This is a genomic window from Paenisporosarcina sp. HGH0030 (assembly GCF_000411295.1).
GTDB lineage: Bacteria > Bacillota > Bacilli > Bacillales_A > Planococcaceae > Paenisporosarcina.
The window spans coordinates 7,265-64,935 of record NZ_KE150421.1 but is presented as its reverse complement, the minus strand read 5'-3'; the positions used below and the strand labels follow the sequence as shown (position 1 = coordinate 64,935).

Here is a 57,671-nt window from a genome sequence, read left to right as displayed (position 1 = left end):
CAATTTCAGAAACAACTGCAAGATTGTATTGCTCTGAAACACGCTTAAGGATTTTCAAACCTTCAAGTCCAAGACCTTGGAAATCATAAGGTGATGTACGAGGTTTGTAAGCTCCTCCTCGGATCATTCTCAAGCCTTTATGTTGGATTGCATTTGCTACAGCTGCAACTTGATCAAATGATTCTACAGCACATGGACCGAATACAAATGATGGCTTGCCTTCTCCAATGCGTTCCCCATTAATCACAACAATTGTATCTTCTGCTTTCTTTTTACGAGAAACAAGAAGTGCTTTACGGTGATCATCTTCCTGAAGCTCCAATGCAGTTTTAAAGATTTCCTTGAAAATATGATCTACAGTTGATTGCGGTAGTGGACCCGCATTGTTTTCTTTTAGTAAGTTCAACATATGACGTTCGCGAAGAGGATCATATCGGTTGACACCTTGCTTTTCTTTTACTTTTCCAATTTCTTTTACGACTGCAGCACGCTCATTGATTAAACGAAGAATTTCTAAGTTTAATTCGTCAACATTTGTGCGTAAGCTATCTAATTCTTGATGGCTCATACCTTTATCTCCTCTCTTACCCATACAAAATCCACGAAATTCAAACGGAAGATGTATGATGCTTTTTTTGATAATAGAACCATTATAGTATGTACATTTCTAAAAGTCACGTAAAACATCTTTAACGCTTCAACGCGCGAAAGTTTTAATGCTAATTGTAATCATTGTTTTATACAAGATAAAGCCCACATATCAACTATGCGGGCTTTTTAATACTTAATATTATAGACTTTTCTTGACTTCTACAGCTTCTTTTAATGCTTGTGCGGTTGAAGTTTCGTTTGAGCTTTCCCCAACAACTTCAGACACTGTATTCGTTACAGTTTCCATGAAGTCAATTGGCTCTTCCCCTTCTGATGAAACTGTACCATCATCCATTAATGTTGGCGTTTTTGATTTAATTGACTTGACCTTATCTACCAAAGGACCTGATTTTTCTTTTAATTGAGTTGATAATTGAGACGTTTTTACTTTGGCAGTTGATGATAAATCAACCGTTTTTTCTTTTAGATAAGAAGCTTGAGTTGTCACATCTCCACGAAGCTCAGCACCCGATTTTGGAGCAAGGAATAAAGCAGTAGCTGCTCCAATAATTCCGCCTACCAATGCACCGATTAAGAAATCCTTAGAATTCATATCATCACTTGATTTTGAATAAATTGGATCTCGGTGCTGTCCATTGGAATACTCATACGCTTGTGGAAGATAGGCTTCCGTCTGATTGGATTTATTCGAATAAAACTCGTGGTTGTACTTCGCTTCGTTATAATTTGGTTTAAATTGTGTCATGTTGGTTCCCCCTTATTTTTTTGTATCTCTATTTGATTTATCTGGTTCGCTTGCATAAATCGTGTAACCTGCTCTAGCTTCTTCAATTGCTTTTCTTTCTTTCCACTTGTCGCGAATGCCTAGAGCAACATTGCTCCATTGCACAACTTGCGCAATCTTATCTTCATTGCGTTCTACCTCTGTCGTAATTGACGATGTAATGCGTCGGATTGATGTATTTAAGCCATTTACTGACTCCCCTACATTTTTCACGGCATCTACAACACTGTTAAGTTTTTCAGATTTATTTTGAATATCTGAAGCCAAACCATTTGTCTTATGCAATAATTCTGTTGTCTCTCTTGTTACTCCTTGTAATTGACCTTCTAATCCAGACATTGTGTCTGAAAATTCATTAAGCGTCTTCTTCAGCGATGTAAATGTCATCGCAAGACTAACGCAAAGAACGAGAAAGCCTATAGCTGCAACCAACGCTGCTATGTATAATATTATTTCCATTCGAGTTCCTCCTCTAGATTGTACATACTACCTATCTTCCCACACATAGCGGTAAATAAACATCTATGTTATCTTTATTCCACAAAAACATTTTATTTCCTCCATAAAAATAAAACTCCAGTCAAAAAAGACCAGAGTTTTGTGAAATTATATTTTTTGTTCGAAGGCAGCTTGGAACTTTTGAACATCCCCTGCACCCATGAATAAGTATACAGCATTTTGATGCTTCAGTAACACATCAATTTCTTCGGTTTTCAGGACAACACAGTTGTCAATCAGATCACATAAATCATCGATGGTTAAGTCTCCTGCATTTTCACGTGCTGATCCGAATATATCACACAAATATACGTTATCAGCCGTTTCCAGGCTCTCTGCAAACTCCTTAAGGAATGTGCGCGTGCGTGAAAACGTATGAGGTTGGAATATTGCAATGACTTCACGATTTGGATACTTCTGACGAGCCGACTGGATGGTTACTTTGATTTCAGTCGGATGGTGTGCATAATCGTCAATTAAGATTCGTTCTCCTTTTCTGGTTTCAGAAAAACGGCGTTTGACGCCACCGAATGTATGCAACTGCTGCTGAATGATATCAGCAGGGATTCCTTCGTAATTACATAACGAAATGACAGCCAATGCATTTAGTACGGCATGGTCTCCGAATGAAGGGATTTCAAATGTCCGGTAAAATTCATTTCGAACGAAAACATCGAATGTAGACCCAGAAGTCGTTTTCACCACATTACGAGCTTCAAAGTCATTTTCTGAGCCAAATCCATAAAACACAACGGGAACATTGGCATGGATTTTTTGTAGATGTTCATCATCACCACATGCAATAATGGCCTTATTCACTTGAAGCGCCATTGATTGGAATGCCTCAACCACATCGTCGATGCCACCAAAATAATCCGGATGATCAAAATCGATATTAGTCATGATCATGTAATCAGGATGGTATGCTAAGAAATGACGACGGTATTCACATGCTTCAAAAGCAAAGTATTGTGCTTGCGATTCACCATGACCCGTTCCATCACCAATTAAATATGAAGTTGGTGCAAAGCCACTTAATACATGTGACATCAAACCCGTTGTAGAAGTTTTGCCATGTGAACCTGTAATACCTACCGAGATGTACTGACCCATTAAGTTCCCTAAAAACTTGTGATAACGGATTACATCGATTCCTAATTCGTTAGCACGAATCAGTTCTTCATGATTGTCTTTATATGCATTCCCCGCAATTACGGTCATGCCTTTTTCAATATTATCTGCGTTAAATGGCAAGATTTTGATGTCACGTTCTCTTAGTGGATCTTCAGTGAAGAAATGTTTCTCTATATCAGATCCCTGAACCTGGTTCCCTGCATCGTGCAAAATTTGTGCAAGTGAACTCATGCCAGACCCTTTAATTCCTGTAAAATGAAACACTGTCATTTGTATAAACCTCCTGGGAAAGGTGCCCGTACTTTATTATCAATAATTCCTTACCCCATTATATCATCATTTAATCTTGCCTAGAAATGAACGATTTTTCCCACAATTATATAGACCTGGCTGGGGTTATTCTCAATTCCATTGTCAATCATTGAAGAGAAGCTGTAAATCATTTTCTGTAATGAAAACTTCCCGTGCTTTACTTCCTCTTGATTCCGAAACATATCCATGCTGTTCCATTAAGTCAACAAGTCTTGCTGCACGGTTGTAGCCTATATGAAACTTACGTTGAAGCAGTGAAGTTGAAGCAGAGCCTTGTTCCAAAATAAATCGGCACGCTTCTTCAAATAACTCATCCTGATCTTCTGCCACTTCCAGACGACGTACCAATTCCTCTTGCTCAAATAAATATGATGGTTCTCCTTGACTACGTGCGTGTTCAATAATTTCTTCCATCTCTTCATCCGTTACATAGGTCCCTTGTATACGGATTGGCGCAGACATACCATTGCCAAGGTAGAGCATGTCGCCTCGTCCGAGTAACCTTTCAGCACCTTGGACATCCAAAATCGTGCGCGAATCTATTTGTGAGGATACTGAAAATGCGATACGAGTCGGGATATTTGCTTTAATCAGTCCTGTTATGACATCTACAGACGGACGTTGTGTAGCGACCACTAAATGAATCCCGCAAGCACGTGCTTTTTGGGCAATCCGACAAATGGATTCTTCCACTTCCGTAGGTGCCATCATCATTAAGTCTGCCAATTCATCAATAACAATCAACAAATAAGGCATTTTTTGTGCAAATTGTCTTTTCTCTTCTGCCATTGCATTATAACGCGTGATATCCCTTACCCCTGTATGAGCAAACAGCTGATAACGGCGTTCCATTTCTTCTACTGCCCATTTTAGTGCAGCAGTTGCAGCTTTTACGTCAGTAATGACGGGACTGACGAGATGAGGGATATGATTGAAGGGTGCCAGTTCTACCATTTTCGGATCAATCAGGAGTAAATTTAATTCTTTCGGCGTGGCTTTATATAATAAGCTGATTAATAAAGAATTAATACAAACTGACTTACCTGATCCCGTTGCTCCCGCAATTAAGCCATGTGGCATTTTACGCAAATCAATGGTAATAGGTGTCCCAGTCAAATCTAATCCGAGAGCTGCTTCAAGCGGTGAGTCAGAATCCGTGAAGTTTGAACTCCCGACAACTTCCGATAGACGGACAGGACGGGACGTTTGGTTTGGAATTTCAATTCCAATCGAACTTTTCCCAGGAATCGGTGCCTGTATCCGAATGTCTTTCGCAGCAAGTGCCAATTTCAAATCATCCGCCAGATTACGAATTTTGCTTACTTTCGTCCCTTGACCGACTGTTATTTCAAATTGTGTGACAGCAGGACCTTGAACCATGTTTACAATTTCCGCTTTAACTTGGAAATAAGACAAGGATTCGATTAATCGAGCAGCTTGCATGCTCATCCACTCGTCATCTTGCGTCTTTTGCTCAGGTGGTACTAAATATCTCTCTCTCGGAAAAATATAGCCAGGCTGGCTATCTTCCACAATTACATGATCAGGTTGTTGGTCCTGACCAGTCGACCTTTCAACAGGAGCATCCACTGGCTGTTGTTCGATTGGTTTACTAGGAATCTTTTGTTTTGGCATTATAGTAGGTATCATATTTGTTCGTGTTGTGGCTTGCTGATATTTTGCCTTATCAGAATTAAGCATCATCACATTAAAAGGCAAAGATTTCTTTTTCTTTTCTGTTAATGGGATGTCGGTTACTTGCTCATCAATAGTCGATGGCATCTCTACATCCAACTGTTCTTCAACCTTTACATGGGACTCATATACAACTTCTTTTTCGATTGTTGCTGATTGTTCGATCATTTCAGATTCTACTTGCTTGGAAATGTTTGTTTCAGTCGGTTTAACTTCAACAAATACACTCGCCTCTTGTTCAACGACTTTAATCTCATTCTTTTTAGCCAACAACTCATCAAAAGGAGATATTTTCGAACGGAAAGGTGTTTCCCGAACTATCTCTTTTTCTGTGATAGGTTGATGCTTTTTCATTTCCTGTTCGCTTTGTTTGATGATGGTTCCAGATGGCTTAATCGACGGTGATTCACTTTCTTCGATAATGGTAGCCGCTGTTTCTTTATTCACTTCACCCAAGTTCTTTTTGGCTAATAGATCATCAATCGGAGATATTTTTGGACGATTGAAACCATGAATAGGGGATGGAACTTCTGAAGGGACAAACAGCTTCGACTGAACAGGCACTTTTGTTATTCTTGGCTTTACTTCTTGGAAGCTATCTCTTGTGGTCGAAAAGCTATCTCTTGGACTCGGAATACTTGAGTGCTCTACTCTTGGTTTTGTCGCTTGATGGACAACTGTGTTTTGTCGCTTCTGCTGCCATTGTTTATGCATATATAAAGGTTGATATTCTTCTTCCTTTTCTCCATCATCTAAATCAGTATCTTCTGAACGATCTTTCTCATCATCGCTGATTAAAGGGAATCGGAAAGGTGTTTTGGTCTCTCTGTATGTAGTCTGCTCAAGTTCTTCTATTAATATTACTTCTTCTTTTTCTATTGATTCTTCTGAAAATACTTTTTTTAATGTTTTGGTCAACCAATTCAATACAAACCCTCTTTTCGTGTCAATGCTTCCATTTTAGCAGGTTTGTAAGTCAAATCAAACGGCTTAAAAAAACTCTGCGCATCAAAATCCTTGAGTACACAGAGTTTTACCTAGTTTATGCTTGGAAAGCTGATCCTATTTCAGCAGTGTCTTCTAATACTAAAATCCCTTTTTCGGTAGGTGCATCTGGTAAAGCCAATTCTTTCGCTGAACAAATCATACCACTCGATGCAACGCCACGTAATTCTGCATCTTTGATCACTAAACCACTTGGCATTACAGCGCCAACCTTTGCTACTACTACTTTTTGGCCCGCTTCCACATTTGGGGCTCCACATACAATTTGAAGCGTTTCTTCGCCCACTTCAACTTGGCAAACATTTAATTTATCAGCATTTGGATGTTTTTCTTTAGAAGAAACATAGCCAACTACAAATTTAGGCGAAAAGTCGACCTCTAATTTCAAGTCCAAATCATGATTGATCAGCAGTTGTTGTAAAGATTCCACGATTTCTTTTGTTACTTCAACGGAGCCTTGCTCAGTCAATTGAAGATATTTACTCGAGTTAAATACATTAAATGCCCCAACTTTGCCTGTCTTTGCATCTTTGATTAACGTAATGTCACCTGTTGTTTCAGTTGTTACTTCTTCAAATGTATTTGGTACCAGTTGTACTAAAAGCACATCTCCGACACCCTTTGTATTGTAAAAAATATTCATTTGTCATTGTTCTCCTTTTGTACACGATTTTTGGCCATAATAAAGATCGGTTCCAATTCCCCGTCTTCGTAAATGAAAGATAAAGATGTGATTGGCACTTTACCTACTGTAAAGAAATGCATGGTTAACTGGGCAAGTACATCATAACCTGCTTCGTTTCGAATATCTCCGATGATTAACACATCTTGATGAGGCACTGACAATGTCATATCGCCTTTAATTTTCGTTTTCATGTCTTTCAAAAATTGTTCATTTAAAATACGACTGGCGTCATATCCATCGTTCGCATTGACAAAGTAAAAAATATTTCCTGCCACATGGTCTTCTTTCATGTCGGTTGACAGTTTTCTGACTTGGAAACGCGCAGCTTCTTTCATCTCTGAATCTGTGATATTTAACTGACTCATCATTTGTTCATCGAGCAATCGATACGTGTTCCCCAAATCCAGTGCATAATAGATTCGTGTTTCCGCTGTATGATCAGTAACAACGAATGCATGTCCTTCATTCGATTTCAACGGGAATGAGGTTGAACGGATAACAGGATAAATATGTGATGTTGATTTGGTCAAGCCTTTGGTTTCCTGTTCCATCGCGTCGAAAGTCTGGCTAATGGTATAGACAACCTCTTGGATTGCCAGATCTTTTTTCATTTCATATTTAGCCAAAATTTCTGGCAGTGAAATTTCCATACCTTTATTCAACCCAGTATGATTCAGACGCAGCCGATCAGTTTTTTTATCATGTTGCCACGTGAATGAAGGATTCGGTAGTTCTTGCTTTAATCGTTCAACTAATTGTTCTGGTTTCAAAATTTCACATCCTTTACAAAAGGAAGCGGTTCCTACCGTTTGGGCGGAACCGCTCTCATAATATTGGAACATTCTAAAGAAGTTCTGTTAGGAATTGTTCTATTTCTTCCTTAGTTTTACGGTCTTTGCTAACAAAACGCCCTGCTTCCAGTCCGTTTCTAAAGACTAAGAAACTTGGAATTCCATATATCTCTTGTTCTGCACACAAATCAATAAATTGATCACGGTTAACAGATACAAATTTGAAGATTTCAAACTTCTCTTCAACCTCTGGCATGAAAGGGTCAATAAAATGACAATCCGGACACCAGCCAGCCGTAAATAGAAACACAACATCTTCCGTTAATTTCAGAGCTTGGAATTCTTCAACAGATTGTAAATCTCTCATTTGAATTCCTCCTTTATGAATCAATTTTTACAGAACGAACAATTTCCATCATTTGCTCCATGTTCGCCGAAATGTTAGCTTTATCCGAAATGGTCGTTAGTTTCACGCCACCGATACTTGCCATAATTTCGTATTGTTCCTCACCTGATGGTAAAACAGCGATGAAACCAAAGCGACCATTTTGCTCAAAAGTCTCTTGAGCTTTAATGTCATCTTTTTTCTCAGCTTGTAATAAATCATAAAATAAATGACTATCTTGTTGTTCATTCGGGTTTACAAACAACACATACGATTCGTCGTTATCCTTCATGACGATGTTCGTTTCGTCCGAATCTTCCTCTATAGAAAAGCCTTTTGGAACAAATAATTCAACATTTTCAATTTGTTCATTCGGCTCAGCTGATTCATTTTGAAAAGCTTCTTTTGCAGCATTTATTCCTTCTCCCATTTGTTCTTCAGGAGTTGCAGAACAAGCAACTAAAGTTACTAATAAGAAAGGTGCGATCGCAATTCGCATCCATTTTCGTCTCATGTTTTTCCCTCCTATCTAAGAAAGCACTATGTTCTATTTTAATATGGTTCCCATATCGTTGCAACTTAAGTCGTTTTTTGCGTAGGATTGGCATACAAGTATTGACCTATCAATAGTTTGACAATGTGTTCAAACATCACACTGCGATTGACAAGTCCGTTTGTGAACACACCTACGGCTCCTTCTTTATGTCGTATTCCCACTTGTTTTGTGTAGGATTCCATTACAGGTCCAAGCTCTTCCCCATTTCGGATGGGTTCCGCCACTTCTGCAGGCAAAGGAATCTGGGCGCCTCCAGCGATAAATTGCTGACCTGTTTTCGTATGCAGTACACCCCAGTTGCAAACAAACAGTTGACCATTTATCTCTTTCACTCCTCCCTCGAGTCCGAAAGAAATTTCCGCTTGGGATTCCTTGAAAGCTAACCATGCTCGGTTTTTTGCGCCGAGTAAAGTTTCTTCGTCTCCAATTGGTTGATCCGAAACATTCGAGGGTACAGAAACTGAAAAGAAATCCACATTTTCCAGTAATGAAGAACATATATTTTCTACTGCGTTCACTTTTGCCTGATTTTTTGTTCCAATAGCAATTTTCATATGAGTCTCCTTGAATTTCGCACAAAAAAAGCGCCTTTTCAGGCACTTCTTTATTATTTTGGTTTACTATACATTTTGACGAATGGTATCGAGTGTTGTTTTGTCAGCAGAACGGACTAATTTCACAATTAATTCTTTTGCCGCTGCATAATCGTCCGTGTGAATAATTGAACCCGATGTATGAATGTATCGTGAACAAATCCCCACAACTGCACTCGGTACGCCTTCATTTGACATGTGTACGCGTCCAGCATCAGTTCCACCTTGAGAAATGAAATATTGATATGGAATTTTGTGTGTTTCAGCAGTATCCAATACAAATTCACGCATTCCACGATGTGTAATCATGGAGCGGTCAAAAATACGGAGCAACGTTCCTTTACCAAGTTGACCGAATTCTGATTTAGAACCAGACATATCATTTGCAGGACTCGCATCCAAAGCGAAGAACAAATCAGGTTTGATTAAGCTTGCAGCTGTTTGTGCTCCTCTTAAACCCACTTCTTCCATTACATTGGCACCTGAATAAAGTGTGTTTGGTAATTTTTCATCTTTCAATTCTTTTAACAATTCAATCGCAAGTCCACAACCATATCGGTTATCCCATGCTTTCGCTAATATTTTTTTATTATTTGCCATTGGCGTAAATGCACAGACCGGGACAATTTGCTGACCAGGTCGTATACCAATTTTTTTGGCATCTTCCAAATCATCCGCACCAATATCAATGAGCATATTATTAATATCCATTGGCTTGTTGCGTACAGCATCACTTAATAAATGTGGGGGAATCGAACCGATGACTCCTACAACTGGTCCATTATCTGTAATAATTTCGACACGCTGCGCAAGTAAAACCTGGCTCCACCATCCACCTAATGGCTGGAATCGTAACATTCCGTTTTTTGTGATTTGCGTCACCATAAAGCCGACTTCATCCATATGTCCTGCAACCATGATACGAGGACCTTGGTCATCCCCTTTTTTCAATCCAAAGATGCCACCTAAATGGTCTTGGACAATTTCATCAGAGTATTTTTCAAGTTCGCTTCTCATAAACTTTCTCATGGCATGTTCATTGCCTGGAGCTGCTGGAAGTTCAGTTAATGTTTTAAATAATTGAAGTGTTTCTGAGTTCAATGTCTTATCCCCCTAAGTACTTACAGTCTTTCATATTGTAGTCGATTTATCAGAACATTTCCATCTTTTTTCTTTCGACAATCGAATTATTCGCATGAGTGATTTACACACTGTTTGGCGGACTCAATTATGATACACTGAAAAAAATGGTTTTATTAGGAGGTTATTTAATGAGAACGAGAGATTTACTTCTTGGATTTTCCACGGGTATCGCGGCAGGATTTTTAATTCGCGAAGCTGCCCATCGAATTGACCCAACGAAACCGGCCGAACTTGTTTTGCATGGCATCAAACAATCATTTAAAGCTGAAGGACCTATTGATGGTTCGTGGATTTATATGAAGACAGAACCTTTCAAACGTCAAGCGATCTCGACTGATGTTTACAGAGGTGGCATTTCACGCGTGCATGAAGGGGAAATCGAGCAATTCGAATTTTTCGCAGATGCACGTACAGGTACTGTCGTTGAATTAATCAAAATATAAGACAAAAGCGATCCCATTTTGCGGGATCGCTTTTTTTATAATAAAAATTGCAAGGAGTTTAATATGGAGAGTCTTTTTATCAATCTTCTTTCTCTACTTCTTCATACAAATCGTGGTCGCCAATATAAATAGGGCCGTTTGCATAATCGATTCTGATTGGCCATTCATACGGAATGGATAAACGGCTGCAAACACCTCTCCAAAATTTACTCGAATCGGTTTCAAATTCATGAAAATCTTTTAATAGTTCTTTATAAGACGAACCGTCAAATTGTATATTCATATCCTGTAGCCTCATGAGAGCCAGATGTCTAACTTCAAGCCCTGCTGCCTTTTCCATTTCTTCGTCAGTTGCTTCTCCGAGAACGGTTCCTGGCGGTGGTAAGATAGCGTAGATATTATCCACTTCTTCTTCCATTTCTTGTGTTTGAATTATTTTATTGCGGATTCGATTAAGCACAACATCAACTCCTAATAGTTTTACGGCTATTATACAAATACTCTTTTAAACTACACAATCATACAATATAGCTATGGTATTAATTATTTGTCCGTTCTAATTTCTCGATGATTTCTTTTCCTGTTTCATCCCACTTGATCAATCGGTAGTAAGCATCATGATAGAAGATAAATGAATGACCGTTTGCTAAAGCTTCTTTCATTAATTTTTCTTTGGCAAAAACTGAAGTCATTGGGTAGTCGTCAAAAGCCAGTACCCACAATGGATTTTGATGAGCATGTGTTGGCATGATATCCGCCATGTGGATGATCGTTTCACCATTTTGTTCGAGCTTAATGATGCTATGCCCTTCACTGTGTCCACCTGTATGAATCATTCGGACTCCTGGAAGTACTTCAAGCTCTCCTTCGAATGTTTCAACCTGGCCTTGGATTGCTTCCCAATTTTCTTTCCAATATGTATTCCTTGAACGGATGTTTGGGTTACGCACTTCGTTCCATTCAATAGCAGATAAGTGAATTTTCGCATTCGGGAAAGTAGAAACAAGTTGATCATTTTCTCTTCTTGTCAGACCAGAAGCATGATCGGCATGCATATGTGTCATGAGAACGTAATGAATATCATCAGTCAACAGCCCTAACATAGCCAATGAATCCTCGAGTTGAGACTGTGCTTTAACCCCATTATTGCGTAATTGTCGCTCGTCCATTTTATTGAACCCAACACCGGTATCAATCAATAAGTTTTTCCCATCTACTTGAATCAGAATTGGGTCGGTACTCATGGCAATTTGGTTTGATTCGTTGGCAGGGTATTTTTTTGACCATACCATTTTTGGTACCACCCCAAACATGGAACCCCCATCTAAGTTTGTCAAGCCTCCGTTTAACCATGATAAAGTCATTTTGTGAAATATATATTGATCCATATGGAACCCTCCTTTGTACTGTTTTCAGTGTATCAAAAAACGCCACGACAATCTCTTGATTGCGTGGCGAGTATGTTATAACTTTAATCAGCCTTCTTCGTGATAAATTGAGATTCTAGGCGATAGATGGGTTGTCCTTTTGCAGAAAACTTTTCTTCGTATTCCGTCATGATATTGTCTTCTGGCATGTTTGCATGTAAATCCAGTGAAACATATTTCAACAACATGCCATATGCTGACATGCTCATTAACGAGAATTCAAAAAGTCCACGATTATCGGTTTTAAAATGAACTTCACCGTTATCAATCAGAATTGACTCATATAACTTCAAGAAGTTTTCGTGAGATAATCTTCTTTTCTCGTGTCTAACTTTTGGCCAAGGATCCGAGAAGTTTAAATAAACGCGACTAACATCATTCTTTTCAAAGAATTTGGCCAAGTGTGCCCCATTCACTTTTAACAGTTTCAAGTTTGGCAATGTACCCGCTTCCAGAGCATTTTCTAAAGCAGATACGATCACACTGTCATATAATTCGATGCCCATATAATTAATATGTGGATTGGCTTTCGCCATACCTGTCACAAATTGACCTTTTCCAGTGCCTACTTCAATATGCAATGGATTGTCATTTTGAAAGACTTCTTCCCATTTGCCTTTATGGTCTTCCGGATTTGGTATCACGATATGTGGGTGTGCAGCGATAAAATCTTCTGCCCACGGTTTATTGCGTAATCTCATAATCTATTCCTACTTTCATACGTGCTTTTCGACTATACATTATCATCCAAGTTCCCGCTATCGTCAAGTTCATGTCAATTTCGTTATTTTCCACCGCTTAGGAAGAACTGTGAATTTGTCCGCTACTTGTGGCATCGTCTTGCTCGCAAACTCCCCATCTGTGTGTCGATACATATAATCATTAGTTGTTAAAGCAAACGATTTAGCTGACATTTGATGTACTTCTTTAAACGATGTATGCTTCCCAAAATATACGGAAACAAAAACGAGTAAAAGTTTAATACGTGACAAATGATGAACAACCGTTAATTCAATTTGACCATCAGCTGGATTGGATTGGGGAGAGATTTTCATTCCTCCTCCATAGTAGGGCTGGTTACTTACAGTCACAAACCATACTTTTTTGAATGATTGACTGTAACTAGGCGTTTCTACGGTTAAATCGAAGTGTTGAAATGTCACCAATGTCTTAATGAGAAAGAATGTATAAGCAAGTTTGCCAAGACTGAATTTATTCAATATTTTTTTCACTGGTGATTTGTTTACTTGGTATGCAATGTATGCGTCAAAACCAATGCCTGCATTGTTAACAAAATAGTAATTTCTATTCTGATGATTCATTACACCGATGTCCATTTCATTCGCCAGACCTTGTGACTGCACATATTGATTGACTTCGTGCGCGTTTTGAAAGGACAGAAATCCGCGTCCAAAATCATTGCCTGATCCTGCGCCGATGACTCCTGCGATACAATTTGAACAATCGAGAATCCCTTCAATTACTTCATGGGCAGTACCGTCTCCTCCAAATGCTATAATCAGTTGGGGCTCACCCGTTTCAGCACATTTTCTTGCTAATGTAGTGGCGTGTTTTGGACTGGTTGTCATTTGGAAATCGTATGTAAAATTTAATTTCTTTTTGAATTGCTCCCACCGTTTCAACGACTTTCCGTTAGCTGCTGTGGGATTGACAATAATGGTTGTTTTCATCAAATTAGTCCTTTAAGTAAATGGTATGAATTGCTTGATAAGAGGGCGTGACTCCAGGATTGATGGAGTATACAGAAAATTGATTCACCTTGAACTTACTTGTTGCTATATGCATTTCTTTTGAAAATCCCTCTTGCTGTCCACTCCATTTTTTCGCTAAAGTGATATGCGGAACAAACTTCTTGCTATCCACAGGCAATGAAAGATCCAGGCATTTTTCTAGAATTGTACTTTGCAACTCGCTGAATTTCGGATGTTCTTCGATCGCTGCATAGATTACACGTGGCGTAGTGGGATTTCCAAATGTGGACACTCCACAAATTGTAAGTTTCATGGATGCAAAGGATTCATTGTCATCCAGCTCTAGCATCAATGTCTTCAATTTTTCGCTTTCCACGGCACCTAAATAAACCAACGTGATATGCAAATCCTCTACAGACGGCAATCTTTTGTGTGTTTTTTCCAACTGCCAATCATTCCGTGTATTAACCAGTTGTTGAGACAGCTCACTTGGTAGTTTTACCCCGATAAAATAATGTTGCATCTCATATACACCACCCTTTTTATACAACTCAGTTTACAGGAATAAGGTTAAAAAAAATACCCCTCCACTTAGTGGAGAGGCATTAACTTATGCATGCACAGCTTGCTCAATTTTTGCTTCAAATGCGGCTTGTAATTTTTTCGTCCAAACTCCTGGTAAACCTGAACCGACTTTTACTCCATCGATGACGACAATCGGCATGATTTCCGAAGTTGTCGAAGACATGAAGAATTCATCATTTGAATAAACAGTTGATAGAGACATCGGTTCTTCGACTACTGGTAAACCGATTTCTTCACAACAAGCCAGAATGACGCGACGTGTGATGCCATTTAGTATTAAGTTGGTCGCTGGATGTGTATAAAGAACGCCGTTTTTAATCCCATACATATTCGAAGAAGAACCTTCCGTAATTGTATCTCCTCTATGTAAAAGTGCTTCAAAACATCCATTTTCATAAGCTTCTTGTTTTGCCATGATATTCCCAAGTAAATTCAAGCTCTTAATATCACAACGCAACCAGCGTACATCTTCAACCGATTTGGCAGCTACCCCGTTCGCCATTTGGGAAACGGGACGTTCCACTAACTTCGTGTATGCCGTTAGAACCGGTTCAACAGCTTCGGTAGGAAAATGATGTTGTCTTGGACTTCCGCCGCGCGTAATTTGAACATACACCTGTCCAGTTGTCACTTCGTTGGCCTCGATTAAATCGTACATCATTTTATGGAATACATCTTTTGTATATGGAATGACTAATTTAATTTTATCGGCACTTTCGTAAAAGCGATCAATATGTTCTTTCGCAGTAAACATATTGCCATTATATACTCGGATGACTTCGTAAATGCCGTCGCCAAACTGGTAACCACGGTCTTCTTTAGATAAATGTACTTCTTCGTCTTTTACTAATCGATCATTCCACAATACCAAATTCATATAAATCCTTCTTTCTACGATTGATTTGAAGCCAGTTCACAAATTGCATCTGCATAAATGGCAACTGCTTTGATTAGATTTGGAATATCAATAAATTCATCCACTTGGTGGGCTACATCTTTCTCACCTGGGAATAACATTCCGAACGCTACACCTTTTTTAAGGACACGTGCATAAGTACCTCCGCCAATGGATAGCAATGTTGCCTTTTCACCCGTCTGTCGTTCATATACACGGGATAAACTTTGAATGAGCTCATCCGATTCTTCTATATAATGTGGTTTTGAATTTGATGTAACATCGACGGCGATTCCTTTGTCACTCATAATCGTCTGGCACTGTGTCAATTGTTTCTCAAAATCATAGGTCACGGAGTATCGTAAGCTGACATCCACCGTTCCGCCTTTAGCAGGATCAAAAGAAATGATGCCTGCATTCAAGGTTGTATCTCCTGACATTTCATCATTGTAGTTCAAACCGAAAGCATTTCCTCTAGAATCTTTAAAGAATGATGTGGAAACAAATTCAACAAAAGTCTTCGATCCAGCAGTTGTCACAACATCTTTCAGGAATTCAGCCAGATACACACCCGCATTTATGCCATCATTTGGTTCCATGGCATGCGCTGATTTTCCTTCCAATGTCATTTGAAAGGTATGATCTTTTCTTTCAATAGAACCTTGCAGTTGATGTTGTTGTGTGAACTGTTCAAATTCCTGTTCAATTGTATCTAGTTCACCATATACAACAGCTGTTGCCAAATCAGGAACCATGTTTGTACGTGTCCCTGCTTGGAATGATTGCAACTGCTCTTCCTGCTCTACCTTGGCCGTAGTGAATCTTAAAGTAGAAATGCCTTTTTCTGCGTTGATAATTGGGAAATCGGCATCAGGAGCAAACCCAATATGCGGCATTTCTTCTTTTTCAAAATAACGTTTTACGCATCGGAATCCACTTTCCTCGTCTGTTCCGATAATTAATCGCACCCGTTTATTTAACGGTATTCCAGCTTCTTTCACCATTTTCATAGCCATCCAAGCAGCCATTGTTGGGCCTTTATCGTCAATGGCACCTCTTCCATACAAACGGTCATTTTCGATATGACCTTCAAACGGAGGATAAGTCCAACCTTTGCCTGCTGGCACCACATCAACATGTCCTAAAATACCAAGAAGTTCTTCCCCTTCTCCCATTTCAATGTGCCCAGCCATTTGATCGACATTTTTCACTTGCATTCCCGCTTGCTGACCTTTTTGAAGCATCCACTCCAGCGCCTTTAGCGGCTCGGGTCCAAACGGGTGATCTGTTGACGATTGTTTTTCATCCAGAACACTGGGAATTTGTATCAGTTGTTGTAATTCTGCTAATAGTTCATCCTGTCTTTTGTGTGCTTCTTCCATCCAATTAATCACGTTTGAATTCCTCCTGCCACTTTCTTAAAGCTATTCTACACCTTTCTTCGAAAAATCATAGGGGGCAATTCCACTTTCTTTTTATACGAACATTATAGCGATTTTGTGAAAAAAATGTTCGTTTTTACATGTCAATATTGTAAAGACACTGTAAATTTTAGATATAATACTAGAATTATTGAGCTTTTTACTATATAATCGAATTGTCAGATAACAGTAGTCTGACGAACTAATAGAAAAGGGGCTGTTTACGGCACTCTATTCAATATAGTGGAGTCTACTTTAAGACTCATAATATCGTCCGCTAGTCTTTTGCCAAGAGAACATAAGATGAAGGAGTGGTTCTACATTGAAACCAACTACTGATCGGATGCTCAATCGTATTAAAGATGTGTACATGTTTATCCGAGATCATGGGATTGTTACGACACAAGACTTAGTCGATGAATTCGGCATCACTCCTCGCACCGTTCAAAGAGATTTGAATGTGTTAGCCTTTAATGACTTGGTCAGCAGTCCAAGTCGAGGCAGATGGACAACGACGAACAAACGCGTAAAAATGACATCTTAGACTACTTAATCAAGGTAAAAAAGAATGACCGAGAAAATCTCGGTCATTCTTTCTGTTGTAATGCTTCTAATTCAGCTTCTGTTAATGGACGATAATCGCCGAGCTCGAGAGTTTCATCCAATTGAAGAGAACCCATACGCATCCGTTTTAGATACGTCACTTTTTTACCTACGGATTCAAACATTCGTTTTACTTGATGAAATTTCCCCTCCATAATCGTCAACTCGATTTCAGACACTTCACCACTTGACAAGATAGTCAATTCACCAGGTTTTGTGAAATACCCATCATCAAGCGTGACACCTTCTTTAAACTTCTTCACATCATCATCTGTTACTCGCCCATCAATAGTGGCGAAATATAATTTCGGCACATGTTTTTTCGGCGATAAAAGCTGATGGGATAGATGGCCGTCATTCGTCAGAATCAACAGACCTTCCGTGTCTTTATCCAAGCGTCCTACAGGAAAAGGTTTAAAATGTTGCGCCACTGGATCAAGTAAATCAATGACGGTTTCATCTTTTTTATCTTCCGTGGCAGAAATGACACCAGGTGGTTTGTTCATCATTAAATAAATAAACTCTGTATAAATAACTTCTTCCCCATAAACAACAATCGAATCTTTTTCCGCATCGACGTGCATGGAGACATCCTTCGCAGAAACGCCGTTTACTTCAACTGCTTTTGATTTAAGCAAAAGCTTTACTTCTTTTCTCGAACCATAACCCATATTTGAAAGCAATTTATCTAACCTCATAAAAGAACCACCTTAAAAACCAAATTTCTTCGTATATTTCGTTAATCGTTCACCAAATAATTTCTGCGCAATTCCCAAACGAAGGGCAATGGCTCCATAAACTAGTGCGCCAACTGCACCTACAATTAAGATAATCAACATAGCCCCGAATTTAGATTCGGCAGGCATGATTTGAATTAGCACCATGCGAGTGATGACAGCGGCAATGAACATCGCTACGTTTATCAATGTAATAAGTGCGATTCTTCTTACCAATAAAATGGAACGGTAGTTTTGCGTTACCACCAATACAGCAAAGTTCATAAAAATTGCAACACTGTATCCAATAATCGTCGCTGCAATAGCCCCGTTCGTTTCCCACAAGCTGATTAACGGAATGTTCAACGCCAATTTAATTAATAATCCAACCAACAAGTTGAGAATGATCCATCTCTGTTGATTGATACCTTGTAAAATGGCAGCAGTTACAGGGAACAGACTGAATAGAATGGCAACAGGCAAGTAATGCGCCAGAATATCTGAGCCAACTGCACTTTGTTCATAGAATAAGTGATAGAGTTCAGGAGCCAGAACCGTCATTCCAATCACAGCAGGCATCGTAAGGAAATATAGGATTTGGAATGTCTGATCAAGCGTTCGTGACAATTGCTTATGCTCATTGGTCGTGAAATATTTAGTTACCAAAGGTATCAATGCCATGGAGAATCCGGTCGCAAGCATGACAGGAATCATAACCAATTTATGTGCCGTGAGATTCAGAATACCCAAATAATCGGTTTTCAAGGAATGTCCTGCATCACTCATTGCACGATTGAATGTTAATAAATCCACAAATTGGAACAGTGGATTAGCAACTCCCAAAAATACTACCGGAATTGCATAAACCAAAATTTCTTTATACATATCTTTTAAATTCACATCGTAAGAAGCTGTAGATTTTTCAAGTAAATTGTCATATTCCGGTTTCTTTTTCCGCCAATAATAATACAGCACGACTATACCGCCAAGTGCACCGACAAACGCGGATAGTACAGCTACTTGAATGGCTTCTTTTGGTGTTCCACCAAAAACATTCAAGACCAGGAAAGTGCCCCCAAGTAAAAAGATAATCCGTACGATTTGTTCAATCAATTGAGAAGATGCTGTTGGCATCATGAAACTATACCCTTGGAAGAATCCTCGAAGCAAGCTCATAAAAGGAACAGCAATCAATGCAAAACTAACCCATTGAATGGCATCCGTCACGTCTCCAACCGTATATATTTTCTCATTCTCAGCGATGGTAACTCTTGCAAGTGGTTCCGCAAAGAAATATAAAAACAAAAACGATAGGAATCCTGTGACCATCATCGCCATTAAACCGGATTTTAATAATCTTCTGCCTGTTTCATAATCCCCTAAAGAATTATATTTGGAAACAAACTTTGAAAAAGCCAAAGGCGCACCAGAAATCGCTACTGCTAGCATAAGATTGTATGGAATATATGCATATTGGTACAGCCCAATATTCTCTTCTCCAACCATCGAGTAAAATGGGATGATATAAATAACCCCTAATATTTTCGAGAGGAATAGACCAATCGTCAGAATGGCCGTACCTTTATATAAATTATTTGACATGTTTAACTTCCTGACCTCTAAATTTTAAAACCTACAGGATATTTTACCCCTCGAACATGAAAACCACAAATGGTTTATAATAAAGAAAAAAGAAGAAAGTGTGTTTATCCCATGTATGATGTAATAATTGTCGGAGGCGGTCCCTCTGGATTAATGGCGGCCATTGCTGCTGGTGAAATTGGCAAGAAAGTATTACTTCTTGAAAAAGGAACGAAACTTGGAAAAAAATTAGCGATATCTGGCGGTGGACGTTGCAACGTTACGAACCGATTATCCCAGGAAGAAATTGTGAAGCACATACCCGGTAATGGACGGTTCCTGTATAGTCCTTTCTCGGTTTTCAATAATGAAGACATCATTACTTTCTTTGAAGGTCTTGGTGTTGAGCTGAAAGAAGAAGATCATGGGCGCATGTTCCCTGTTTCCAATAGGGCTCAGGATGTTGTCGATACTTTAGTACGCCAATTGGAAAAGTTGCGTGTAGAAGTACTATTCGAAAGACCCGTTGCGAAACTTTTGATGAACGAAGATAAAATTCTTGGCGTCCGTCTGAAAAGTGGACAAGAAATCTTAAGTAAAGCCGTTGTACTTGCTGTCGGAGGAAAAGCTGTCCCTCAAACAGGGTCGACTGGCGACGGTTACCCATGGGCACAGCGTGCAGGACATACAGTCACCACCTTATACCCAACTGAAGTACCGTTGTTGTCTGATGAAAAATTCATTCGCTCAAAAGAATTGCAAGGACTCGCACTTCGTGATGTAGCGGTCTCTGTCTTGAATAAAAAAGGAAAAGTGTTGATTACCCATCAAATGGACATGTTATTTACACATTTCGGTTTAAGCGGTCCCGCTATTTTACGTTGCAGTCAATTTGTCGTCAAAGAACGCATGAAAAACGGGGAATCCCCTGTTGATATGGTTATCGATTCCTTGCCGCAAGAAAATGCGGAGTCAGCTTTCCAGATGCTGGTCAAGTTGATGAAAGAAGATGCCAAGAAATCAGTGAAAAATGTTTGGAAAGGCGTTGCGCCTGAACGTTGGCTGTTGTTTTTATTAAATCGAGCTGGCATCGAATCGAATGAAATCGGTGCTAACCTGTCCAATGAAAAAGTTCGAGCTTTGGCCAGCTTGTTGAAATCATTTACGATGAAAGTAAATGGCACTCAACCTATCGAAAAAGCGTTCGTTACCGGTGGCGGTGTTTCAGTAAAAGAAATTGATCCGAAGACGATGGCTTCCAAGAAAAAGCCTGGTCTGTATTTCTGCGGTGAAATTTTGGATATTCACGGCTATACTGGCGGGTATAACATTACCTCTGCTCTCGTTACCGGGAAAATTGCTGGCATGAGCGCTGCGCAATACGCAAAAACGATTCCATACGTACCGGTTGAATATAAATAATCATTCCACAACTAACGAAAAACGGAGCGAAGTGATCCAGTCACTTTGCTCCGTTTTTTAATTACTTCTCACTTATTTTTGTTGGCTCATGCGGAACATGCGGCCAGCGCAAACGTACGGTTCTAAACCCTAGTAAGATATAAGAATCAAAAAAGGAAAGAGGCAAGTGATTTTGTCACTTCCCCCTTTCCATAACATTATTGCGTAATCTCTCGCATCTTCTTATCCAGCAGTTGAAATGCGTGCTTTAATTCACTTTTTGGTACACTCTCATACAAGTCACCAATGCTCAATTCAAAATTACATCTTTCATCTGATGTTTCTCTTAAATACCTGGTTAAACCAATACCTGTTTCAATGTGTATTTCTGCCAACAAATGTTCCATGGTTTCCTTTGCGCCACCAAAATAGACGTGGAACATATTAGAAACAGGCTTCAATGGTAATGTTTCCACTCCATGACATGAGTTGAAAAGTCCGGCAAGTTCCTTTGCATCCTCATAATATTGCCCCATTTTCTCTGATCTTTGATCAAAATAATGATCGGCACTGATGATATATGGGTACAGACTGATTAAATCTCCCCCATGACGTCGTTTCCAAATCTTTGATTCTTGCGCAAAGTCTTGATCACCGGCCAGAATAGCCCCCGCAATTCCACCTATCCCTTTATAAACGGAGATATATACGCTATCAAATAAACTACAGATCTCAGTTGCAGTTTTTTGATAATAAGGAAGTATTTCAAGAAGTCGTGCCCCATCTAAATGCAACATGATTCCTTTCTCACGACAATGACTGGATATTTTTTCGAGTGTTTCATACGTCGGTAATTGACCGCCTATTTCACGCTGAGGCAATTCCAGCAATAGACAAGCTATTTCCTCGTCCATAGTTAGCACATCATTCAGTTCAATTACCCTGTTCTTGTCCGCCAACAACACCGTTTCGATGTGGTGCAATTCCTTCAAGCCATCATGCTCATGAATTTCCAGATGGCTTAATGGATGATAAGCCACTTTTCTCTGGCCTTTTTTGTCGCACCAGATACGCAATGCGATTTGCTGTGCCATTGTGCCACTTGGAAAGAAGACAGCTGTTTCTTTACCTAAATACGCTGCCATCTTGGCTTGAAAAGCTTCAATTATTTCGCCTCTTCCGTACATATCGCTCACTGTCTGGCCATCGAAAGAGTCGAATGCCTCTTTCAATATTTGAATATTTCTTGTACCGTGTCCATCAATTTGATATTTAGTTTGTTTAAAAGAATCCATTAGAAGATTAGTTTGGCTCATTGTTTTATCCTCCCATTCTTTCTACGTATCTATTTAGTATAGCACTTGAGCATGGAATGTATGAGGAGCTGTCCACTTCACTTAAGATGAATGTTGTGTATTCCAAATGACACATCTATACTGAACTTATATAAAGCATGAATATTCAAAACTATAGGAGGAAGTAATATGAAACTAGGAGCATTTTCTGTAAGTTTAAGTGTAAAAGACATTAATAAATCAAAATCATTTTACGAAGATTTAGGGTTTGAAGTCTTCGGTGGGGACATTACTCAAAATTGGCTTATTATGAAGAACCAAGGTTGCGTAATAGGGCTGTTCCAAGAAATGTTCGAAAAGAACATTCTGACTTTTAATCCAGGATGGAATCAAAATGCCGAGAATCTTGATACGTTTACGGACATTCGAGAACTGCAGAATCAGCTTAAAGCAAAAGGAATTAAAATACTGACTGAAGCAGATACATCAAGCGTTGGACCAGCCAGTTTTACAATTGAAGATCCAGACGGTAATCCTATTCTCGTGGATCAACACGTATAAAGAACAGATAATGTGGGACAACTACTTTTTTCGGAACGATCGCAACTTCACCATCTAATCAACAAAAATAAACCCCAGTCATTTAAATGACTGGGGTTTTCGCTTATCCTGCAAAATATAGTGCAATGGCGAATGATATCAGTGAAATGATAAATACACTGAGTGCCATCCTTTTGTTGGATTTAGAAATTTCCGGGTGACGTAGAATCGTGAAAATCTTCCAAGAAAATGCGATGACGACAAGTATTAAGACAACATGTATCGGTTCCATTAGCCGACCACTATGTTCACAAGCTTACCAGGAATGGCAATGACTTTTTTGATTTCTTTTCCATCAAGAATTTCAATCACTTTTTCGTCTTGTAAAACCGCTTTTTCCAACTCATCTTTAGTGAAATCTTTACTAACGACCATTTTCGTGCGAACCTTACCATTGAATTGGATAGCCATTTCAATTTCGTTTTCCACTAGTTTGGATTCATCGAATGTCGGCCAAGCCACGTAAGAAATCGTTTCGCTGCCTCCAAGTTTTTCCCAAAGCTCTTCTGCCACGTGTGGTGCTACAGGAGCAAGTAGCTGAACGAATCCTTTTACATATTCAACAGGAATTTGTGGTGCTTTGTAAGCATCATTGATAAAGACCATCATTTGCGAAATCGCTGTGTTGAAACGGATTCCTTCGTAGTCTTCCGTCACTTTCTTCACTGTCTGATGATACACTTTTTCGAGTGTTCCATCATTTGACTCAACAATCTTACCGCTGATTGTACCATCTTCATTTACGAACAAGCGCCAGATGCGATCTAGGAATCGACGGGCACCGTCAAGTCCATTTTCTGACCACGCAATGGACGCGTCCAATGGCCCCATGAACATTTCGTATAAACGAAGAGTGTCTGCACCGTGGCTTTCCACGATATCGTCAGGATTCACGACATTCCCTTTTGATTTGGACATTTTCTCGTTATTTTCGCCCAAAATCATTCCTTGGTTGTAAAGTTTTTGGAATGGTTCTTTAGTTGGCACAACGCCAATATCATACAACACTTTATGCCAGAAACGAGCGTAAAGTAAGTGAAGAACCGCATGTTCAGCTCCACCGATATAAATATCGACAGGCAACCATTGTTTAATCAATTCTGGGTCTGCGATGGCTTGATCATTGTTTGGATCAATATAGCGCAGGTAATACCAGCAGCTACCTGCCCAGTTTGGCATTGTATTCGTCTCACGACGGCCTTTCATGCCCGTTTTCGGATCAACAACATTTACCCATTCGTCTATTTTAGCAAGTGGTGATTCACCTGTTCCACTTGGTTTAATATCATTAGATTTCGGTAAAATCAGTGGAAGTTCTGATTCATCAATAGCTGTTATTGAACCATCTTCCCAGTGAATTACAGGAATCGGCTCTCCCCAGTAACGTTGACGGCTGAATAACCAATCACGTAGGCGATATGTTACTTTCTTTTCGCCAGTTCCTTTTTCTTCAAACCAAGCAATCGCTTTTTCAATTGCTTCCGTTTTGTCCAGACCATTCAAGAAATCAGAGTTTACATGCTCGCCTTCTCCTGCATACGGTTCTTTTGAAATGTCTCCACCTGCAACGACTTCAACGATTGGAAGTTCAAACTGTTTGGCAAATTCATAGTCGCGTTCGTCATGTGCAGGAACAGCCATGATTGCGCCCGTACCATATGAAGCCAGTACATAGTCAGCAATCCAAATCGGCATTTTTTCTCCATTTACTGGATTAAGTGCATAAGCACCTGTAAACACACCTGTTTTGGATTTTGCTAAATCTGTACGCTCAAGGTCGCTTTTCAACTTCACAGATTCAATATATTTTTCTACCGCTTCACGTTGTTCGGCTACGGTAATATCTTTTACCAAAGCATGCTCGGGTGCTAGTACTGCATATGTTGCGCCAAAGATTGTATCCGGACGTGTAGTAAATGCACGGAATGAGTGCTCAGTGCAATCCACTTTGAATGTCAGTTCTGCTCCTTCTGAACGGCCAACCCAGTTACGTTGCATATCTTTAATGCTTTCTGGCCAATCCAGTTCATCCAAATCTTCGATTAAACGATCGGCATATGCTGTAATTTTCAGCATCCATTGCTTCATTGGACGTCTTTCAACAGGATGCCCTCCGCGTTCGGATTTCCCATCAATCACTTCTTCATTTGCAAGCACAGTTCCAAGTGCCGGGCACCAGTTCACTGCCACTTCATCCACATAAGCCAATCCTTTTTTATGTAGCTGAAGGAATATCCATTGCGTCCACTTGTAATAAGAAGGATCCGTTGTATTGATTTCACGTTCCCAATCATAAGAGAATCCAAGTTCCTGAATCTGACGTTTGAATGTTGCAATGTTTTTTGCCGTAAATTCAGCAGGGTCATTGCCTGTATCAAGAGCATATTGCTCTGCAGGCAAACCAAAAGCATCCCATCCCATTGGATGTAACACATTGTAACCTTGCATACGCTTGAATCGGCTCAAAATATCAGTTGCCGTATATCCTTCTGGATGACCTACATGCAGTCCTGCACCTGACGGAAAAGGAAACATATCCAAAGCATAAAACTTTGGTTTTGAAGAATCTTCCCCAGTTTTAAATGTTTTATTTTGATCCCAATACGTTTGCCACTTTTTTTCAATCTGTTGATGTTTAAAATTCATATCTTTTCCTCCTTAAAATAAAGGCTCTGTTAAACAATGCTGTTGATTTTCCGCAAAACAGCTACGCTTTCCTTGGGCGAGTGTCGAGCCTCCTCAGGCCAACAGGATGTTGGTCACGAAGGCGTTGCCACACGAGGTGGCGTTCCTAGCCTTCGTTCCTATATTCGCTTCTGCGGGGTCTCGACTGTCTCGCTTTCCCAAAGAAGTCTTCGCTGTTTTGCTCCATATCGCTTACCAGTAAAAAACAACAAAGAAATATAACATAGCCAAAATAAAAAAAACTCTCGTCCATTAGTCAAAAAAGACTAAGGGACGAGAGTTATACGCATACTCCCGCGGTACCACCCAAATTAGCAACAAATATTGCTCAACTTGTTTCCTTAACGCGGAAAACGGCACCGGTTACTATTACTTCACCACTGCAGACTCCAAGGCGAGTTCAATAACTTGTGATACCGACTTGCACCAACCGTCGGCTCTCTACAAAACACAACATTATTTACTGATCCTTTTCACAGTCTTACACTATTGTTTTTTATTGTAATCGAAGTTTTCAAAAAGCACAAGATTTATTGAACAGTATATCCGCCGTCCAGAACAACTGCCTGTCCAGTCATGCCTTTTGCCGATTCGCTGGATAAGAACATCGCTAAATCCGCGATTTCTTTTACATCCAGTAAACGTTTTTGTGGAACCAACGGATAAATAACTTCTTCAAGCACTGATTCAAGGGGCACATTGCGAGTTGTAGCCAAATCTTGCAACTGATTACGCACAAGTGGCGTGTCCACATAACCTGGGCAAATTGCATTTACGGTAATGCCGTCCACTGCTGTTTCAAGAGCTGTAACTTTCGTCAATCCAATCACGCCATGCTTGGCCGAGTTATAGGCTGATTTACCAGCAAACCCTACTAATCCGTTGATTGAGGCCATATTGATAATACGGCCGAAGCCTTGTTTGCGCATATGTGGCAATACATTTTTCGTGGCAATAAATGGAGCAGTGAGCATGATTTTTATAAGCAATTCAAAACGTGCAGTTGGGAAATCTTCCAACATGGCAACGTGTTGCATACCAGCATTGTTGATTAAAATATCAAGCTTGCCAAATTGTCTGATGGTTTCATCGATTGAAATGATAATTTCCTCTTCAACAGTTACGTCACATTTTAAGCCGATTGCACCTGAACCAAGTGAAGCCGCTGCTTCTTTTACTTTTTCTTCATTCAAATCAGTCAACACCACTTTGGCGCCAGCTTGTGCAAACTCTTGTGCTATTTGAAAACCGATTCCTTGTGCTGCACCAGTAATGAATAACACTTTATCTTTTACCATCATATTTCCCTCCAAAAAAATCAGCCGCACTAGGCGGCTGAGTTCATTTAATTAATTCCAAAACCAAACGAGAAAAGTATAATCGCAATTACTACACCGATTGCTGGTGTAACAACTGTAGTTGCAGCTACTGCCCAATATGCTTGGCTATATTTCTCACCACAAATGGAATGAATAGTTGTGACTACATAGCCATTGTGTGGCAATGAATCAAGCGCTCCAGATGAAATGGCCACAACACGGTGTAACGCTTCAGGGTTAACACCAGCATCCATATAACCTGGTGCTAATAATGGTAATGCTATAGCTTGCCCACCAGAAGCTGAACCAGTCATACCTGCAATTACTGATACCGCTACAGCTGCTCCGATTAAAGGAGAACCAGGAATGCTGGTCATTGCATCAACTGCTACCTGAAATGCAGGCACAGATTTTGCAACTCCACCGAAGCCTACAACCGCAGCCGTGTTACCAATAGCGATAATAGCACCTACAGTACCTGCAGAAACTGCTTCCCAAGGTGATTTAAAGTATTTCCAACTAACGATAAACGTTGCAATAATTCCACCCAGCAAGGCAACAATTAATGCGGAAGTTTTTAATTCATTGTGGAAAATGAACGAAATACCCAATACAACCAATAATGGAATCATAGATAGGAATGGATTTGGCAATGGACGGTTTACATCAAAAGTTGGATCCGTTTCACGATCTTCAAAACGTTCACCTTTATTGACTGCTTTCGTGATAAGTTTTTTCAACCACCAATAACCGAAAACTGCCATGAAAGCAGCTACAATTAAACTGACTTCCCAACCTGCAAACTGATCTGTCTTTAAATATGGAATTGGAATCCAGTTTTGAATTTCTGGAGAACCTGCAGAAGTCATTGTAAATGTGACAGATCCTAAAGCTAATGTCGCTGGAATAAAACGACGTGGTAAATCTGCTTGTTTAAATAAAGAGATAGCCATTGGATATACAGAGAATGCTACGACGAACAAACTAACACCGCCGTAAGTTAAAGCTGCACATGCAAGTACAATTGCAAGCACGGCAAACTTCATGCCTAATTTTGCTACAAACCATTTGGCAACTGAATCTGCAGCACCACTGTCTTCCATTACTTTTCCAAAAACAGCCCCAAGTAAGAACATTAGGTACCAAGCTAAAATGAATGATGTAAAACCTGTCATATAACTGGTAACAAAGTTTGCTGCTCCTTCTTCAACCAACTGAGGAAATAATGGCAGACCACTCATGACGGCAACGAATAATGCAGAAATGGGACCACCAATAAGAATATTTACACCTTTTAATGTTAAGAAAATGAGTAAAGCTAGTCCACCAAGGAGGCCGATCATACTTAATACAATACTAGTATCCATTAATAAATTTCCCCCGAAATTTTATTAAGACGTTTTAGAACTGGACGTTTTCTTTTACATTATCCACATTTAAAGAAGCTTCTGTAGAATCAATGACGTCTTGAACAGAGAACCCTTCAAAAACTTCTTTTAGAACCAATCCAGTTGGTGTTACTTCAATCAAAGCACGTTCTGTAATTATTTTATTTACTACGCCTTTACCGGTTAACGGGAGATCACATTGTTTCTTGATTTTGGCTGACCCATCTTTTGCAACATGGTCCATAATCACGATGATTTTCTTGGCACCATGAACTAAATCCATTGCGCCGCCCATGCCTTTAATCATTTTGCCTGGAATCATCCAGTTTGCTAAATCGCCAGTCTCTGAAACTTCCATACCACCTAAAATAGCAACGTCAACATGTCCACCACGAATCATGGCAAACGACTCAGCACTTGTGAAAAATGCAGAACCTGGAGTTGTTGTAACCGTTTCCTTTCCTGCGTTAATCAAGTCAGGATCAACTTCATTTTCTGTTGGATACGGTCCGATACCTAGTAATCCGTTTTCAGATTGTAAAACTACTGTTTTGTTAGGAGAAATATAGTTTGCAACCAAAGTTGGCATCCCAATTCCTAAGTTCACGTAGTTTCCGTCTTCAATTTCTTGTTCAGCTCGAATAGCTATACGATCCCTAACATTTACTTTTCCCATGCTGTTTGTCTCCTCCTGTCTTATGAACGAGTCGTTAAACGTTCAATCCGTTTTTCTTGTGATGCTTGCAGTAGTCCTTGTACATAGATGCTTGGTGTTTGAACTGTGTTCGGATCCAAATCACCTGTTTCAACAATTTCTTCCACTTCTGCAATGGTGAATTTTCCTGCAGCCGCCATCATCGGATTAAAGTTTTGCGCTGTTTTGTTATAAACAAGATTCCCAAACTTATCAGCTTTCGCAGCACGAACAAGTGCAAAGTCAGCTCGCAATGCTTCTTCAAGTACATATTCCTTACCGTCAAAATCACGAATTTCTTTTCCTTCAGCAATGGTTGTACCAACGCCTGCCGGAGTAAAGAATGCAGGAATGCCTGCACCGCCCGCACGAATTTTTTCAGCTAAAGTCCCTTGTGGCGTCAACTCCACTTCGATTTCGCCAGATAATACTTGGCGTTCAAATTCCTTGTTTTCACCAACATATGAACCGATCATCTTTTTTATTTGTTTATTTTTCAATAAAAGACCAAGTCCCCAATCATCAACTCCACAGTTATTCGAGATAACGGTTAAATCGGTTACTCCTTTATCAACAAGAGCAAGAATCAATTTTTCGGGTATTCCAACCAGTCCAAAACCACCGACCATTAATGTCGCCCCATTTTGAATTTGTTGTACAGCCTCTTCTGCAGAAGAATAGATTGGCTTCATGTGTTTTCCTCCTTACAAGAATTCATATAATTAATTGTATAAAAGCGCTTTCATAGCTATTAAAACAGATGCAGAATTTTCACGCAATAGAACTTGTGACAACAAATTGTCGAAACCCCTCGTCCTCAAGTCCGAAATTTCGGACTATTTAGAAGTCTATTTAATATGAATAGAGATTTTGTCGAAATTAGTAGTCTTATTTTTCGGATTTACGTCCGTTTATTCGGAATTAGGTCATAAGTTATATTTTTTTATTTTTTCATAAAGTGTCGAACGACTCAGTCCTAATTGTTTGGCTATTATCCTTTTATCCTTTTCATCTTGCAATGCATGTTGAATCATCATTTTTTCAAGATCTTCTATTGCATCCTGCAAGTTGACGAACTGAGTTACGGGTTTTTTTCGAACTTGTTTCAATTGTTCCGGTAATGCAGTTGGTTCTATTATCTCGTGCTCGGCTAAATAAACTGCCGCTTGAATGACATTTTGCAATTCGCGAACATTGCCGGGCCAATGGTAGTTTTGTAAATACTCTCTTGTTCGGCTCGACAGGACAAGTCTGCGTTTACCAGCCTTTAATATGTATTGCTGCAGAAAGGTATTAGCCAGTTCTGTGAAATCTTCCATTCGCTCACGTAACGGGGGAATACGTAGCGTAATGGCTTGTATTCGATAATATAAATCTTCTCGGAATTTGCCTTGTTCAATTAAATGTTCCAAAGGACGATTGGTTGCTGCAAGTATTCTAACGTTTACCTGTTTCGTCATATTAGAGCCAATGGGTTCAATTTCACCTTCCTGTATAGCGCGTAATAGCTTCGCTTGAATGGTCAGTGGCATTGCACCAATTTCATCAAGAAACAAGGTGCCATTATCGGCAAGTTCAAAGCGTCCTTTTCGATGATGCTTTTCGGGCTCTATATTGGCACCAAAAATCTCCAATTCCAATAAATCCTCTGGGATTGCTGCACAATTAATTTTCACAAAGGGAAATTCGGCACGCTCCGATCGTTCATGGATACTTTGAGCGAATAGTTCTTTTCCCGTCCCACTTTCGCCTTCTATCAGTACGGACAAATCACTTGGGGCAATCATTTGTATTGTTTCTTTGATCGAACGAATCGCTTTCGAACTACCTTTGATATCTTCAAGACGATATAATTTGTTCGGTGCTTCATGCGAAGTCATGTTAATTTTGTCCATGGTAGTCCTAACGTGTGAACTAAGCTTTTTCCAATCGTTCATATCCCGAAAAACAACGCTTCCAAAAGCACCGACAATTTCTCCATCCACTATTAAAGGTACGCGATTAGCCAGCATATATGTCCCTTTTATGTAATGAGGAGATGCTTGGTGTGCCATTCCGGATTTAATAACTTCGTGCATTTTTGTATTTTCGATTACTTCATCCACAGGTTTTCCGATGGCTTGATCTCGTGGCACCTCTAAAAACTGGCAATAGTCTTCGTTGATATAAAGGATTCGTGAATTTTTATCTACCACGACAAACCATTGAAATGCGTTCTCCAAAATTTGTGCAAGAACAGACTCCGGTAATTGTTGTAATACTGACTTCATTTTACTCACCCTAACTTTGCGATTCGTTCCATTCTATTTTCCCAAAGAATACGCAATTATGCAAAAAAGCGAAGAGCCTAAGTAGGCTCTTCACTTTCTTTTCTTAAGGTTAAATTTAAATTTCCTATTGTTATCATAGATTTCATGATAGATGTAAATGCAATCTCTTTGGAGCAACTAACCAATTTCCTCCTAATTTGCACTCTTACTACACATGCCATCATGCAACAGAAAAGTACATGTTAATTCTTATTCAACATCTACTGCATTCTTTAACATTGCTTTTTTAAGTGGACGATCATAGTAAAGGCTTGGGATGATAGCCAATGCCATGAATGACGTCAAGATTAAAAACATAGCTGTCATACCATACTGATCGACCAGGACTCCACCTACAAAAGGACCCAGCATTCTTCCAACAGTCGCAGTACTGTTAACAATTCCCTGATAGAACCCTTCCCTGCCCTTAGGCGCCAGCTGACTTGCTAAAGTCGGCACAGCGGGCCACACAAACATCTCCCCAATGGTCAATATCACCATCGCTGTTACGAACATCGAAAATACTTGTGCATATCCAACGACGATAAATGAAATCATCATGATGACAATACCTAAAACCAGCTGAGCTTTTATACGGTGTTCAAGTCTTTTGACAATCGGTTGAATGATTGGCTGGGCAGCTAAAATGAGCAAGCCGTTAATTGTCCATAGCAAACTGTAATGCTTCAGTGTCAGACCCAGCTCCTGAGTATACGTAGCAATAGTTGACTGCCATTGCACATACACTAGCCAACATATTAAATAGCCGCTAGTGACGATAAGCAAGGCATAAAACGGTGCTTTGTTTCGTATCTTTTTCCCTTCATTAATGACGGAAGTATGCATATTCGGCGAAATATTAAACTTTCGATAGCCAAAAAACACAATGAAAAAGAACACAAGATACATGCCTAAATTCGCGATGAAAATATAATCAAAACTGGCATCCGCGATAATTCCAGCTACTGCCGGACCGATAGCTACACCCAAATTTTGTGCAAGATAGATCGCATTGAACGCTTTCCTCCCACCTTCCGGCCAGGCAGTTCCGACCATCGCATACATACTTGGAAAGACAATACCTCCACTGAATCCTATAATCGTCAGGAACCACACATAATGCGGCCAACCGTGCCATAGAGTTAACCCGATCAGACCAATTATAGTAATGACAATTCCAAGCATGATGGATTTATACCCACCAATACGGTCAAACAAATAACCACCGAGTAAATTACCGAAGATTCCTGCACCTGCATTCGCCATTAAAACCAACCCTGCCACTGACAGACTTTTTCCTAAATGTTCATGTAAATATATAGTATTTAAGGGCCATAAAAACGAGCTACCCGTGACATTGACGAGCATACCTATTATTAAAAGCCATACACTTCTAGGCATGACAATTCCTCCATTATTTCGAAATCCTAAATAATTGTAGTCTTTTTTGGGCAATCCAACAAGATGTCTCAAATAATACAAGTATTCTGCTTTTTGGGCGCATGGGTTTTCTAAGAGAAACATGATAAAATACCCTTTTAGAGGAGTGGATGCATAAATGATTTTCCCTTTTCCTTCTGACGGGAAGCGATACTACACCTGGAACCGTCATTTACGAAACGAATTTGGTTTCAAAGTATTTAAAGTAGCATTAGACGCTGGATTTGATTGTCCAAATAGGGACGGAACAGTGGCTTTCGGAGGTTGCACATTCTGCAGCGCGGCGGGCTCAGGAGATTTTGCCGGTGACCGTGTAGATTCGATTGACGTTCAATTTGAAGAAGTGAAAAATAAGATGCATAAGAAATGGAAAGACGGAAAATATATGGCTTATTTTCAGGCTTACACGAATACACATGCGCCGCTCCCTGTATTAAAAGAAAAATTCGAAGCTGCTTTAGCACAGGAAGGCGTTATCGGTTTATCGATAGCAACACGCCCCGATTGTCTGCCAGATGATGTCGTGGAATATCTGGCTGAATTGAACGAACGTACCTTTCTATGGGTAGAACTTGGTCTTCAGACCGTTCACGAACGGACAGCAAAGTTAATCAATCGTGCACATGATTATGCTTGTTATGTCGAAGGAGTTCAGAAACTCCGCAAACATGGCATTAACGTATGTGCCCATATTATTAATGGTCTGCCTCTTGAAGATAAAGAGATGATGATGGAAACTGCCCGTGAAGTATCCAAACTGGATGTCCAAGGGATTAAAATCCATTTGCTTCATTTACTGAAGGGAACACCTATGATCAAACAATACGAAAAAGGAATGGTCGAGTTTATGGACCAGGACGCATATGTCCAACTCGTTGCCGATCAGCTTGAACTACTGCCACCTGAAATGGTAATTCATCGTATTACAGGAGATGGACCGATTAATTTAATGATCGGGCCCATGTGGAGTGTCAATAAATGGTCTGTATTGAATGCGATCGATGCTGAACTTGTTCACCGGGACAGTTGGCAAGGCAAACATTTCTCAGAGAAGGTGAGCATACAATGAAACTCGAAAGGGTTCTCCCCTATGTGAAAACATTATTAAAAAGCTCGGTTTCTCCTGGAGATACTGTTGTAGACGCAACCGCTGGGAATGGCCATGATACCCTCTTTCTCGCACAGCTGGTTGGACTGACTGGAAAAGTGTATGCTTTCGATGTTCAGGAAGAGGCAATTGAAGCAACACGATTACGATTAGGTGAATGGCAGGAATGTGCTACGGTCATACAAGATGGTCACGAGAAAATTACCCAATATGTAACGAATGAAATATCTGCCGCCGTTTTCAACCTCGGCTATTTGCCAGGTGCAGACCATTCCATCATCACAAAACCGAATACAACCATTCAAGCAATCACTGGTTGTCTGGATTTATTAAAAGTCGGTGGAATCATTGTGTTGGTCGTATACCATGGACATGAGGGGGGCGATGTGGAGCGTGACGCTTTGCTTGATTATTTACAAACATTACCTCAATCATTTGTCCATGTACTGAAATATGAATTTATCAATCAACAAAATCATCCGCCGTTTGTTGTGGCGATTGAGAAAATGAAGCATCTTACATGACCTTAAGGTAAGCTATTTAGCTTTCCTTAAGGTTTTTTGCATATTTTTAAGAGGATTGGAAAAACTAGGGTTATCATTTTTCCCTAAGGAGATTTCTATGCCAAAAATCCAATCCATCAGTTCATTCCTTCCTCCATATCCCTATTCCCAAGAAGAAGCCTCGACATTATTGAAAAATTTATTTACCGATCACTATGAAGATTTGGAACGGATGCTCAAAGTGTTTGAAAATGGCGAAATTGAATCCCGTCAATTTTGCGTGCCAATGGAGTGGTTTGAACATCCTCATGATTTGGAAGAACGAAATCGACTATACATTGAACTTGCCACTTCCTACGGTGCTTTAGCTATTAATGCCTGTCTGCAAAACCGTGAGTTTTTGGAAGAGTCCGTTCATCCTTCCGAGATTGACGGTATTTTATTTATTTCTAGTACCGGTTTTTCGACACCGAGTATCGAGGCGCGAATTTTAAATCAACTTCCATTCTCTGACTATGTCAAACGCATCCCGATTTGGGGACTGGGGTGTGCAGGCGGTGCATCAGGATTAAGTCGCGCATTTGACTATTGTCTTGCTTATCCGAAAGCGAAAGTACTCGTGCTATGTGTGGAATTATGCAGCTTAACATTTCAGCCAAATGACTACTCAAAGAGCAATTTAATTGGGGCATCTTTATTTGCAGATGGAGTAGCTTGTGCATTGATTTGCGGAGACGACGCAGCCATTCAATCCAAGAAACCTTGTCCCACATTTGTCGCCACATCTTCAAAAACAATGGCCAATTCCGAAAATGTGATGGGATGGGATATGAAAAACGATGGATTGCATGTCGTCTTTTCCAAAAGCATTCCTTCCATTATTGAAAAGTGGCTCGAGCCATTCGTTACAGAATTTTTGGCAGAACACCACTTGACTTCTAAACAGCTTGACCATTTTATTGCCCATCCTGGTGGCAAGAAAGTGCTGACTGCATACGAAAAATCGCTTGGGTTTGACTCATCCAAAACCGATATTTCAAGGGAAATTTTAAGAAAACACGGGAATATGTCTTCGCCCACCGTTCTTTATGTATTGGAAGCTTTCATGAAGATGGATTGTTCTCCAGGAGAAAAAGGTTTGTTGGCGGCACTTGGACCTGGATTCAGTGGAGAATTGGTGTTGCTGGAATGGCAATAGAAACAATTATTTTCTCCAGTATAGTGGGATTTGTTATTGTGCAAAGAATAGTTGAGCTCTTTGTCGCACGCAATAATGAGCGATGGATTCGTGGTCAAGGAGGATACGAAGTCGGTGCGAGGCACTATCCTTACATGGTAGGCATACATGTTGGCTTTTTCCTTAGTCTAATTGTTGAATTTTTGATGTTCGAGCGCGAACTCCCCTCTCTTTGGCCTGTGCTATTTATAATTTTTGTAGGTCTGCAAATCATGCGAGTATGGGTAATCGCTTCACTTGGAAGGTTCTGGAACACAAAAATCCTTGTCTTACCTGGTGCGCATGTCGTTAAAAAAGGACCCTTCCGCTTCTTAAGACACCCAAATTATGTCGTCGTTTCATTGGAAATTTTAGTGATTCCCTTAATGTTTGGGGCTTACTTTACAGCACTGATATTTGCTTTATTAAATTTAATTATTTTGTGTGTGCGCATCCCGATGGAAGAAGCAGCTTTACGGGAAGTTACGAATTACAAGGAAGTCTTCTAATATACGATTTCCCTACGCAAAAAGGCTGACCCTAATAAGTAGTCAGCCTTTTACTTTTTTAATTTATTTTTCAAACACAATCTCTCCGGCGATGATTGTTTTCACGACTTTTGCTTCCAGAACTTGTTCATCTGATCCGTCAAATAAATCTCGATCAAAGACGGTAAAATCCGCGTCAAAGTTCTTCTTAATGTAGCCTCTTTCATGTTCCTTGCCAATAGCCATTGCACTGCCAATCGTATATAGGGCAATCGCGTCGTATCGACTGAGTTTTTCCTGTGGTTGATACCCGTCATGTGTGTCTCCAGGGCTCTTCCTTGCAATGGCTGCATATAAACCGAGTCGTGGATCCACTTCTTCTATTGGAGAATCTGAACCTCCGCTACATGTAATTCCGCGGTCCAATAGCTTTTTCCAAGCATACGCCCAGTCAAGTCGAGTTTCTCCCAACCTCTCTTTAACCCACGGAAAGTCCGATGTAACAAAACTTGGTTGTATATCGAGTACAATATCAAGTTTCTCCATACGGTTTACTAAATCCTCGTGTAATACATTCGCATGAATTAAACGATCTCGTTTCCCTTCTCGGACAGGATGTTTTTCTATAGCGGATACAATCATTTCCATCCCCATATCACCAATTGCATGCACAGCTACTGCTTCACCATAAGAACGAGCTCTTGCCACGAGGGCATTCAATTCTTCTTGAGTATGAATTGAAACACCTGAAGTTGACATGTCGTCGGCATATGGCTCACTCAGCAAGGCAGTTCGCCCTCCAAGGGAACCATCAATAAATATCTTCATTGCGCCTGGTTCAATCCACGGTTGATCATATGTTGCTTCATGCATCATCTCTTCAAAGACTGTATGATGGCGAAGTAAATTCACACGGAATTTGCGGTCATTTCCGATGACTGTTTTAAACGCTTGCAACGGTCGGTTGTAATCACCGTAATAACTCATATCCTCTGTATGAACGCCTGTAAAGCCTCGCGATAACAAATCGGTCAAAGCCGTTTCTAAAGAAATAACCAATTGTGTAACAGACACTTCAGGTATATGTTTTTCTACAAAAGCCATAGCCCCGTCCAATAAATATCCAGTTGGCTCGCCTTCATCGTCTCTGACTATGACACCATCTTCCGGGTCGGGAGTATCTTTTGTAATTCCCGCCAGCTTAAGTGCAACTGAATTCACAATCATAGCATGTCTACAAATTCGCTTTAATACAATCGGTGAAGTAGAAAGCTCATCCAGTTCGTAGCGGGTAAGTATTTTTTTGTTGTCAAAATTATTTTCATTCCATCCTTCAGCAAGGAACCATTCTCCCTCTGGATGATTGATCAGAAGATTTTTCAAATCTGCCGTCATTTCATTTGGAGACATATATTTAGATAAATCAATATGACGCAATTTATCACCATGACCAATCATATGTATATGGCTGTCCACAAATCCAGGATAGACAAATGCCCCCTCAAGATCGATACATTGATCTGCATGCTTTTTCATATCTTCATATAAACCGGTATTGATAATTTTGCCGTTCTCGACCAAAACTGCATCAATAGTATGTTGTGAATCTTTCATCGTATAAAATGTTGCATGATGAAAACAGATTTTTGTCATGATGGCACCTCCACTTTGTATAATCATAAAACAAAAACCGTCTCATTCACAATGGAATGAAACGGTTATTACTTATTTTTGTTCCTGTACGGCTTGTTCAACAGCTCTTGCTACAACTGTATGCACACTCGGATCTAATGGATTTGCAGATAATCTCTTTTTCTTTCTCTTAAAGAACAAAATCGCCCAACCGGAGTTAGGCGATACATTGTTATTTCTTCAGGTTCTCATTTTTTAAGTTGTCATTATATTCAACCCAGAAATCAGCATTTTTAATGCCTAAGTTTCTCGGATCAAATACTGGATCTTTGCCTTCTTTTTTCTGAGCTTCATAATCTTTAAGAGCAAGAAGAGCGGGCTTAGCTATGATGAGAATTGCAATTAAATTCAACCAACACATTAAACCTAACCCTACATCGCCTAGTGCCCATGCTAATTTAGCTTCATTTATCGTTCCATAGAACGCTGTTATTAAAATGACAATTTTCAAAACAAAAATACCTATTTTTTCAGCATTGCCTTTCAGTAGATAAGCAACATTGGTTTCTGCCATATAGTAGTAAGCCATAATTGTCGTGAATGCAAAGAAGAACAACGCAATTGCAACAAATCCAGCTCCAATACCTGCTCCCGGCATTGCATAATCAATTGCCGCTTGCGTGTAGCCAGCTCCAGCATCGACTCCTGGAAGGTTTTCAACAACAAATTCGCCTTCGCCGTCATCCAATTGAACATTGTACATCCCTGTGAATAAAATCATGAATGCAGTTGCTGAACACACCAATAATGTATCAATGTACACTGAGAATGCCTGAACGAGACCTTGTTTCACCGGATGAGAAACTTCTGCCGCAGCTGCTGCGTGTGGTCCAGTACCTTGACCAGCTTCATTTGAATAGACTCCACGTTTGACGCCCCATGCAATTGCAGCACCAATCATCCCACCGAAAGTCGAGTCAAAGCTGAAAGCACTTGAAAAGATCAATCTAAGAACACTTGGCACTTCAGTAATGTTCATTCCAATAATGATAATTGCCATTAGAATGTATGCTAGCGCCATGAAAGGTACGACAAATTGAGCTACGTTTGCAATACGTTTTACTCCGCCGAGAATAATGCCGCCTAGAATGACAACAATTATAGCTCCAGTAACCCATCGAGGCATGTCAAATGCATTTTCCATCCCTATGGCAATTGAGTTCGATTGAATGCCTGGCATCAAAATGGACATAGCCAGTAATGTTGCGAGTGCAAAAATAACTGCATACCACTTCGAGCCGATTCCTTTTTCTATGTAATAAGCAGGACCACCACGGTATTGTCCTTGGTCTTTCACTTTATAAATTTGAGCCAAAGTTGATTCAACAAACGCTGAAGACGCCCCGATAAACGCAATTGCCCACATCCAGAATACAGCCCCTGGACCACCAAATGCAATCGCCGTAGCAACCCCTGCAATATTTCCGGTTCCAACACGACCTGATAATGCAATCGATAATGCTTGGAATGAAGATACCCCGGCATCCGATTTTTCACCTTTGAACATTTGAACAACCATATCCTTGATCAGTCGAACTTGCAAGAAACGAGTAAGGATTGAAAATAATAGACCGATAGCCAAACAGCCATAAATCATCCAAGGTCCCCATAAAAAGTTATTTATTTGCCCAATAAACTCTTCCATCCAATTTCCCCCTTTGTTTGTTCATAATATTGTCACATTATTCACTGTATTACAAAAATGATGTTAGTACAAGGAAAGATTTTATATATACTTCTAGATTTTCATTATGCTAACTTCGACTTTTGCAAGGCATAGCATACATAAATCCAAGCTTCAAAGTTCTAAAAGACAATACAGGAATATTTTTATTAAAATAGAATTATCATATTGGTAAATGTTCAGGTTTTGAAATTTTGAATCTATTGCTTCCCTTTTTTACAGGGGGCTAATTTTCATGTCAGAATAATTTATAATTCCTTGTAAATCAGCATAATTCATAAATGAAGTCATAAACAAATCCATAGTAAAAGCCTTTCTAATTTTTCATTAGAAAGGCTTTTATTTGTCTTAAACCACATATCCGAGTGAACGCAACACATTATTCACGAACGTCTTCGTGTAATAAAACACATCTTCTCGTTCTGGCTCTTGGAACAGATCATGAAAACAATTTTTCCACTCTTTATATTGTATTTCAGAAAGTTGTTGTTTTTGCAGCCAATTCTTTGCGAATGTCGGATCGGCAATTTTATCCCGCTCTGCAGTCATCATCAAAATAGGAACATCTTGAATACTTTCTTGTTTGGCAGTTGTTGCTTTCATCAAATGCTGCAACTCCCTGTACCACTTCAAAGTAATGGTCGTGTTATATAGATCATCGTCTTTATCTTGCGTATAAACATCATAATTTCTTGTCAGTTTTTTAATGGTTATTTCATGAGTACTCTTGACGTTTTCAGCAAGCTTCCCCATGTTGGCTAAAGCACTGGAAAGTTTCGATGCATGAATATGTAAATGCATCCAAGGAGATGTCAGAATTATTCCAGCACATTCAATTGATTTTTCCTGAAGCATCTGCATGACTAAAGTTGCACCTAGCCCGTGACCCATAATAAAAACAGGTAAGTTATATGTAAGCGAAGCGTCAATCAAGTGATTGATAAAAGTGCCATAGGATTGAAAATCCTCGTCATGTGCTTGTTTATTGAGAGCCGATTCTCCGTGCCCAGGTAGATCCCCCATTACAACATGAAATCCTGAACTTCTAAATTCTTCTATTAACCAGGCGTACCGACGGTGATGTTCATACGCGCTGTGTACGATGGCGATGACTGCTTTTGCCTGGCCATCAGCTTCCCATTTCCACATAATCATCGCTCCTTCTATTTCTTTATTCGACGAAGTCATCCTTTTTTAGTTCCTCTTTTTTTGTATAATGAAACCATATGGCAAGAAGAAACGAGGTTTTTTGAATGATTTACCCTTTTAAAGATAAAACACCCATGATTGACCCATCTGTTTATATTGCTGATTATGTCACAATAAGTGGTGACGTGACAATCGGTCCAGAGTCCACTATTTGGTTTAATACCATTATTCGTGGTGATGTCAATGCGACTCGAATCGGCCGCAAAGTTAATATTCAAGATTTGTGTTGCCTTCATCAAAGCCCTGCCGCTCCATTAATTTTGGAAGATGAAGTCACCATCGGTCACCAAGTAACTCTACATAGCTGTACCGTACGAAAAGGCGCCTTAATTGGCATGGGTTCCATTGTCCTGGATGGCGCAGAGATTGGTGAAGGTGCATTTATCGGGGCAGGTAGCTTGGTTCCACCCGGTAAAGTAATTCCCCCAGGTATGCTTGCATTGGGACGTCCGGCAAAAGTGGTTCGGGAGTTGAATGCTGAAGACAGACTAGATATGGAACGTATTGTGAGAGAATATGCTGAAAAAGGACAGATTTATAAGGAAATGCAACAACAAAAGTAAACGGATAGTAAGGACCGGGTGATAGAGCCCGGTCCTTTTAATATGTTGAAGCATTCTTAAATTTATTCCCGTTCAAATTGATTTGTTCCCTTTCGCCCACTAATTTCCAATAAAAAAGCCATTCCAGGGCATACCCGGAATGGCTTCTCAATCTTAAACGCCTGCTTTTTCTTTCAAAGTAGCCGCTCTGTCTGTTTTCTCCCATGGTACATCCAAGTCTGTGCGACCGAAGTGTCCATAAGCAGCTGTCTGCTTGTAAATCGGACGACGTAGATCTAACATTTTGATGATTCCAGCTGGGCGAAGGTCGAATGAATCGCGAACAATTTCAACAAGTTTCGATTCTTCTACAGTGCCTGTACCAAAAGTATCGATTGCAATTGATACTGGTTGTGCAACACCGATTGCATATGCAAGTTGAACTTCGCAACGGTCAGCAAGTCCTGCTGCTACGATGTTTTTCGCTACATAACGTGCTGCATATGCTGCTGAACGGTCAACTTTTGTCGCATCTTTACCAGAGAATGCGCCGCCACCGTGACGAGCGTATCCACCGTAAGTATCAACGATAATTTTGCGACCAGTTAAACCAGCATCCCCTTGTGGTCCACCAATTACGAAGCGACCAGTTGGGTTAATGAAGTATTTTGTATTTTCGTCAATTAATTCTGCCGGAACGACAGGATTGATGACATGTTCTTTCAAGTTGCGTTGAATTTGCTCAAGAGTTACTTCTGGGTGATGTTGAGTAGAAATAACGATTGTGTCAATGCGCAACGGTTTATTGTTTTCATCATATTCTACAGTTACTTGTGTTTTGCCATCTGGACGTAAGTATGGAAGAATTTCTTCTTTACGAACTAATGCTAAACGACGAGCTAACTTATGAGCCATACTAATTGGAAGAGGCATTAATTCCGGTGTTTCATTACAAGCAAAACCGAACATTAAACCTTGGTCACCTGCACCGATTGCTTCGATGTCTGAATCTGTCATCGAACCTTCACGTGCTTCTAGTGCTCTGTCAACGCCCATTGCGATGTCGGCAGATTGCTCATCGATTGCAGTCAATACTGCAGAAGTCTCTGAGTCAAAACCATATTTTGCACGAGTGTAGCCAATTTCACGAACTGTTTCACGTACAACTTTTTGAATATCCACATAAGCAGATGTTGTGATTTCTCCAGCAACAAGCACTAAACCTGTTGTTACAGTTGTTTCACAAGCGACACGTGCGTTCGGGTCTTCTGTTAATATAGCATCTAAAATTGCGTCTGAGATTTGATCACAAATCTTATCCGGATGCCCTTCTGTTACTGATTCTGATGTAAATAGACGACGAGTTGTCATTTAATATTCCTCCTATATCCTTCGAGATTGCTCTCGGAAAATTCAAACGGTACTCATTTCCCATGTCCAGCTTATTCATTAGAATAAAACCTTCCGCCTTTTCGGGCTTCTGCACACGAGGATAAAGGGAGATGTCATAAAAAAAACCCTCTCTCACGTAAAAACATGAGGAAAGGCATTCATTAATAGGCACCTTTCACTCTTATCATCCAAGGAATACACCTTGCTTCAGGTTCAGCACCTTTGCCAATTACTACTTGGTTCATAACTGCAGGTTGCCGGGTTTCATAGGGCCTGACCCCTCCACCAGCTCGGGATAAGAGTATCCGTTCAGTTTTACATCATAATAAACTAATGAAGCCTTGTCAAATATTTTTTTCGTTCTATATAAATGTTCGAAAATCAGATAAAATTAATTAGGCTATTAGTGTAGATTATTAAGCGTAATGTGTTATACTAATTTTCGAATCAAGGTTAACCCGATATAAGGGTAATATACGATAAAGGAAGGTACATATACATGAATTCAGTGAACACGATGAACGAGCTGAACGACTTGTTAAATGGCCAAAACGTGCATGTACAACTTTCAGTCCCACAACTTGTGGAGAAAGCAACATTACGTGGAGAAGCTGTCTTAACACCAACTGGAGCTGTAAAAGTAGTGACAGGAAAATATACAGGACGTTCTCCTAAAGACAAATATGTTGTTGTGGAAGATAGCTCGAAAGACAAGATTGATTGGGGCTCAGTAAACCAACCAATATCATCTGAAATTTTCAACTCTTTATATAAAAAAGTTGTGAACTATTTAAAAACAAAAGAAGAGTTATTTGTCTTTAATGGATTTGCCGGTGCAGATAAAGAATCTCGCCTTTCATTGCAAGTAATCAATGAATATGCTTGGCATAACCTTTTTGCACACCAATTATTCATTCGTCCGTCTAAAGATGAGTTGGCATCGCATGAAGCACAATTCACAATCGTTTATGCTCCGACTTTCAAAGCAGATCCTGCAATCGATGGTACAGGTTCCGAAACGTTTATCATTGTGTCAATGGAAAAACGCATCATTTTAATCGGTGGTACTGAGTATGCCGGTGAAATGAAAAAATCAATTTTCTCCATTATGAACTACTTGCTTCCTGAGCAAGGCATCCTACCGATGCACTGTTCTGCAAACGTTGGTGAAAAAGGCGATGTTGCTTTGTTCTTCGGATTGTCCGGAACAGGAAAAACAACATTATCTGCTGATGCAGATCGTAAATTGATCGGCGATGATGAGCATGGCTGGTCAGATAACGGCGTATTCAATATTGAAGGCGGCTGTTACGCAAAAGCAATTAACTTAACACGTGAAAATGAACCACAAATTTTCGATGCAATCCGTTTTGGTTCTGTATTGGAAAACGTAGTATTGGATCCCGAAACGCGTATACCTGACTACGAAAATGTTTCGTTAACTGAAAATACGCGTGCTGCTTACCCATTACAAGCAATCGACAATATTGTTGATCCTTCTGTAGCGGGTCATCCAAAAACCATCATTTTCTTAACTGCTGATGCGTTCGGGGTATTACCTCCAATCAGTAAGTTGACGAAAGAACAAGCGATGTATCACTTCTTAAGCGGATTTACATCGAAGCTTGCTGGAACAGAACGTGGAATTACATCTCCACAAGCAACATTTTCAACTTGTTTCGGTTCTCCATTCCTTCCCCTTCCTGCAACTGTATATGCAGAAATGTTAGGGAACAAAATCGATGAGCATGATGCACAAGTCTTCCTTGTAAATACTGGCTGGACTGGCGGCGAATATGGCGTTGGTAGCCGTATGAAACTTTCTTATACACGTGCGATGGTTCGTGCTGCATTGGAAGGCAAATTAGATAATGTTGAAATGGATAAAGGTTCAGCATTCGGTTTAGCTATTCCTAAAGAAGTACCTGGCGTACCGTCTGACGTATTAAACCCACGCGATGCATGGGCGGATCCAGCAGCATACGATAACAAAGCTCAAGAACTGGCTAATCGATTCCGTGAGAACTTCATTAAATTCGGATCAGTGTCTGAAGAGATTATTTCTAAAGGCGGTCCGATTATCTAGAATACAAAAATGGCTTGCACTTCATGTGCAGGCCATTTTTTTACTCCGTATATTCAAAAACTGTCTCTTCTGGAAAGTAAGATTCTATCTCTTTAGCATCCTCTTTCGTTATCTGGTAGAAATACAATTCAGATCCGTGATATTTAACAGTACAAATATGTGCACCATTTCTCTTGAATACTAATGTATACCAAGGAATTCTTGTCTGTCCTTCATTTACCCCATACAGTAGCAAGTCTTTTAGCTTCTGATTTAGAGGCATTGTAAAAATAACCAATCCACTTCCATATCGAATGGTATGAGCGAAAGGTTTAATCTTAAGAATTGCTTCTTTTTCATCTTCATGACAATGTACTTCGACTTCTGTAAACACTGGAAGTACCTCATTCATTAACGGAAACCAATAGCTAATACTCTTCCTAAGCTTGTTGGTTTCACTGGTTAGTAATAAAGAGTCGTATATTATATGTAAATTTCCCATGCCTCACCCTCCTCTGCTTACATGAGGTGTTCTTTGAAGTATTCCGCGTTCTCGATTTCAGGGAATAGCGCTTCAAATTCTTCCGCTTCTTTCTCATTTACTCCATATAATACAATTTCTGAACCATATTGTGCTATCTCAAGCATTTGAATATCTTCTTTATAAAAGAATATAGTGAACCATTTTAAACCACCGTCTGCATCAATTGAATGATTACGTAAATAGTTACAGTTTTTTTCGTTCAATGTAATTGTAAACGATTTTACAAGTCCTTGATTCACAGAATGTGCAGAGAGTTTGGTCAATTCCTCAATATCATGCACTTCTTCCTGCCAACACTGAATTTCCACTGAAGCATATTCACTCGTATACGTATCCCAAAGCTTTTTCCAATATGACGTATCATTAGGGACCGAGGTTTTGTTAACAGTACTGCTAGTCTTTAAATGAATTCGGATATGTTTCATATATTATTCCCCTTGTCGTTTCATCCAGTCCGTTAAATCTCTGACAGTTTGTCTATTGGTTTTCGAAGGGAAATAATGTGTGTAATCTTTAAAATACCAAGTCTCATAATTTTTATTTCCATCAATGAGTGCTTTTTCGAGACGTAAGGCATGTTCAATTCCGACATTCCCATCTTTTCGTCCATGGATAATTAGAATTTTGGCATCAATAGCACTGACATGTTTGAGTGGTTGACGAAGTTCATATGCCTCAGGTACATTCGTAGGATTACCACCAATCACCCGCTTCATCATTCTACGCATGTCTTCACGTTCCTCATAGGTGAGAACCATGTCTGACACACCTGACCAGGTGACAACCGATGTAATATCTGAACGCAGAACAGCCGTCCATAAAGCCATAATTCCTCCACGAGAAAATGCAAACAAATGAATTCGGTTCACTGAAATAAACTGTCTTAATACTTCTACACCATTGGTTGCGTCAAACCGATCTTCCCCAGCAAATTCATCTCTACCTTCGCCGCCTCTGTTCCCACGATAATAAGGGGCAAACACCACGAATCCTTGTGTGGCAAACTGAGCAATTCGAGCAGATCGAACCATACCAATGTTTTGAATACCTCCACGTAAATAGAGGATTCCCTCATACTTGCCTTCTTTGCGTGGCTCCGCGAGTAACCCTTTTACCCTGAATCCACATGACCAATAGACAATTTCCGTTAATTTAACTTGTGGATTTGGACTTGGATACGGAAGTCTGTGTACAATTGTTCCGTCTACTTTCATCTAACATCACCTGTTCCAACATTTTTCTCATTCCGTCATCTGTCATATGAAAACTAAGATTAGTTGATTTGAAAAACTCCTGTATCGTCATCCATACAGGTCCCTCAGTCTCAAATCGTTCACTATTGTTTTCAATTGAATCAACTGTTGCACGGAAAACCGCCTTACAAAAAGGCTTACGTTCATGCACCATATATTCTGCAAACCATATTAAATTTGAAAGTTGTGCGCCTGTTTCTTCAAATACTTCCCGTTTTGCTGCTTGTTCTAACGTCTCGCCTGATTCTACTTTTCCACCGGGAAATTCAATCCCTCTTTGTGGATGTTTTGTTAGCAACCACTGGTTCTGCCTGTTCGCTAGCACGAGTACATGTGTGGTAGGAATTAAAAAGGCATTTGGTTCAAATGATAACGTAACTTTTAACCCATGCTGATCTACAAAAGAAAACATGCCTGCTACACTCCTTTCAAATAGTGTAGCGAAGGCATGCACAGCATTCAACTATAATAAGGCAATGTTTCTATTTGTTGTTTTGCTTCTTCATTTCCGTACTCATGAATGACAGCGTATAACTTTTTCAATCGCAAATCGACACCGTCATTTTCTGGGTCTAGATGATAAGGTACATAAGGCGTTTGAGCTCTCCAAAAACCTTTCCATTCAAAGGATTCCTTTTGATCAAATAATTGATCTAGTACGGTTAAAACTTCGGGCTCGGCTTCAATCTCATATTCCCATTGCGAATCCTCAGGATGGAAATAGTATCGGTGATGAGTGACCGAAACATATACTTTCGACATTTTTTCAACCCCTTTTTTCTAGCATGGCATTATGGATATATTTCATGCATGCAAACGATAGGAGAATTGAAAAAAGCAAATTCCCGGAAGGAATTTGCTGAAATGCTTATTTGTTTGTATCGCCTAAAAAAGCATTTAACATCCATTGATGTTTTTCAATCGATTGATACACTGCATTCAATACATCTTCTGTCATATCGTCCTCATCTTTTGCAGCTTCGTCCATCCCTTTTTTCAATGATTTCATAATTTTACCGAAATCTTTTACAACTGTTTCAACCATTTGCATATCATTTTCTTTGCCTGTCGCTTCCGTAACATCTGATAGTTCTAAATGCTCCTTCAATGTGGCAACTGGTTTACCGCCTAAAGTAAGCAAACGTTCGGCAATTTCATCCATATGTAACGTTGCTTCATTGTAAAGTTCTTCAAACTTTGCATGTAATGTAAAGAATTGAGGTCCTTTTACGTACCAATGGAAATTATGTAACTTCGCATACATTACTGACCAAGTTGCTACTTGCTTATTTAGTTCTGTATTTAATGCTGCTGACATAAAAACTTCACACTCCTAATTTTATTTATCGCTCTGAATACTTTCAATTTACCACTAAGTTCTCTACAATAAACATACAGAACGAAGTGGAGTGAAAAAAATGTTAGCATTTATGATAATCGTCTCAATAGTAATGGTCATCGGCATCACCATGATGTTCCTTCTTGCAACTAAAAAAGCCTATAAAATAGAGCATAAAATAGATCCAGTTCCAACTGAATCAGCAGGCAAAAGTGACAACACATGAAATTCCTTGTGATGGGCATCTTCCGGTTTTATCAGAAATTCATTTCGCCAATGACACCGCCGAGTTGCCGATTTTATCCAACATGTTCCCATTACGGCGTTGAAGCTGTCGAAAAACACGGAGCAATCAAAGGCACTTACTTGGCAATCAGCCGTATCCTTCGTTGTCATCCATTTCATGAAGGCGGATATGATCCAGTACCAGAAGAATGGCCTACAAAGAAATGACTTGAAAAGAGTCATTTTTTTTGTGTCCATTTTTCTTGTATTTTAAAGATTTATCTTGTATGATAAGTAAGTTCTTAATTCAAATCGTAATCGTTACTATTTAAAAAGGAGATAAACATGAAGAAATTTCTATTATATAGTTTTATTATTGTTCTTACTTTATTTACTGTTGCTTGTGGAAAAGACACTTCGACTAATGGTAAATCTGAAAACCCCAATGCCTTAACTGTCTATACAACGGTCTATCCACTTACTTACTTTACCGAACGAATCGGTGGCAAGCATGTGAATGTGGAATCCGTATATCCTGCAGGTTCAAACGAGCATACATTCGATCCCACGCAAAAAGATATGATGGATTTAGCAGATGCAGACTTGTTTTTTTATATTGGCTTAGGACTTGAAGGTTTTGTTGAAAATGCGAAAAAGACATTGGCAAATGAAGATGTTTCTTTGGTCGCAACTGCCGATGCAGTTTCTGATAAAGAATTGGAAATGGGTAAAGCAAATGGCCATGGACATGAAGAAGAAGGTCACGATGAGCATGATCATGGTGACATCGATCCGCACCTTTGGATTTCACCTCAAATCAGCATTAAACTTGCATCTTCAATTAAAAATTCTTTAATTGAAAAAGATCCTGAAAATGAAGCAACTTATACTAAGAACTACGACATATTAGTGACTGAACTCAAACAATTGGATTCGGATTTCAAGGAAATGGCGGACGCATCGAATAATAAAACTTTCTTTGTATCTCATGCGGCTTTTGGGTACTTGGCTGGAACATATGGTCTTGAGCAAGTTGCAGTTTCAGGCTTGAATTCGCAGGACGAACCTTCTCAACAAGATCTTACTGATATCGTCAAACTGGCAAAAGAAAAAAACATCAAAACGATTTTATTTGAACAAAATGTTTCATCCAATTTAACGAAAGTGATTCAAAATGAAGTCGGTGCAGATGCTATGACCTTGCATAACTTAGGCGTACTGACACAGAAAGATATTGAAAACAAAGAAACTTACTTCACATTAATGGAGCAAAATTTAGAAACATTAAAGAAAGCACTGGCTTCAGCAAACTAATATAAAAACCACGGAATGGCTTTCATTCCGTGGTTTTACTCATTTAAATAGCTTGGTTTGCACTTCGAATTTCTGAAGAATGGCATGATTCCAAGATACTCCGACACCTGGTAAATTAGAGAGTTCGATTTTACCATCATATACATCGATAGGTGGAGTCGCCAAATCCTTCTCCCAAAAATGAGTCGATGAACTGAAATCTCCTGGAAACTTAACTCCTGGTAATGAAGCAAAAGCTAAATTGAATGCTTTTGAAACGCCAAATTCAATCATACCACCCACCCAAATTGGTACCTCTGCTATGACACATTGATTATGAATTTGAAGAGCAGCAGTTAGTCCACCAACTCTACCTTGTTTCATCACAATTATTTTCCCAGACTTGCGTTCAATCATATCCTGGGCATCTGCTAAACTTGCAATACTTTCATCCAGGGCAAATGGCGTTTTCATTATTCGTTGAGCTTCAGCAGACAAGCGATTATGGTGTTCTGAAAAAGGTTGTTCGATTAATGCAAAACCACATTCGTCGAATGCGATTAAGTAATCCAGTGTTCTTTCTGTGAATGCGCCATTCGCATCGGCGAAGAATAACATTTGAGGGTATTGTGCGATAATTGATTTCATGAGCTTTGGATCTGTGTTTTGAGAAATTTTTAACTTTATCCGTTTATACCCGGTTTTTACTGCGGTTTCGATTTCTTCCATCATGGCTTTTTCAGTTGCAGCAGCTACCACTATTCCGGCATTTATAACGGGCCTTGTTCCGCCGATTACTTGCCATAGAGGTTGGTTCAATTTCTTGGCATAAATATCCCATATTGCATGATTAAAAGCCGCTTTTGCCATATGATTGCGTTTTATTTTCTCTAAAGCGGTGTCTAGTTGGTCTGGATGTGAAAAAGATTGATTCAACAAAGCTGGGATTATCCAATTTTCAAGCGTGTTCCAAGCAGTGTCCACTGTTTCTTCGGTGTACCATGGGGAAGTAAATGCCACACATTCGCCTACACCGATTGTACCGTCGACATCCATTACTTCAAGCAAGATACTATCTCGTTCCACCACTTCCTGTAAATGAGTAGAAAACGTTTGCTTTAGCGGTACACATACGTGATATAACGTCACTTGCTTGATTTGGATATTAACCACGCTCTCAGCTCTCTTCTAAGTAATTTATTCGATGCATTCCTTGGCATAGCATTGACTTGATATAATGCTTTCGGCATTTTATAAGGTGCTAATTTGGCTTGTAAAAATGCCTGTAATGATGCCAATGTCATATCCTCATCACTGACAATAAAGGCTACGGGCACTTGTCCCCACTTCTCGTCACTCATTCCGCAGACTCCGGCTTCCCGAATCTGTGGATGTTGAAGAATCGCATTCTCCACTTCTGCTGGGTAAATATTTTCCCCGCCGGAAATAATTAAATCAGAACGTCGGTCGACGACAAATAAATATCCTTCTTCATCGAAATAGCCAATATCGCCGGTATGAAGCCATCCTTTTACTTGGGATGCCGTAGTTGTATGACTGCCAATGTAACCAGGTGTTACATGCCCGCCACGTATGCAAATCTCTCCTTCTTCAAATGGCTTTGATGCTTGATCGATTCGAATGAAACTCAAATATAATGGTTTGCCAGAAGACCCCAGTTTCCTGACCGCATCTTCAGGAGCAAGCGTTGCTGTTTGGGAGGACGTTTCGGTCATTCCATAAGTTTGCAGTATTGGAATACCGCGAGAAATAGCTCGCTCTAAATAATTGCTCGGAACAGGACCTCCACCTACTAGCATCGTCAGTAAACAAGGCGATACTTTCGCATCCCGCTCCTCTAATTCCCTTAAAATTCTTTCTAACATAACGGAGACAACAGACATACGTGTGACCTGTCCATCTACTAAATCGTCGACCACTTTTACCAAGTCGAATTTTGAATAGAGCTTCACTTCCATTCCATATAATACGGAGCGAATGAATATGGATAAACCGCTTATGTGAAAGACTGGCATCGTACAAAGCCATACATCATTTGATTGTATCCCCATGTTAAACGCTGAAGCCGTTGCATTCGTGGTATGGTTTCGGACGGTTTGACGAACACCTTTTGGATTTCCCGTTGTACCGGATGTATACATAATGGACATAGTACGATCGATTGGCCATTCATCTTCTATCTCGAATTTGCTTGAAGCCTTTTCTGCCAGTTCGTCCAATGTCACTGATGGGTGGTTAGCCACTCTTGCCTGATAGTCTTTTTCGACTAACAAAAGTGTTGGCTGTGCATCGTTAATTTGATAGTCAAGTTCCCCATCAGACAATCGTTCATTTAATAGAACAACTTCACAGCCCAATTGCCAACAGGCATGGATTGTAACAATTAAAGAAGGATTTGAAGGTGATAGAATGGCGACGCGATTTCCATTGTCAATTCCAACTGTCTTTAGTGAACCAGCTAAATTCATTGCTTCGTCGAAAAGCTGTTGAAACGTCCAGGAATGTTGTCCAAATGTTAATGCCTTGCGTTTCGGAGTCATTTTGACCCGTTGTGCTAGCCAGTTAGGGTACATGATATAGCCACCTTTAGAAAAAGCTGCCCTTAAAAAGGACAGCTAGAAAATTGTTATTATCAAGGGAAACGTGGGAATTGACCGAAGTCAGGTTTACGTTTTTCCTTAAAGGCATCGCGGCCTTCTTTTGCTTCATCTGTCGTGTAGTAAAGAAGTGTCGCATCTCCAGCCATTTGTTGCAGACCTGCTAAACCATCAGTATCTGCATTCATTGCCGCTTTCAGGAAACGAAGGGCTGTAGGTGACATTGAAAGCATTTCTTCACACCATTGAACCGTTTCATCTTCTAATTGTGCGTAAGGAACTACAGTGTTAACCAAGCCCATGTCTAGTGCTGCCTGTGCGTCATATTGACGGCATAAGTACCAGATTTCACGTGCTTTTTTATGACCGATAATACGAGCTAAATATCCTGAGCCGTATCCTGCATCAAACGATCCCACTTTCGGTCCAGTTTGTCCGAAGATCGCGTTGTCTGCAGCAATCGTCAAATCACATACGACATGCAGTACATGTCCGCCACCGATCGCATAACCCGCTACCATTGCCACTACAGGTTTAGGAATAACACGAATCAGGCGCTGTAAATCCAAAACGTTCAAACGTGGGATTTCATCTTCCCCAACATATCCACCATGTCCACGAACGGACTGGTCTCCACCTGAACAGAAAGCTTTTTCGCCTTCACCCGTTAATACGATAACGCCTACTTTTGAATCATCGCGTGCATAAGTAAATGCATCCAATAATTCTTTAACTGTTTTAGGTCGGAAAGCATTTCTTACTTCCGGACGGTTAATTGTAATTTTCGCAATACCGTTATATGTTTCATACTTAATATCTTCATATGTACGTTCTGATACCCATTGACGTGTCATACTCTTCCTCCTCAAAATCTTTCTAAAACTTGCTCCAATATTATTGTAGCAAACTGAACGGGATTTTCCACATGTATTGCATGTCCTGCCCCTGAAACTTCAAGATGCTGGCTATATCGAATGAGTTCTGTAATTTGTTTGGCAATGATCGTAAATTTTTCATCGAGTTCACCTGTGATTATGATGACAGTGATTTTCAACTCATTCAATCTGGACCAGTAAGAAGGCTGTCTGCCGGTTCCCATTCCCTTTAAACTATTAGCCAATCCCGAAACAGCTTGTTGCATTCGCTCTTCCCTGATGGAATGAAGCTTTATCTCACCTAACTTTTTTTGAGAATGAAATAAAGGAATGTCCTGCCAAAAATCAATAAAAGATGAAAGACCTTCACTTTCCATTTTCTTCGCTAATTTTTCATCTGCAGTTATTCGGGCCAGTCTGTCAGCTTCTGATTGTAAACCTGGAGATGCACTCTCCAGTACGAGCCGCTTAACATGCTTAGGAAATGCAAGCGCATAAGCAAGCGCAATGCGTCCTCCCATAGAATAACCAACGAGGGAGAAATTAGTAACATTCAGAAATAGAAAAAGTTCGTGTAAATCCATCACTTGTTCGTACATGATGTAACGATTTGCATCACTCGGTGAATCGGTTTTACCATGCCCCATTAAATCGACTGTAATGCAACGGACAGAATCAGGTAATTGTTCAATAATCGGGACCCATGTTTTCGAGCTACCAGTAAATCCATGTAAAAAGATGATTGTTTCCGAAGCTTCTCTGTTGGTGATAGAATAACTAACTTTCACTCCTCGAACGGTTGCGACTAGTTGTTCCATTTTCGGTCCAACTCCTCAGTAATTCCGTTCCATAACTGACGATGTGTCAAAACATTCTGTTGCCGATTGGTCTTTACTTCAATGATTCGTAAGTCTTTTTGTTTTGGCGTTGTTAAAGCTTTTGTAAAATCTTCTTTTGATTCCACAGCAAAATATTCAGCTTCATACATGGTGGCAATTGAATCGAACGTCAAACCGGTTGGCGTACCAAACAATTTTTCGAAGTACGTCTCTTCGGTGGACTGAGGCAAATACGAGAAGATGCCGCCACCATCGTTATTCATAACAACAATGGTGAGGTCAGTTTCATGGAAACGTGTAACCAGTAATCCATTGCTGTCGTGCAGGAACGAGATGTCCCCGATTAATAAAGTCGCAGGTCTTTTTCTCGCCTGCTGAATACCTAGAGCGGTGGAAACAACACCGTCAATTCCATTCGTTCCCCGGTTAGCATAAATCGAAATGTCTTTATCAGTTTGTTTGAAGAACGTATCGACATCACGGATTGGCATACTGCTGCCTGAAATAAGATCACTCCCATCAGGCAAATGTTTAAAGAGCTGACCTGCTAGCGCACCTTCGTCGTGTTGTTCATTAATATATCTCTCAACGTGCTTTGTAGCAATCGTATTAGCCTCTGTCCATTTTGGAAGAGCTTCATTCTCCTGAATGTTACTTAACTCTTTCCACAACGCTTGGGCCTCGGAGTGTACATGATGAGTCACAACACCTAATGAATCCCTGAACAAAGGATCTTCATCCACCGCAATATAGATTTCAGGCTGTACATCTTTCAAAAATAGCGATAGCGGTTTGGATACTGGTTGGGCACCAAAGCGAATAACTACATCGGGAACAATGGACTGTTTAAAGTGTTCACTTTTCAGAAGTGCATCGTATTGATCAATGAGTAAGTGTTGGCATTCTTGTGGGACGCCTGTCCGAAGTTGAGAAAGTGAATCCGCCAATACAGGCCACTGGATTGACTTAGCAAAAGCCCAAAACTCAGTCTTATCAGTGTCTGCCGATAGCTCCCCAACTATGAGTAAACCACGTCTTGCTTGAGTAATCGTCTGTTCAACAAAATCCATATGGGACTGTGAAGCAACGATAGCCCCTGGTAATGATTTTTGAAAAGAAGAAGCTTCTATTTGATAGTCAAAATCAAGCAGTAAAGGTTCACGGAAAGGGATGTTCATATGGACTGGTCCCATTGGTGCAGCCTTTGCGTATGCAATGGCCCTCCCCGTATGACGGATAATAAATGGAATCGTCTCTTTATGGTCGTCAGCCAAAGGAAAATCCACACTCCACTTAACATGTTTTCCATACAATTGAACTTGATCAATGGCTTGAGGTGCTCCCACTTCCCTAAGTTCATGCGGACGATCTGCCGTTAAAACAATAAGTGGAATTCTCGCATAGTTCGCTTCTACAATAGAAGGAAAATAGTTGGCTGCGGCTGTTCCGGACGTACATAGTAAAAGAACTGGACTCTGTTTAGCTTTTGCCATTCCTAAAGCAAAAAAACCAGCTGATCGCTCATCGATTTGCATATACGTGTTGAATTCCTTTGTAAGACTGAATGCATAAGCCAAGGGAGTAGAACGAGAACCTGGACTGATTACGATATCTTTAACGTCTGCCTGGAGAAAGGCTTGTACAATTGAGTGTACATACTCAGTTAACATTGCACGATTATCCATGTAATTTGCCTCCAAGCGTGCGTAACATCGGCCTGAATTTCACTAACGTCTCCGCATATTCTGAAGTCGGATCCGAATCCGCAACAATACCTCCACCAGCATATAGGTAAGCGTGCGTTTTATTTAATAACGCGGAACGGATCGCAACAGCAAACTCACCATTTCCTTCTGCATCTATCCATCCAACTGGAGCAGCATAGTATCCACGATTCATTTGCTCAACCATTCTAATTATAGCCATGGCATCTCCTCGGGGTTCTCCACCTAAAGCCGGCGTTGGGTGCAAATCTTTAACCAGTTGCAATAATCCTTGACCTTTTTGCAACTTCCCTTCCACCGGTGTATATAGATGCTGGATATCCCTGATTTTCATCAATTTTGGATATTTAGGCACTTTAACATCATCACAATATTGGTTGAAAACACTTGTAATCATATCTACCACGTATTGATGTTCTTCCCTGTTTTTTGAATCCTGCAGTAAATCATTGCCTAATTGCTGATCTTCGGTTGCGGTTTGTCCCCGCTTAACAGATCCAGCTAAGCAAGTGGACAATGCTCGGCGATTTTCTACTTTCACTAAGCGTTCTGGTGTCGCTCCGAAAAACAAATTATCTGCAAGCTCTAAACCAAATAGAAAACTTTCTGGTTGCTCTTTAGACATATGATACATGGCGGATGGTGAACTCACTTCTTCAGCAAAGGTCAGTGCCAATGAACGTGCAATGACAACTTTTTGAGCTTCTCCGTCATGAATTAATTTCGTGACATGTGAAACCGCATCCAGATACAACTCTTTGAAGCGCTCATCCATTTGAGTTAATAGAGGCTTTGCATAAGGTTTCAATTCTTTGACCTGTGCTGCATGAATCAGGTCGTCCCTTTCACCACGCAACCGATCGAATTGAAGTTGTGAATCTTTATCACTCGTGATTAAATGGATGCTGATAAATACTCTGTCATCACGAATAACGAGTTGAAAAGAAGGCACAGCAAAGTAAGCCGAAGGGAACATATCCCACTCGGAAGATAATTTATTGGCTGGATCGAATGAAAACCCGCCAAACAAAATTGGCTGTAAATCATGCTCTTCATTCACGATTTTAGAACATAATTCATTCCATTGTTTATCCACTTCTGCAAAGCGATTTTCTTCTGACGAACTTGTAATGACATGAGCATGTCCAAGTCCGACTAATGTAAATGTCTTTTCACGGTTTTGCCAGTAAAATCGTTGACCTTTATATGACTCTCCTGCTTCAAAGAAAGCAACAGAGGATAATCCATTCACTTCAATTGTTTCTGTATAAAAATGTACGGCCGAAGAATGATCCTCGACTACATATTCTGTGGATGTAAATGACTTTCGTTTCATCCAGCTTCCCTCCGTAATTAGGACTTCATAAACATATGAGGACCCTTTAATATCCTACCTTCTATCATACCTCTTTATTGACAATTCAGCACCCGTTAAGCAAACAATCTACACAGAATTAAGTGGATGAAGTACAATGAGAGAGGTGAAAAAAGATGAAGGAGCGGAAACTATATGTCACACGAGTTAAAAGCTGATAGTGGCTGGCGTATTTGGTGGCAATTAACACGGCCTCACACGTTAACTGCATCATTTGTTCCGGTGTTTCTAGGTACAATGATTGCAATTTCTTATACAGATATACACTGGCCTTTATTCTTAGCAATGCTAGTTGCAAGTATGCTCATCCAAGCAGCAACTAATATGTTTAATGAGTATTATGATTTTACAAGAGGTTTAGATAATGAGAAGTCTGTGGGAATTGGTGGAGCCATCGTCAGAAATGGCGTTCAACCAAAAACAGTAATGCAGCTCGCGTTACTGCTTTATGCAGTTTCAATTATCTTAGGGATATACATATGTATCGAAACCACTTGGCTGTTGGCAGTCGTTGGTGCCGTGTCAATGGCGATTGGCTATTTCTATACAGGCGGTCCTTACCCGATTGCGTACACACCTTTTGGCGAATTATTTTCAGGTGTATTTATGGGAATGCTCATTGTTCTCATCGCATTTTATATCCAAACAGGTGAAATAACGACCATTGCTCTATTATTGTCTATACCCAGTATGTTACTGGTTGCAGCAATTATGCTCTCCAATAATATTCGCGATTTAGTTGGTGATAAAGAAAGTGGTCGAAAAACGATGGCCATCTTAATCGGTCGCAAACGAGCAGTTAATGTCTTGTTAGCACTGTTCGTAATTTCATACATTTGGATTTTAATATTAGTTGTTCTAAACCTTGTTACGCCTTGGGCACTACTTGTGATCTTAAGCGTAAAGAAACCAGTGCATGGCATCCAAGTTTTCAAAACAAAAGAACACCCACTGGAAGTAATGCCGGCTATGAAAGATAC

The 57,671-nt window shown here is 39.9% G+C and carries 59 protein-coding genes, 1 riboswitch and 1 other annotated feature (1 of these 61 cut by a window edge); of the genes, 14 read left to right on the top strand and 45 right to left on the bottom strand.

Going from position 1 to position 57,671, the window contains the following annotated elements; translation table 11 throughout:
- From HMPREF1210_RS00375 to HMPREF1210_RS00325, 11 genes are all read right to left on the bottom strand, one after another.
- Positions 1–568, bottom strand: partial view of a bifunctional 3-deoxy-7-phosphoheptulonate synthase/chorismate mutase gene (locus tag HMPREF1210_RS00375; protein WP_016426593.1) — the 5' portion only. 518 nt of this gene lie to the left of the window's left edge; the window shows 568 of its 1,086 coding nt (coding positions 1–568); its start codon is at positions 566–568; its stop codon lies off the left edge, out of view.
- Positions 569–790: 222 nt separating this feature from the next.
- Entirely contained in the window at positions 791–1,357 is a 567-nt protein-coding gene (locus tag HMPREF1210_RS00370) for a YtxH domain-containing protein (protein WP_016426592.1), read from the bottom strand.
- A gap of 12 nt (positions 1,358–1,369) precedes the next feature.
- Entirely contained in the window at positions 1,370–1,855 is a 486-nt protein-coding gene (locus tag HMPREF1210_RS00365; RefSeq protein ID WP_016426591.1) for a DUF948 domain-containing protein, read from the bottom strand.
- Between the two features lie 147 nt (positions 1,856–2,002).
- Positions 2,003–3,298, bottom strand: coding sequence for a UDP-N-acetylmuramate--L-alanine ligase (gene murC / locus HMPREF1210_RS00360; protein WP_016426590.1), 1,296 nt, complete (start codon positions 3,296–3,298; stop codon positions 2,003–2,005).
- 144 nt (positions 3,299–3,442) lie between these two features.
- Positions 3,443–5,962: a DNA translocase FtsK gene (locus tag HMPREF1210_RS00355; protein WP_016426589.1), complete on the bottom strand. Its 2,520-nt coding sequence runs from the start codon at positions 5,960–5,962 to the stop codon at positions 3,443–3,445.
- A gap of 115 nt (positions 5,963–6,077) precedes the next feature.
- Positions 6,078–6,683, bottom strand: a complete 606-nt coding sequence (gene ytpR / locus HMPREF1210_RS00350; RefSeq protein WP_016426588.1) for a YtpR family tRNA-binding protein — start codon at positions 6,681–6,683, stop codon at positions 6,078–6,080.
- The gene (locus HMPREF1210_RS00345) at positions 6,680–7,495 is read right to left on the bottom strand and encodes a DUF1444 domain-containing protein (RefSeq protein WP_016426587.1); all 816 of its coding nucleotides are present in this window, start codon (positions 7,493–7,495) and stop codon (positions 6,680–6,682) included. Before HMPREF1210_RS00345 ends, ytpR begins: the two co-directional genes overlap by 4 nt.
- A gap of 73 nt (positions 7,496–7,568) precedes the next feature.
- Positions 7,569–7,883, bottom strand: coding sequence for a thioredoxin family protein (locus HMPREF1210_RS00340; RefSeq protein ID WP_016426586.1), 315 nt, complete (start codon positions 7,881–7,883; stop codon positions 7,569–7,571).
- Between the two features lie 13 nt (positions 7,884–7,896).
- A complete protein-coding gene (locus tag HMPREF1210_RS00335; protein ID WP_016426585.1) occupies positions 7,897–8,415 on the bottom strand; it encodes a hypothetical protein in 519 nt (172 codons plus the stop codon).
- Positions 8,416–8,480: 65 nt separating this feature from the next.
- On the bottom strand, positions 8,481–9,011 hold the full coding sequence (locus HMPREF1210_RS00330) for a DUF84 family protein (protein WP_016426584.1): 531 nt from the start codon (positions 9,009–9,011) through the stop codon (positions 8,481–8,483).
- Positions 9,012–9,077: 66 nt separating this feature from the next.
- The gene (locus HMPREF1210_RS00325) at positions 9,078–10,151 is read right to left on the bottom strand and encodes a M42 family metallopeptidase (protein ID WP_016426583.1); all 1,074 of its coding nucleotides are present in this window, start codon (positions 10,149–10,151) and stop codon (positions 9,078–9,080) included.
- A 170-nt stretch (positions 10,152–10,321) separates the two neighbouring features.
- Between HMPREF1210_RS00325 and HMPREF1210_RS00320 the strand changes: the two genes are divergently transcribed.
- Positions 10,322–10,636 carry a hypothetical protein gene (locus HMPREF1210_RS00320; RefSeq protein ID WP_016426582.1) on the top strand — a complete coding sequence of 105 codons (315 nt, stop codon included), beginning with the start codon at positions 10,322–10,324 and terminating at the stop codon, positions 10,634–10,636.
- 79 nt (positions 10,637–10,715) lie between these two features.
- On the opposite strand, the gene HMPREF1210_RS00315 is transcribed toward HMPREF1210_RS00320, so the two are convergent.
- From HMPREF1210_RS00315 to pepV, 7 genes are all read right to left on the bottom strand, one after another.
- Positions 10,716–11,054, bottom strand: a complete 339-nt coding sequence (locus HMPREF1210_RS00315) for a hypothetical protein (protein WP_036659615.1) — start codon at positions 11,052–11,054, stop codon at positions 10,716–10,718.
- Between the two features lie 121 nt (positions 11,055–11,175).
- Complete coding sequence (locus tag HMPREF1210_RS00310) at positions 11,176–12,024, bottom strand: MBL fold metallo-hydrolase (protein ID WP_016426580.1); 849 nt, start codon at positions 12,022–12,024, stop codon at positions 11,176–11,178.
- A gap of 83 nt (positions 12,025–12,107) precedes the next feature.
- A complete protein-coding gene (gene trmB, locus HMPREF1210_RS00305; protein ID WP_016426579.1) occupies positions 12,108–12,764 on the bottom strand; it encodes a tRNA (guanosine(46)-N7)-methyltransferase TrmB in 657 nt (218 codons plus the stop codon).
- A 69-nt stretch (positions 12,765–12,833) separates the two neighbouring features.
- Positions 12,834–13,754, bottom strand: coding sequence for a diacylglycerol kinase family protein (locus tag HMPREF1210_RS00300; RefSeq protein WP_016426578.1), 921 nt, complete (start codon positions 13,752–13,754; stop codon positions 12,834–12,836).
- A 4-nt stretch (positions 13,755–13,758) separates the two neighbouring features.
- Positions 13,759–14,298 carry an RNA 2',3'-cyclic phosphodiesterase gene (thpR, locus tag HMPREF1210_RS00295; RefSeq protein ID WP_016426577.1) on the bottom strand — a complete coding sequence of 180 codons (540 nt, stop codon included), beginning with the start codon at positions 14,296–14,298 and terminating at the stop codon, positions 13,759–13,761.
- 87 nt (positions 14,299–14,385) lie between these two features.
- The gene (dat, locus tag HMPREF1210_RS00290; RefSeq protein ID WP_016426576.1) at positions 14,386–15,237 is read right to left on the bottom strand and encodes a D-amino-acid transaminase; all 852 of its coding nucleotides are present in this window, start codon (positions 15,235–15,237) and stop codon (positions 14,386–14,388) included.
- Positions 15,238–15,251: 14 nt separating this feature from the next.
- Positions 15,252–16,646: a dipeptidase PepV gene (pepV, locus tag HMPREF1210_RS00285; protein WP_036659613.1), complete on the bottom strand. Its 1,395-nt coding sequence runs from the start codon at positions 16,644–16,646 to the stop codon at positions 15,252–15,254.
- Between the two features lie 352 nt (positions 16,647–16,998).
- On the opposite strand from pepV, the gene HMPREF1210_RS00280 reads away from it, so the two are divergent.
- Positions 16,999–17,220, top strand: a complete 222-nt coding sequence (locus tag HMPREF1210_RS00280; RefSeq protein ID WP_016426574.1) for a DeoR family transcriptional regulator — start codon at positions 16,999–17,001, stop codon at positions 17,218–17,220.
- Between the two features lie 43 nt (positions 17,221–17,263).
- Here the strand turns inward: HMPREF1210_RS00280 and HMPREF1210_RS00275 are convergent, their stop codons facing one another.
- Both HMPREF1210_RS00275 and HMPREF1210_RS00270 read right to left on the bottom strand, forming a co-directional pair.
- Positions 17,264–17,977 (bottom strand): pseudouridine synthase, encoded by a 714-nt coding sequence (locus HMPREF1210_RS00275; RefSeq protein ID WP_016426573.1) that lies wholly within the window; start codon positions 17,975–17,977, stop codon positions 17,264–17,266.
- A gap of 12 nt (positions 17,978–17,989) precedes the next feature.
- Positions 17,990–19,597, bottom strand: coding sequence for a polysaccharide biosynthesis protein (locus HMPREF1210_RS00270; protein WP_016426572.1), 1,608 nt, complete (start codon positions 19,595–19,597; stop codon positions 17,990–17,992).
- 111 nt (positions 19,598–19,708) lie between these two features.
- On the opposite strand from HMPREF1210_RS00270, the gene HMPREF1210_RS00265 reads away from it, so the two are divergent.
- Positions 19,709–20,998, top strand: coding sequence for an NAD(P)/FAD-dependent oxidoreductase (locus HMPREF1210_RS00265; RefSeq protein WP_016426571.1), 1,290 nt, complete (start codon positions 19,709–19,711; stop codon positions 20,996–20,998).
- Between the two features lie 197 nt (positions 20,999–21,195).
- On the opposite strand, the gene HMPREF1210_RS00260 is transcribed toward HMPREF1210_RS00265, so the two are convergent.
- Positions 21,196–22,293: a low specificity L-threonine aldolase gene (locus tag HMPREF1210_RS00260; protein WP_016426570.1), complete on the bottom strand. Its 1,098-nt coding sequence runs from the start codon at positions 22,291–22,293 to the stop codon at positions 21,196–21,198.
- A gap of 168 nt (positions 22,294–22,461) precedes the next feature.
- On the opposite strand from HMPREF1210_RS00260, the gene HMPREF1210_RS00255 reads away from it, so the two are divergent.
- The gene (locus HMPREF1210_RS00255; protein WP_016426569.1) at positions 22,462–22,833 is read left to right on the top strand and encodes a VOC family protein; all 372 of its coding nucleotides are present in this window, start codon (positions 22,462–22,464) and stop codon (positions 22,831–22,833) included.
- Positions 22,834–22,936: 103 nt separating this feature from the next.
- Here HMPREF1210_RS00255 and HMPREF1210_RS18170 read toward each other — a convergent pair whose 3' ends face one another.
- The 8 genes from HMPREF1210_RS18170 to HMPREF1210_RS00220 form a co-directional block, all read right to left on the bottom strand.
- Positions 22,937–23,104, bottom strand: a complete 168-nt coding sequence (locus HMPREF1210_RS18170; RefSeq protein WP_016426568.1) for a hypothetical protein — start codon at positions 23,102–23,104, stop codon at positions 22,937–22,939.
- Positions 23,104–25,518 (bottom strand): leucine--tRNA ligase, encoded by a 2,415-nt coding sequence (gene leuS / locus HMPREF1210_RS00250; RefSeq protein WP_016426567.1) that lies wholly within the window; start codon positions 25,516–25,518, stop codon positions 23,104–23,106. The genes HMPREF1210_RS18170 and leuS overlap by 1 nt, the downstream gene beginning before the upstream one ends.
- Positions 25,519–25,823: 305 nt before the next feature.
- Positions 25,824–26,043 (bottom strand) — a binding site (T-box leader).
- A 44-nt stretch (positions 26,044–26,087) separates the two neighbouring features.
- Entirely contained in the window at positions 26,088–26,855 is a 768-nt protein-coding gene (locus HMPREF1210_RS00245) for a 3-hydroxybutyrate dehydrogenase (RefSeq protein WP_036659257.1), read from the bottom strand.
- 47 nt (positions 26,856–26,902) lie between these two features.
- Positions 26,903–28,243 carry a GntP family permease gene (locus tag HMPREF1210_RS00240; protein WP_016426565.1) on the bottom strand — a complete coding sequence of 447 codons (1,341 nt, stop codon included), beginning with the start codon at positions 28,241–28,243 and terminating at the stop codon, positions 26,903–26,905.
- A 34-nt stretch (positions 28,244–28,277) separates the two neighbouring features.
- Positions 28,278–28,940: a 3-oxoacid CoA-transferase subunit B gene (locus HMPREF1210_RS00235; RefSeq protein WP_016426564.1), complete on the bottom strand. Its 663-nt coding sequence runs from the start codon at positions 28,938–28,940 to the stop codon at positions 28,278–28,280.
- Positions 28,941–28,960: 20 nt separating this feature from the next.
- A complete protein-coding gene (locus tag HMPREF1210_RS00230) occupies positions 28,961–29,650 on the bottom strand; it encodes a CoA transferase subunit A (RefSeq protein ID WP_016426563.1) in 690 nt (229 codons plus the stop codon).
- A 234-nt stretch (positions 29,651–29,884) separates the two neighbouring features.
- Positions 29,885–31,228 (bottom strand): sigma-54-dependent Fis family transcriptional regulator, encoded by a 1,344-nt coding sequence (locus HMPREF1210_RS00225; protein WP_016426562.1) that lies wholly within the window; start codon positions 31,226–31,228, stop codon positions 29,885–29,887.
- Between the two features lie 249 nt (positions 31,229–31,477).
- Positions 31,478–32,668: an MFS transporter gene (locus HMPREF1210_RS00220; protein WP_016426561.1), complete on the bottom strand. Its 1,191-nt coding sequence runs from the start codon at positions 32,666–32,668 to the stop codon at positions 31,478–31,480.
- 157 nt (positions 32,669–32,825) lie between these two features.
- On the opposite strand from HMPREF1210_RS00220, the gene HMPREF1210_RS00215 reads away from it, so the two are divergent.
- From HMPREF1210_RS00215 to HMPREF1210_RS00200, 4 genes are all read left to right on the top strand, one after another.
- On the top strand, positions 32,826–33,776 hold the full coding sequence (locus tag HMPREF1210_RS00215) for a TIGR01212 family radical SAM protein (RefSeq protein WP_016426560.1): 951 nt from the start codon (positions 32,826–32,828) through the stop codon (positions 33,774–33,776).
- A complete protein-coding gene (locus HMPREF1210_RS00210; protein ID WP_016426559.1) occupies positions 33,773–34,339 on the top strand; it encodes a class I SAM-dependent methyltransferase in 567 nt (188 codons plus the stop codon). The genes HMPREF1210_RS00215 and HMPREF1210_RS00210 overlap by 4 nt, the downstream gene beginning before the upstream one ends.
- 97 nt (positions 34,340–34,436) lie before the next feature.
- Positions 34,437–35,516 carry a type III polyketide synthase gene (locus HMPREF1210_RS00205; RefSeq protein ID WP_016426558.1) on the top strand — a complete coding sequence of 360 codons (1,080 nt, stop codon included), beginning with the start codon at positions 34,437–34,439 and terminating at the stop codon, positions 35,514–35,516.
- Entirely contained in the window at positions 35,507–36,043 is a 537-nt protein-coding gene (locus HMPREF1210_RS00200; RefSeq protein WP_081637767.1) for an isoprenylcysteine carboxyl methyltransferase family protein, read from the top strand. Before HMPREF1210_RS00205 ends, HMPREF1210_RS00200 begins: the two co-directional genes overlap by 10 nt.
- Positions 36,044–36,106: 63 nt before the next feature.
- Here HMPREF1210_RS00200 and HMPREF1210_RS00195 read toward each other — a convergent pair whose 3' ends face one another.
- From HMPREF1210_RS00195 to HMPREF1210_RS00185, 3 genes are all read right to left on the bottom strand, one after another.
- Positions 36,107–37,675, bottom strand: coding sequence for an amidohydrolase (locus HMPREF1210_RS00195; protein WP_016426556.1), 1,569 nt, complete (start codon positions 37,673–37,675; stop codon positions 36,107–36,109).
- Between the two features lie 211 nt (positions 37,676–37,886).
- On the bottom strand, positions 37,887–39,359 hold the full coding sequence (locus HMPREF1210_RS00190) for a sodium:alanine symporter family protein (RefSeq protein WP_016426555.1): 1,473 nt from the start codon (positions 39,357–39,359) through the stop codon (positions 37,887–37,889).
- 387 nt (positions 39,360–39,746) lie between these two features.
- Positions 39,747–40,547 carry an alpha/beta hydrolase gene (locus HMPREF1210_RS00185; RefSeq protein WP_036659609.1) on the bottom strand — a complete coding sequence of 267 codons (801 nt, stop codon included), beginning with the start codon at positions 40,545–40,547 and terminating at the stop codon, positions 39,747–39,749.
- A 104-nt stretch (positions 40,548–40,651) separates the two neighbouring features.
- Here HMPREF1210_RS00185 and HMPREF1210_RS00180 point away from each other — a divergent pair, with 104 nt between their 5' ends.
- On the top strand, positions 40,652–41,170 hold the full coding sequence (locus HMPREF1210_RS00180; RefSeq protein ID WP_016426553.1) for a gamma carbonic anhydrase family protein: 519 nt from the start codon (positions 40,652–40,654) through the stop codon (positions 41,168–41,170).
- Positions 41,171–41,323: 153 nt separating this feature from the next.
- Here HMPREF1210_RS00180 and metK read toward each other — a convergent pair whose 3' ends face one another.
- Positions 41,324–42,520 (bottom strand): methionine adenosyltransferase, encoded by a 1,197-nt coding sequence (gene metK / locus HMPREF1210_RS00175; RefSeq protein WP_016426552.1) that lies wholly within the window; start codon positions 42,518–42,520, stop codon positions 41,324–41,326.
- 199 nt (positions 42,521–42,719) lie between these two features.
- Positions 42,720–42,843: riboswitch (SAM riboswitch) on the bottom strand.
- A gap of 197 nt (positions 42,844–43,040) precedes the next feature.
- Between metK and pckA the strand changes: the two genes are divergently transcribed.
- Positions 43,041–44,627, top strand: coding sequence for a phosphoenolpyruvate carboxykinase (ATP) (gene pckA, locus HMPREF1210_RS00170; RefSeq protein ID WP_016426551.1), 1,587 nt, complete (start codon positions 43,041–43,043; stop codon positions 44,625–44,627).
- A 40-nt stretch (positions 44,628–44,667) separates the two neighbouring features.
- Here the strand turns inward: pckA and HMPREF1210_RS00165 are convergent, their stop codons facing one another.
- The 6 genes from HMPREF1210_RS00165 to HMPREF1210_RS00140 form a co-directional block, all read right to left on the bottom strand.
- Positions 44,668–45,108 (bottom strand): hypothetical protein, encoded by a 441-nt coding sequence (locus HMPREF1210_RS00165; RefSeq protein WP_016426550.1) that lies wholly within the window; start codon positions 45,106–45,108, stop codon positions 44,668–44,670.
- Positions 45,109–45,125: 17 nt separating this feature from the next.
- On the bottom strand, positions 45,126–45,575 hold the full coding sequence (locus tag HMPREF1210_RS00160; RefSeq protein WP_016426549.1) for a hypothetical protein: 450 nt from the start codon (positions 45,573–45,575) through the stop codon (positions 45,126–45,128).
- 3 nt (positions 45,576–45,578) lie between these two features.
- On the bottom strand, positions 45,579–46,364 hold the full coding sequence (locus tag HMPREF1210_RS00155; protein WP_016426548.1) for a S9 family peptidase: 786 nt from the start codon (positions 46,362–46,364) through the stop codon (positions 45,579–45,581).
- Entirely contained in the window at positions 46,303–46,815 is a 513-nt protein-coding gene (locus HMPREF1210_RS00150) for an NUDIX domain-containing protein (RefSeq protein WP_016426547.1), read from the bottom strand. Before HMPREF1210_RS00150 ends, HMPREF1210_RS00155 begins: the two co-directional genes overlap by 62 nt.
- A 47-nt stretch (positions 46,816–46,862) precedes the next feature.
- Positions 46,863–47,165, bottom strand: coding sequence for a hypothetical protein (locus tag HMPREF1210_RS00145; RefSeq protein ID WP_016426546.1), 303 nt, complete (start codon positions 47,163–47,165; stop codon positions 46,863–46,865).
- 106 nt (positions 47,166–47,271) lie between these two features.
- A complete protein-coding gene (locus tag HMPREF1210_RS00140; RefSeq protein ID WP_016426545.1) occupies positions 47,272–47,721 on the bottom strand; it encodes a Dps family protein in 450 nt (149 codons plus the stop codon).
- A 100-nt stretch (positions 47,722–47,821) separates the two neighbouring features.
- Here HMPREF1210_RS00140 and ytzI point away from each other — a divergent pair, with 100 nt between their 5' ends.
- From ytzI to HMPREF1210_RS00130, 3 genes are all read left to right on the top strand, one after another.
- Entirely contained in the window at positions 47,822–47,968 is a 147-nt protein-coding gene (gene ytzI, locus HMPREF1210_RS17885) for a YtzI protein (protein ID WP_016426544.1), read from the top strand.
- Positions 47,965–48,195 (top strand): membrane protein insertion efficiency factor YidD, encoded by a 231-nt coding sequence (yidD, locus tag HMPREF1210_RS00135; RefSeq protein ID WP_016426543.1) that lies wholly within the window; start codon positions 47,965–47,967, stop codon positions 48,193–48,195. The genes ytzI and yidD overlap by 4 nt, the downstream gene beginning before the upstream one ends.
- 117 nt (positions 48,196–48,312) lie before the next feature.
- On the top strand, positions 48,313–49,281 hold the full coding sequence (locus tag HMPREF1210_RS00130; RefSeq protein ID WP_016426542.1) for a metal ABC transporter solute-binding protein, Zn/Mn family: 969 nt from the start codon (positions 48,313–48,315) through the stop codon (positions 49,279–49,281).
- A gap of 39 nt (positions 49,282–49,320) precedes the next feature.
- On the opposite strand, the gene menC is transcribed toward HMPREF1210_RS00130, so the two are convergent.
- Genes menC through HMPREF1210_RS00100 form a run of 6 tightly spaced genes read right to left on the bottom strand, consistent with a single transcriptional unit; the run spans position 49,321 to position 56,652 of the window.
- The gene (menC, locus tag HMPREF1210_RS00125; protein WP_016426541.1) at positions 49,321–50,433 is read right to left on the bottom strand and encodes an o-succinylbenzoate synthase; all 1,113 of its coding nucleotides are present in this window, start codon (positions 50,431–50,433) and stop codon (positions 49,321–49,323) included.
- Positions 50,406–51,854: an o-succinylbenzoate--CoA ligase gene (locus tag HMPREF1210_RS00120; RefSeq protein WP_016426540.1), complete on the bottom strand. Its 1,449-nt coding sequence runs from the start codon at positions 51,852–51,854 to the stop codon at positions 50,406–50,408. The genes menC and HMPREF1210_RS00120 overlap by 28 nt, the downstream gene beginning before the upstream one ends.
- 59 nt (positions 51,855–51,913) lie before the next feature.
- Positions 51,914–52,732 (bottom strand): 1,4-dihydroxy-2-naphthoyl-CoA synthase, encoded by an 819-nt coding sequence (gene menB, locus HMPREF1210_RS00115; RefSeq protein ID WP_016426539.1) that lies wholly within the window; start codon positions 52,730–52,732, stop codon positions 51,914–51,916.
- A gap of 11 nt (positions 52,733–52,743) precedes the next feature.
- Positions 52,744–53,571, bottom strand: coding sequence for a 2-succinyl-6-hydroxy-2,4-cyclohexadiene-1-carboxylate synthase (gene menH, locus HMPREF1210_RS00110; RefSeq protein ID WP_016426538.1), 828 nt, complete (start codon positions 53,569–53,571; stop codon positions 52,744–52,746).
- The gene (gene menD, locus HMPREF1210_RS00105; RefSeq protein WP_016426537.1) at positions 53,559–55,277 is read right to left on the bottom strand and encodes a 2-succinyl-5-enolpyruvyl-6-hydroxy-3-cyclohexene-1-carboxylic-acid synthase; all 1,719 of its coding nucleotides are present in this window, start codon (positions 55,275–55,277) and stop codon (positions 53,559–53,561) included. Before menD ends, menH begins: the two co-directional genes overlap by 13 nt.
- Positions 55,270–56,652, bottom strand: coding sequence for an isochorismate synthase MenF (locus HMPREF1210_RS00100; protein WP_016426536.1), 1,383 nt, complete (start codon positions 56,650–56,652; stop codon positions 55,270–55,272). The genes menD and HMPREF1210_RS00100 overlap by 8 nt, the downstream gene beginning before the upstream one ends.
- 174 nt (positions 56,653–56,826) lie before the next feature.
- On the opposite strand from HMPREF1210_RS00100, the gene HMPREF1210_RS00095 reads away from it, so the two are divergent.
- Positions 56,827–57,671 (top strand): 1,4-dihydroxy-2-naphthoate polyprenyltransferase (locus HMPREF1210_RS00095; RefSeq protein ID WP_016426535.1); only part of this gene is annotated, 845 nt, incomplete at its 3' end.

Bases quoted from the DNA above. Each gene is read 5' to 3' on its own strand.
- HMPREF1210_RS00370 (WP_016426592.1), bottom strand. From the start codon at position 1,357: ATGACACAATTTAAACCAAATTATAACGAAGCGAAGTACAACCACGAG.
- HMPREF1210_RS00365 (WP_016426591.1), bottom strand. From the start codon at position 1,855: ATGGAAATAATATTATACATAGCAGCGTTGGTTGCAGCTATAGGCTTT.
- murC (WP_016426590.1), bottom strand. From the start codon at position 3,298: ATGACAGTGTTTCATTTTACAGGAATTAAAGGGTCTGGCATGAGTTCA.
- ytpR (WP_016426588.1), bottom strand. From the start codon at position 6,683: ATGAATATTTTTTACAATACAAAGGGTGTCGGAGATGTGCTTTTAGTA.
- HMPREF1210_RS00340 (WP_016426586.1), bottom strand. From the start codon at position 7,883: ATGAGAGATTTACAATCTGTTGAAGAATTCCAAGCTCTGAAATTAACG.
- HMPREF1210_RS00335 (WP_016426585.1), bottom strand. From the start codon at position 8,415: ATGAGACGAAAATGGATGCGAATTGCGATCGCACCTTTCTTATTAGTA.
- HMPREF1210_RS00330 (WP_016426584.1), bottom strand. From the start codon at position 9,011: ATGAAAATTGCTATTGGAACAAAAAATCAGGCAAAAGTGAACGCAGTA.
- HMPREF1210_RS00320 (WP_016426582.1), top strand. From the start codon at position 10,322: ATGAGAACGAGAGATTTACTTCTTGGATTTTCCACGGGTATCGCGGCA.
- HMPREF1210_RS00315 (WP_036659615.1), bottom strand. From the start codon at position 11,054: ATGGAAGAAGAAGTGGATAATATCTACGCTATCTTACCACCGCCAGGA.
- HMPREF1210_RS00310 (WP_016426580.1), bottom strand. From the start codon at position 12,024: ATGGATCAATATATATTTCACAAAATGACTTTATCATGGTTAAACGGA.
- trmB (WP_016426579.1), bottom strand. From the start codon at position 12,764: ATGAGATTACGCAATAAACCGTGGGCAGAAGATTTTATCGCTGCACAC.
- HMPREF1210_RS00300 (WP_016426578.1), bottom strand. From the start codon at position 13,754: ATGAAAACAACCATTATTGTCAATCCCACAGCAGCTAACGGAAAGTCG.
- thpR (WP_016426577.1), bottom strand. From the start codon at position 14,298: ATGCAACATTATTTTATCGGGGTAAAACTACCAAGTGAGCTGTCTCAA.
- dat (WP_016426576.1), bottom strand. From the start codon at position 15,237: ATGAATTTGGTATTGTGGAATGATCGATTAGTAAAAGACGAAGAAGTA.
- HMPREF1210_RS00275 (WP_016426573.1), bottom strand. From the start codon at position 17,977: ATGAGGTTAGATAAATTGCTTTCAAATATGGGTTATGGTTCGAGAAAA.
- HMPREF1210_RS00270 (WP_016426572.1), bottom strand. From the start codon at position 19,597: ATGTCAAATAATTTATATAAAGGTACGGCCATTCTGACGATTGGTCTA.
- HMPREF1210_RS00265 (WP_016426571.1), top strand. From the start codon at position 19,709: ATGTATGATGTAATAATTGTCGGAGGCGGTCCCTCTGGATTAATGGCG.
- HMPREF1210_RS00260 (WP_016426570.1), bottom strand. From the start codon at position 22,293: ATGAGCCAAACTAATCTTCTAATGGATTCTTTTAAACAAACTAAATAT.
- HMPREF1210_RS00255 (WP_016426569.1), top strand. From the start codon at position 22,462: ATGAAACTAGGAGCATTTTCTGTAAGTTTAAGTGTAAAAGACATTAAT.
- HMPREF1210_RS18170 (WP_016426568.1), bottom strand. From the start codon at position 23,104: ATGGAACCGATACATGTTGTCTTAATACTTGTCGTCATCGCATTTTCT.
- leuS (WP_016426567.1), bottom strand. From the start codon at position 25,518: ATGAATTTTAAACATCAACAGATTGAAAAAAAGTGGCAAACGTATTGG.
- HMPREF1210_RS00245 (WP_036659257.1), bottom strand. From the start codon at position 26,855: ATGGTAAAAGATAAAGTGTTATTCATTACTGGTGCAGCACAAGGAATC.
- HMPREF1210_RS00240 (WP_016426565.1), bottom strand. From the start codon at position 28,243: ATGGATACTAGTATTGTATTAAGTATGATCGGCCTCCTTGGTGGACTA.
- HMPREF1210_RS00235 (WP_016426564.1), bottom strand. From the start codon at position 28,940: ATGGGAAAAGTAAATGTTAGGGATCGTATAGCTATTCGAGCTGAACAA.
- HMPREF1210_RS00230 (WP_016426563.1), bottom strand. From the start codon at position 29,650: ATGAAGCCAATCTATTCTTCTGCAGAAGAGGCTGTACAACAAATTCAA.
- HMPREF1210_RS00225 (WP_016426562.1), bottom strand. From the start codon at position 31,228: ATGAAGTCAGTATTACAACAATTACCGGAGTCTGTTCTTGCACAAATT.
- HMPREF1210_RS00220 (WP_016426561.1), bottom strand. From the start codon at position 32,668: ATGCCTAGAAGTGTATGGCTTTTAATAATAGGTATGCTCGTCAATGTC.
- HMPREF1210_RS00215 (WP_016426560.1), top strand. From the start codon at position 32,826: ATGATTTTCCCTTTTCCTTCTGACGGGAAGCGATACTACACCTGGAAC.
- HMPREF1210_RS00210 (WP_016426559.1), top strand. From the start codon at position 33,773: ATGAAACTCGAAAGGGTTCTCCCCTATGTGAAAACATTATTAAAAAGC.
- HMPREF1210_RS00205 (WP_016426558.1), top strand. From the start codon at position 34,437: ATGCCAAAAATCCAATCCATCAGTTCATTCCTTCCTCCATATCCCTAT.
- HMPREF1210_RS00200 (WP_081637767.1), top strand. From the start codon at position 35,507: ATGGCAATAGAAACAATTATTTTCTCCAGTATAGTGGGATTTGTTATT.
- HMPREF1210_RS00195 (WP_016426556.1), bottom strand. From the start codon at position 37,675: ATGACAAAAATCTGTTTTCATCATGCAACATTTTATACGATGAAAGAT.
- HMPREF1210_RS00190 (WP_016426555.1), bottom strand. From the start codon at position 39,359: ATGGAAGAGTTTATTGGGCAAATAAATAACTTTTTATGGGGACCTTGG.
- HMPREF1210_RS00185 (WP_036659609.1), bottom strand. From the start codon at position 40,547: ATGTGGAAATGGGAAGCTGATGGCCAGGCAAAAGCAGTCATCGCCATC.
- HMPREF1210_RS00180 (WP_016426553.1), top strand. From the start codon at position 40,652: ATGATTTACCCTTTTAAAGATAAAACACCCATGATTGACCCATCTGTT.
- metK (WP_016426552.1), bottom strand. From the start codon at position 42,520: ATGACAACTCGTCGTCTATTTACATCAGAATCAGTAACAGAAGGGCAT.
- pckA (WP_016426551.1), top strand. From the start codon at position 43,041: ATGAATTCAGTGAACACGATGAACGAGCTGAACGACTTGTTAAATGGC.
- HMPREF1210_RS00165 (WP_016426550.1), bottom strand. From the start codon at position 45,108: ATGGGAAATTTACATATAATATACGACTCTTTATTACTAACCAGTGAA.
- HMPREF1210_RS00160 (WP_016426549.1), bottom strand. From the start codon at position 45,575: ATGAAACATATCCGAATTCATTTAAAGACTAGCAGTACTGTTAACAAA.
- HMPREF1210_RS00155 (WP_016426548.1), bottom strand. From the start codon at position 46,364: ATGAAAGTAGACGGAACAATTGTACACAGACTTCCGTATCCAAGTCCA.
- HMPREF1210_RS00150 (WP_016426547.1), bottom strand. From the start codon at position 46,815: ATGTTTTCTTTTGTAGATCAGCATGGGTTAAAAGTTACGTTATCATTT.
- HMPREF1210_RS00145 (WP_016426546.1), bottom strand. From the start codon at position 47,165: ATGTCGAAAGTATATGTTTCGGTCACTCATCACCGATACTATTTCCAT.
- HMPREF1210_RS00140 (WP_016426545.1), bottom strand. From the start codon at position 47,721: ATGTCAGCAGCATTAAATACAGAACTAAATAAGCAAGTAGCAACTTGG.
- ytzI (WP_016426544.1), top strand. From the start codon at position 47,822: ATGTTAGCATTTATGATAATCGTCTCAATAGTAATGGTCATCGGCATC.
- yidD (WP_016426543.1), top strand. From the start codon at position 47,965: ATGAAATTCCTTGTGATGGGCATCTTCCGGTTTTATCAGAAATTCATT.
- HMPREF1210_RS00130 (WP_016426542.1), top strand. From the start codon at position 48,313: ATGAAGAAATTTCTATTATATAGTTTTATTATTGTTCTTACTTTATTT.
- HMPREF1210_RS00120 (WP_016426540.1), bottom strand. From the start codon at position 51,854: ATGTACCCTAACTGGCTAGCACAACGGGTCAAAATGACTCCGAAACGC.
- menB (WP_016426539.1), bottom strand. From the start codon at position 52,732: ATGACACGTCAATGGGTATCAGAACGTACATATGAAGATATTAAGTAT.
- menH (WP_016426538.1), bottom strand. From the start codon at position 53,571: ATGGAACAACTAGTCGCAACCGTTCGAGGAGTGAAAGTTAGTTATTCT.
- menD (WP_016426537.1), bottom strand. From the start codon at position 55,277: ATGGATAATCGTGCAATGTTAACTGAGTATGTACACTCAATTGTACAA.
- HMPREF1210_RS00100 (WP_016426536.1), bottom strand. From the start codon at position 56,652: ATGAAACGAAAGTCATTTACATCCACAGAATATGTAGTCGAGGATCAT.